Source organism: Mesorhizobium sp. M7A.F.Ca.US.005.03.1.1, assembly GCF_003997975.1.
GTDB classification, from domain to species: domain Bacteria; phylum Pseudomonadota; class Alphaproteobacteria; order Rhizobiales; family Rhizobiaceae; genus Mesorhizobium; species Mesorhizobium ciceri.
This window is the reverse complement of sequence record NZ_RZRO01000001.1, coordinates 105251-162921: the sequence shown is the minus strand read 5'-3', so window position 1 is coordinate 162921 and position 57671 is coordinate 105251. Positions and strand designations below refer to the sequence as shown.

Sequence of the window (57671 nt, the reverse complement as noted above, 5' to 3'; positions counted from 1 at the left end):
AGGTCTGCCATCCCATGTCAACGTAGAAAAAGCCGACGACGAAACCGACAATGATGACCGCCGCTATCACCAGCGAGATTATTGCGTTGCGTCGCTCCATTTGCGGCTCCTTCCATCGCCGAACAGCCCATGACGGAAATAGTTCCACAGGCAAGCGCCCTCAGTGAGGACCGGGTCTGGCGCTTGCCGGCCTGGCCTCCAGCGGTGGGGCGATCCGGGATTGGCGGGATTGGATTGAACCAGCGACGTTCCCATCCCGGCAGCGGGGAACAATCAACGAGCGGCGAGGTTTGGTAGTCGCACTTGCGAGGTTCTGCCATGAAACCTGCCGTTACCGATCATGTCGAAATCAAGAAATACGACCACCCGACGGGCGGCTGGGGATCCCTGTCTTCCTTGATCCGTAAAGCCTATGGCGAAGGCCTTCTGATGTCTGGGATATGGAGCACTCTGCTCAAGCAGAACAAGGCAGACGGCTATATGTGCGTTTCATGCTCATGGGCCAAGCCGGCAGAGCCGCGGCCTTTCGAGTTTTGCGAAAATGGCGCCAAGGCCACGCTGTGGGATCAGACGAAGCTGCGCTGCGGCCCCGATTTCTTTGCACGACATTCCGTCACCGAACTGCTCGATTGGCCGGATTGCGAGCTGGAAAAGCAGGGCCGACTGACCGATCCGTTGCGCTACAATGCCGTCACCGACCGCTACGAGCCGGTGTCCTGGAATGAAGCCTTCGCCGAGATCGGCATGGAACTTCGGCGCCTCGATCCGAAATCGGTGGTTTTCTATACGTCCGGCCGGGCCTCTTTGGAGGCTTCCTTCATGTATCAGCTGTTCGCGCGCATCTACGGTTCGTCGAACCTGCCCGATTCTTCCAACATGTGTCACGAATCGACCTCGGTCGGGCTTCCCAGATCAATCGGCTCGCCGGTTGGAACCGTACAACTCGAAGACTTTTCGCAATGCGACATGATGTTCTTCTTCGGCCACAACACCGGGGTGACGGCGCCGCGGCTGTTGCACCCGCTGCAGGAGGCCCGTGAACGCAATGTGCCGGTGTTCACCTTCAACCCCTTGCCGGAGCGAGGGCTCAAGCGCTTCAAGAACCCGCAGAATCCCGTTGACATGCTGTCGCCGGGGCCCGGCACGAAAATGTCCAGCGACTTCTTCCAGGTCCGCGGCGGCGGCGATATCGCCGCCATGACCGGCATCGCCAAGGCTGTGCTCGCGCTCGACGATGCGGCCCGCGAGCAGGGAAGCTCGCGTATCCTCGATATCGGGTTTATCGCGGAACATACGCATGGTTTCGCCGAATTCGAGGCCTATCTGCGCGCTGCCGCGTGGGATGACATCGTCGCCCGGTCGGGCATTGCGCGACCGGATCTGGAGCATGTCGCCGAAGTCTACAGCCGGTCCAATGCGGTGATCGGCAACTATGGCATGGGTCTGACACAGCACAGGCATGGCACCGAAAACGTGCAGATGTTGTGCAATCTGCTGCTGATGCGGGGCAATATGGGAAAACCCGGCGCCGGCATTTCGCCCCTGCGGGGTCATTCCAACGTCCAGGGCCAGCGCACCGTCGGCATATCCGAAAAACCTGAACTCGTTCCGCTCGACAAATTCGCCGAGTTCTATGCATTCGAGCCCCCGCGCGAGAAGGGCCTCGATACGGTCGAGACTTGCGAAGGCGTCATCGCCGGCTCGGTGAAAGGCTTTGTCGGCCTGGGTGGTAATTTCGTCCGCGCCGTGCCCGAAACCGGCCTCGTTGAGAAAGCCTGGCGCAGACTTGGCCTGCATGTCGAAATCGCGACCAAGCTCAACCGAAGTCATCTCCTGCCGGGGGCAGTAACCTATCTGTTGCCCTGCCTGTCCCGGTTAGAAAGAGATCGCCAGGCAAGCGGCGATCAGACCGTTTCCATGGAGGATTCGACCGCCTGCATCCATGGGTCCTTTGGATCGCGCCCGCCGGTTTCGCCAAACCTGCTTTCGGAACCGAAGATCGTCGCGGAGCTGGCCAAGGCCACCGTGCCAGACATGAGTTCGATCCCTTGGGATAAGTGGATTGCCGACTATTCTCGCATCCGTGATGAGATCGAGCGCTGCTTTCCACAGCATTTCCGCCAGTTCAACAAGCGGTTCCTGACACCCGGAGGCTTCCATCGCGACATCAAGGCATCGAAGCGAATTTGGGAAACGCCGAACAAGAAGGCCAATTTCAAGCCGCCCACCACGCTGGAGACAGATCCCGATATCGATGTCTCGGGCCAAAAGGTGCTGACGCTGATCACAGTGCGATCCAACGACCAGTTCAACACGACCGTCTACGGTTATGATGACAGGTTGCGCGGCATCCACGGTACACGCATGGTGTTGCTGATGAATGAGGCCGACATCCAGCGGTTCGGACTGACCGCGGGGCAGCAGATCGATCTCGAAACGCATGCCGATGACGGTGTGGAGCGGCGTGTGCGCGGCCTTCGTGTGACACCCTATTCCGTGCCGCAAGGCAACTGCGCCGGCTATTATCCGGAACTCAATCCCCTGGTGCCCCTATGGCATCGCGCCAAGGAGGCCCACGTTCCGGCCGTCAAGTCCGTTCCCGTAAGAATTGTTTGCTGAGGCCGGAGGCCTCGGTCCCGGCCGGAGAGACGTGTCCGGCGACCCCGCCGTTGGGCACAGAAGCGGCCGTAGCCGCCACTTGGCCTAGCCGCCACTTGGCCTAGCCGCCACTTGGCTTTGGAGATGCCGGCTGGGTTGGCTGCGTGCCTTGCTGCTCGCCGCCGGTGCTGGTCTGCGGTGTCGGGTTGGTGTCGGTCGTGGGATTCTTGTCGACCGGTTGGCTGTTCGTAGTATCCGTCTTGGACTTGGCTGGATCGGCATTATCGTTGCACCCCGCCAAGGCGAGCAATGCCGCCGACATCAATAGCACTGCTCTCATGCTGACTTCTCCTGGAGTTCGGGCGAAGCCGTCTGCCAATGACCTATTCGGTCGAACCGCACCGAAAGCCCTTGCTTGACGGCGCTTCTGGCCAGCAGATGGTCCAGTTCGGCATCTTCAATCGGACTTCGTACGACCTGGCGGATGGCTTTGCAGGCAAGTTCCGTCGAGACGAAATCATATCTCCTGCTCCTGGCTACAACATATTGTTCGACCAGCATTTTTACGCGCCTGAGCGCGATTTCTTCGGCGAATTGCATTTTGTTCCTCCTGCACGCCGAACTGCCGAACCGGTACGTTGTTCCCACCCCGGTCCAAAAACATGATCGTCGAGATGATTAAAGGCTCGCGCTTTCCAACAGAAAGCGCGAGCGGATCAGGCTGAGGGGGACCCGATCGTCCAGCATCAAACGAGGGGAGCGATGACGCTGCACGGCTACCGAACTCGCACGGACTTGAGTTGTTCCACTTCGCGGTCCCTGAGGTGTTCACAGTCGAATGAACCCTAAATCGGGCGGGCCGGAGTCACCGGATCGATCGAGGCCAGCACTGCCTGAAATCACGAAGAATGCGTGTCGGGACGAAGCGATGCCAGGTCGGCCAGGGTGTTGAGAAGGGCAGCGTCGCCTGCCGGCTTCGGCACGAATTTGCAGTTTCGGAAGGGTTTGGGAACGTCACGGGGCCCAAATCCGGTCATGAAGGCGAAGGGGATACCGCGAGCCAACAGTGTTTCGGCCACGGGCAGACTTGTTTCACCGTTCAATTGAATGTCCAGCAGCGCCACGTCGACTTTGCCTGCATCGATAAGTTGACGAGCCGCGGCGACCGACGAGACCGGGCCGATCACGGGATAACCCGCCGCACGCAGGCGAGACGCGACGTCTTCGGCGATCAGCCATTCGTCCTCGACCACCAGAACGCGCGGCCTGTCGTCGCTCACGGCGCCTCCTTGTGGTTTGCCGGAAACGCGATCTGGACGCTGAGGCCGTCCTTGTGGAACGCGGTCTCGACATGGCCGCCCAGCCTGTAATCAATTTCACCCTGCAACAAGGTCAGCCCAAAGCCATTGTCTAACGGCGCCTTGACAGGAGGGCCGTCCTTTTCTCGCCAGCCAAATGTGAAACTGTCATCGTCGATCGACCATTGCACACTGACCTTGCCGTCGGTTTTTGACAAAGCGCCATACTTGGCCGCGTTGGTGGCCAGTTCATGGATGGCCATACTCAGGGAAAGCCCCTGTTGCGGACCTAGTTTGACATCCTTGCCATCGAGTTCGATCCGCTCGATGCCGAATGGTTCGAGCTCCTGCTGGAGCATTTCCCTGACCGAGGCTTCCTTCCATCTCTCCCGGGTCAGCAGGCCGTAGGCCCGCGACATGGCATGCAGGCGGCCGATCAGCGCATCCGCGAACTCCTCCTTCGTATCAGAACTTTCCCGCGTGCGGCTTGCAATGCTGGCGATCACCGCAAGCATGTTCTTGACCCTATGGTTGAGTTCCGAGATGAGCACCTGCTGATGCTCTTCCGCCTGTGCCAGAGTGGTGACATCGACAAGTGTCACCACCACGCCCTGGATCCTGTTGCCCTTGTCGCGATAGGGATTGATGCGGACCATGTGGAACAGGCCCCTGGCATCGCGTGCCAGATGGTGATTCAGGATCTCGCCTGTCTCAAAGACCTTGTCGATGTGCTGCTTCAACTCGGGGTAGTCGAGCTGGCTAGACAGATCCGTCAGCGGCCGGCCGACATCGGAGGGACGCAGGCTGAAGAAGGATGACGCCGCCGGCGTGAAGGTACGGACCACAAGGCTGCGGTCGAGGAAAATGGTCGCGATGTCGGTGCTTTCGAACAGGTTGCGCAGATCGCCGTTGGCGTGGTCGAGCTCCTCTATCTTGGCCGTCAACTCGGCGTTGATCGTGTTGAGCTCCTCGTTGAGCGACTGCATCTCCTCCTTCGAGGCTTCGAGTTCCTCGTTGGTGGACTGCGCCTCCTCATTGACGGAGACGAGTTCCTCGTTCGACGATTTGACCTCCTCCAGCGCGGTCTCGTATTCCTCGATCGTCGATTGCAGGCGCTCCCTGGTGTCGCGCAGCTCCCGCTCGAGATCGGCGGTGCTGTCACTGTCACGGCCGCCGCCGTCTTCCTCTGAGCGGGCCTGGGTCGGCCCCGACGGTTCGAACAGGACGAGATAAAGCGGCTCGCCATTGCCACGTTCGGTGAGCGGTTCGATCGTGAGCTTGATCGGCTGGACCCGTTCGTCGTCTTCCTCTACGATGAGGTTTTCCCGCACCACTGTGCGGCGCGTCGTCGTCGCTTCCCGCAACGCGGCGCGGAGGTCCAGTCGCAGCCCACGCCTAGCCATCGTCAGCAACTGCCGGCTGGGAATCCCTTGCGGCGCTTCGAGATATCTGCCGGTCCTGGCCGAATAATAGACGACATCGCCCTCGGCGTTGACCAGGACATGCGGCGGAGCGAAGCGCTCCAGCACCTGCGCCTCGACAGCCTGGCGCAGCGGATAACCGGCGGCTCCCTTCCTTAAGCCGGCGCTTTCAGAGGGAAAGACGCCGGAACGGCTCTCACCGATCAAGGCGGGCAGCCTGATATGCGGCGAGGCATGCTCGCGCGCCTGGAAGAGACGATGTTTCTTGTCGACAGTGGCAAACAGATTGTCGTGCTGCCCAACGCTTTCGGAGGTGCCGAGGAACAGGTAACCGCCGGGCTTCAATGCATAGTGAAAGACAGGGATGACACGGCTCTGGATGCTCGGGCCGAAATAGATCAGCAGATTGCGGCAGGAGACCAGATCCATGCGCGAGAAAGGCGGATCGCGAATGACGCTGTGCGGCGAGAAGATGCACAGTTCCCGTATCTCGTTGCTAATGACATAGCTCTCTCCGTCGCCGTTGAAGAACCGCTGTCGGCGTTCGGGTGAAAGCCCTTGCAGCAGGGCTTCGGGATAGCGTGCCGCCCGGGCCACCGCCAGCGCAGGCTCGTCTATGTCGGTGGCAAATATCTGGACGCGCGGAACGACCGTAAGCGTCTCCATGTGTTCGCGCAGCAGGATGCCGATGGAGAACACCTCCTCGCCCGTGGCGCATCCGGGAACCCAGACCCTGACGGTGTCGCTGGCGGTCTTGCCTTCGAACAACTGCGGTATGATCTTTCGCTCGAGCAACTCGAAGGCATCGGGGTCGCGAAAGAAGTTGGTGACATTGATCAGCAGATCGCGAAAAAGGTTCATCACCTCGCGAGCATCTTTCTTCAGCCAGTCTATATAGGCGCTGATGGAATGGACCTGGGCGATCTGCATGCGTCGCTTCACGCGGCGCAGAAATGTCTTGGTCTTGTAGCCCGAGAAGTCGTGGCCGGAGTGGCTGCGCAGAATGGCGTATATCTGTTCTCGCACCTTATCGATGTCGGCCGTATGGTCGCCATCTTCTTCCGCCAGCCCTTCCAGCGTGTCGAAGCCGCGGGCGAAAGCCTCCAGCTTCGCCCCGATCTCCTCGGCGGGCACAGCGACGTCGACGAGCCCGCTGGCAATAGCGCTCTGTGGCATGTCGGGATTGCGCGGCCCGTAGCCGTCGTGCGCTTGCGCGACAGTGAGGCCACCCCGCTCCTTGATCGCCTTGGCGCCCAGCGTTCCATCGGAATCACCGCCCGACAGAATGACGCCCACGGCATATTCGCCCTGGTCTTCAGCGAGCGCACTAAAGAAGATGTCGACGGGTTTGCGCTCTTGGGTAAGCCCGTTGGGCCGCCGCAGGCGCAGCACACCGTTGGCGATCGCCAGAGTGACGTTTTGTGGCATCACGTAGACGTGGTCAGGTACAACAGCTATGCCATCCTCGGCCACAACGACAGGCATCTCGGTGTAGCGGCTGACAACTTCATGCAACAGACTTTCTCGCTTCGGGCTGAGATGCGTGATGATGATGAACGCCATGCCGGGCTGGCTGGTAACGCCTTTGAACAAGCCTTCCATCGCGGGAATGCCACCCGCGGACGCGCCGATGCCAACGATGGGAAATCTAGTCGATCGGGCAGTCACGGCATGTCCCCCTTTCGCCGACCCGACATGAAGTCTCCTCAAGGCCGGATCGAACAGGACATAACCATATAGCGCGCAAGACGTATGGAACAAGACGTCAGGGATGACGTTGAACCCGATATCAATGGTGGTTCAATGACGAAACGCTCTGCTGACATAAAACTCCGAGCGCCAGTGGTGTCAGGGGCGCCTGGATCGCTAGCAGGTTCCGATGCGGGGCCCGTCCCGAATCGCATGCTGATGCTTGCGAAGCGGTTGCAGGCGGCCCTGGATGACAGAATTCGGAAAGCAAATCCTCTGCATTCTAACCTCCGTTGCAAGAAAGGATGACGACGTGCGCGACCTGCGGGGGCTGCATATTCTGATAGTCGAAGACGAGTGGACGATGGCGGGAGATCTTGCGCGGTTTTTCAGCAATATGGGCGCCATCATTCTCGGGCCCGCCGCAACCGTCGAACAGGCATCCAAACATACCGAAACGGCCGAAGCTGCAATCCTCGATGTCAATCTCAATGGCCGACGCGTGTTTCCAATCGCTGATGAGTTGATGCGCCGGGGTGTCCCCTTCGTGTTCTTCAGTGGCGATGACGACATCGCCATTCCCGACCATCTCCGCTACGCCAGCAATCTGCGGAAATCCTCGGGCAGCCAGGCGGTGTTCAACGCACTCTTTCCCCCGCAGGCACCGGGGCGGGCGACCCCCGGACCGGACCCGTCCGACGACGTCTTCGCGCTTTTGCCCAAACTGCGACTTGCGGCGCGCCTTTTGCTGGGAGACGTCGACGCATCGGATCGGCTCGTCGAGAGGACGCTCGAGCAAGCGATCCGGGATGTCGACCGCAGACAGCCTGGTCAATCCACTGAAAACTGGCTCAACGGCATCATGCGAGAGATGGCGAAAACCCGCGGCGCAAACCTGATGCATTAATTTTACCCTCCCTCTCAGGCTGAAGTGCTAAGCCGCGGGGCCGTCATTGTTGACCACATCTCGACAACTGGGCCGTACAGATCAGCCGCTTGGCTTGTCTCATCAGTCCTTCTGATCGCGCTCGACGAATTTGTTGAAACGGCTGGCTTTCCCCTCCCCGGTCTTGGCCTGATACAGAAAGGCCAGATCGTTCTCGTCGAATATCCGGAAGAACTCGTCCCATTCGATGGGCTCGAATGCTTCCTCAGGCTCACCGAAGTCGATCCGCAGGATGCCGCCCTCGCCTTTTGTGCGCACCACTGCCGGCCGGCCGTCCCGCTCCTCGGCCCACTTGCGAATTTCGTCGTGGTCGGTGGTCGTTTGCGACTGAGACATTGAAATCTCCTTTGATCGGCGTTGCTCCATGGGACACGCGGGCTGTCGGGCGTCCTAACAGCACAAGGGCGTCAATGTTCCAGCACCGCGCCGTGATCGCGATGCCGGCTCCCAACGAAGTCCGCCAAAGGAACTTTGTTGAAGCAAGGGAACAAACCTTTTGCCGAAAAGTTCGGGGCGCCGAGGTTACTGGTCTGAGGAGTCGTCGTGAAACGCATATTGGTTACAGGAGGCTGCGGCTTCATCGGCCGGCATGTCGCACAGGAACTCGTCGAGCAGGATTATTCGGTTCGCATCCTCGATGCGCTGCTGGAGCAGGTGCATGCGGGCGAAGCCGTCGCGCTTCCCGCCGGGACCGAACTGATCAAGGGTGATGTCCGAGACCGGGAGGCGGTCGCCGGTGCGCTGGAAGGTGTTGACGCGGTCATTCATCTGGCGGCGGAAGTCGGTGTCGGACAATCGATGTACGAGATCGCGCGCTATGTCGGCGCCAATGATCTCGGCACCGCAACGCTACTTGAAGCACTGATCAAGCACCCGGTCGAACGGATCGTCGTCGCCTCGTCGATGAGCGTCTATGGCGAAGGGCTCTATGCAACGCCAGACGGCCGGCGCATCGACAATGCCCGGCGCAAGGCGAGCGACATCAAAAGCGGGCAATGGAATCCGCTGTCGCCAGAGGGAGCCCCCCTCTCGCCGCTGCCAACGGACGAAGAAAAGCCGGTCGATCTCGCCTCAATCTATGCGCTGACAAAATACGCACAAGAACGCGCTGTGCTGATCTTCGGCGAAGCCTATGGCATCGATGCTGTCGCGTTGCGCCTGTTCAATGTCTTCGGCGCCGGCCAGGCATTGTCGAACCCCTATACCGGCGTGCTGGCCAACTTCGCTTCGCGTCTCGCCAACGGCCAACGGCCAATGATCTTCGAGGATGGCGAACAGAAGCGCGATTTCGTCCATGTGCATGACGTCGCCCGCGCCTTTCGCCTTGCACTGCAGCAACGCCAGGCAAAGGGTCATGTCATCAACATCGGCAGCGGCCGAGCCTACGCGATCAGCGAAGTCGCACGATTGCTGGCCGAGGCCATGGGGACACCGAACCGCTCGCCCGAACTGCTCGGCAAAGCGCGCTCCGGCGATATCCGCAACTGCTTCGCCGATATTTCCAAGGCCCGTGAGCTGCTCGGTTTCGAGCCGGTGCGGCAACTGGAGAATTCGCTCGGCGATTTCGTTTCCTGGGTGCGTAACACGTCCGCCGTCGACCGCGGCGCCGACATGAAACGCGAGCTCGAAGAACGCGGGCTGGTGTCATGAACACACGCAATCGACGCGACGCGCCGGTCGCCATCGTCGGCGGCAGCGGCTTCATAGGATCGAACCTCGCCGACAGCCTGTTGTCGGATGGCGAACCGGTGCTGGTGATCGACAATCTCAGCCGTCCGGGCGTCCAGCAGAACCTTGAATGGCTGGCACAAAAACACGCCAGTCGCCTCACGGTGGAGACCATCGACGTGCGGGACGCCAACGCCTTGGCGCCGGCTCTGACGGGTTCAAAGGCAATTTTCCATCTGGCCGCGCAAACCGCCGTCACCACAAGCCTGGTCCAGCCGGGCGAGGATTTCGACATCAACCTTCGCGGAACATTCAACGTACTGGAGGCGGCGCGACTGAGCGGTGAGCGTATTCCTGTTGTCTTCGCCAGCACCAACAAGGTCTATGGCAGCCTGCCCGACGTCGCGGTCCGCGAGGACGGCGACCGCTATGTGCCTTGCGACAGCGTCATCCAGGCGAACGGCATCGATGAGGCTCGGGGCCTGGACTTCTGCACGCCCTACGGTTGCTCCAAGGGCGCGGCGGACCAGTATGTGCTCGACTACGCCAAATCCTACGGCATGCCGACGGCGGTGCTGCGGATGAGCTGCATCTATGGACCGCGCCAGTTCGGAACCGAGGACCAGGGCTGGGTCGCGCACTTCCTGCTCAGCGCGCTGACGGGACGCCCCATCACCATTTACGGTGACGGCAGGCAAGTGCGCGATATCCTGCATGTTTCCGATGCCGTCGCCGCCTACAGGGCCGTACTCGACCACATCGAGACGACCAAAGGCCAGGCATTCAATCTTGGCGGCGGCCCGGAAAATGCGCTCAGCCTGCGCACGCTGTTGAGCGAGATCCGTGGCCTGACCGGCCATGAGCTTTCAATCCGCCATGATGGCGAACGCACCGGCGACCAGCCCTTCTTCGTCGCCGACACCCGCAAGATCAAAACCGCGCTTGGCTGGATGGCCCAGGTTTCATGGCGCGAAGGCGTCCGCGACCTAGCCGACTGGCTGCAGCGCCACCGGCTCGAGCCTCACCCCGAAGCCGTGAGGTACGTCGCATGAAAATCGCTCTGGTAAACCCATTCTGGACCTACGACGACAGCATCTATTTCGGCTGCCGCCAACCACATCTGCCGCTGGAACTCGGCTATTCGAAGGCCCTGCTCGAAGCCGCCGGACATGAGGTGCTGATGCTGGATGGTCAGTTGCAGAAGCTCGACAATTCCGGTCTTTGCGAGCGGGTGGCCGATTTCGCCCCGGCAATGACTGTCGTCAGTACCGCGCCGACCTATCTGTTCTGGCGCTGCGCACCGCCGGAATTGCGCGTGCCGGCCGATTTCCTCAACCTTCTCGCCGGGCGCGGTGGACGCACGGTCGCCGTCGGGCCGCACGGCTCGGCCACGCCGGCGCCAACCTTGCGCAAGCTCGGCGTCGACATCGTCGTGCGCGGCGAATGCGAAGAAGTCGTCGAGCAACTTGCCCGGCGCGACGATTGGAGCGCAGTGCCCTCAACCGCTTATCTGCGGGATGCCAGGGTGGTTTCGAACGGCGGCGTCCACGCCAGCTCGTTTGTCGATCATCCACCCCTCGAATGGCCTGCGGACTGGATCGCAGCCCATTCGCACCACCATCACAGGTTCGATGACAATCAGGTCGGGTTCGGCGCGGAAGTCGAGGCATCGCGCGGCTGTCCCTACAATTGCAGCTTCTGCGCCAAGATCGATTTCCGTGATGCCTATCGCCGTCGAAACCACGAAGCGGTGGTCGCGGAGATCGATCGGCTGATTGCCCAAGGTGTCGGCTACATCTACTTCATCGACGAAATCTTCCTGCCGCAAAAAGCGTTGCTGGAAGCCTTGGTCGATCGCAATGTGAAATTCGGCGTGCAGACCCGCATCGATCTGTGGAAGCCCGAGCTGCTGGAATTGCTGGGCGCCGCAGGCTGCGTCTCCATTGAAGCAGGGCTCGAAAGCCTGACGGTTGAAGGCCGGGCGATGCTGGCCAAGCGCTGCCGGCTGGGCACCGAGGAACTTGCCGCGCTGCTCGTCGATGCTAGACGTCACGTTCCATTCGTTCAAGCCAATCTGATCGGCGTGGTCGAGGATGATCCCGCCCTGGTCGAGCACTGGCGAACCCACCTGATCGACCACGGCGTATGGGCCAATGAACCTGTTCCGCTTTATCCGTATCCGAGTTCGCCCAGCTATCGCGAGCTTTGGGGCGAACCCGACGACCTTGCCTGGGAGCGCGCCCATGATCACTATCTCGCATCCTTCCAGAAATTCAGTGACATCCAGGAGAAGCGGCCCCGGCCGCTGGCGGAACTGGAGGCGACATGTTGCGAACACTGACGCCGCGCTCGCGGCGCATCCTGATGACCGTCGATGCCGTGGGCGGCGTATGGCGCTATGCGCTTGATCTGGCACGGGAACTTGTGAATGGCGGCGACAGTGTGGTGCTTGCCGGGCTCGGTCCCCAGCCGACGAGGCAGCAGGCTGCGGAGGCAGAGACTTTCACCACGCTGATCTGGTTGAACACGCCGCCGGATTGGATGACCCACAACGGCGGCGACCTGGATGCGCTACCGCTAGAATTGCTTGCGCCCATGCGCGACCACGCCATCGACCTAGTCCATTTCAACGCGCCGACGCAGGCGGCGGGATTCGATGCGCCGTGCCCAGCCGTGGCGGTCTCCCATTCCTGCGTGACGACATGGTTCCACGCCGTCAGGAAACAGGCAGTGGATGGCGCATGGGCCTGGCAGAAGGAGCGCAACAGGCGTGGCTTCAATCGGGCCGACGCAGTCATCGTGCCGAGCCGCAGCCACGCCGACATGCTTGAGACCTGCTACGGCCCGATCGCGCGTCTGAGTGTCGTCGGAAATAGTGCCAGTCCGGTGCCGAAGGCCGAAAAGCGCCAACCGCTCGTCTTCGCCGCTGCCCGCTGGTGGGACGAGGGGAAGAATGCGGCGGTGATCGACCAGGCCGCGTCGCTGACGCAATGGCCCGTCTTTGCCGCCGGTTCGATGCACGGTCCGAACGGCGGGCGTACCAGCTTCAGCTATGCTGTTCCTCTGGGAGCACTGCCGTCTCACGAGGTGCGGTCCTTGATGGCGCGCGCCGGCATTTTCGTGTCGCCGTCGATCTATGAGCCATTCGGTCTGGCCGCGCTGGAAGCTGCCATGTCGGCGACGCCCCTGGTGCTTTCCGACATCGCAACCTATCGCGAACTATGGGACGGGGCCGCGATGTTCTTTGACGCGCGCAATCCGCACGACCTCGCTGCCGGCCTCAATCGTCTTTCCAGCGATGCCGAACTCAGGCGAGAGCTCGGCCAGGCAGCGATGCGACGGAGCCGCCGGTTTACACTGGCCAGGCAAGCGGCAGCCATGCGAGGCGTCTACGACAAGGCGGCCCTGGCTATGGCGGGGCGTTGACCATGCGCTTTTTGTTCTACACCCACTCGGTCGTATCCGACTGGAACCACGGCAATGCCCATTTCCTGCGCGGTATCATGCGGGATCTGATCGCGCGCCAGCACCAGGCAGTCGCGCTGGAGCCGTCCGACGGCTGGAGCCGTTCGAACCTGTTGGCCGAGAAGGGATCCTTCGCCATCGAACGCTTCCGCAAGGATTTCCCAGAGTTGATGCCGGTGACCTACAATGCCGGGTTCGATCACGAGGCCTGGATCGCCGAGGCCGACGTTGTGATCGTTCATGAGTGGACGGATCCGGAGCTTGTCGCACGCATCGGCCGTGCCCGGGCCGCTGGCGGCAACTTCATCCTTCTGTTTCATGACACCCATCACCGGGCCATATCGGCGACCGAGGCAATCTCGGCGCTACGGTTGGAGCACTATGACGGCGTCCTCGCCTTTGGCGAGACCTTGCGCGAGAGCTATCTGCGCGCCGGCTGGGGCAAGCGCGTCTTCACCTGGCATGAAGCCGCGGACGATCGCCTGTTCAAGCCGCACCCAGAGATCCATCCCATGTCCGATCTGGTCTGGATTGGAAACTGGGGCGACGATGAGCGGACTGCCGAACTCAAGGAATTTCTGATCGAGCCAGTACACGATCTCGGTCTCGAGGCCACTGTTCACGGCGTACGCTACCCCAAGCCCGCACTTGCGGACCTGGCCGCCGCCGGACTGCGCTATGATGGATGGATCGCCAATGCCGATGTGCCGAAGGCGTTCGCCGCGCATCGTGTCACCGTTCACATCCCACGGCGCCCCTATCGTGAGGGATTGCCTGGAATTCCGACGATCCGGATGTTCGAGGCGCTCGCCTGCGGCATTCCGCTGATTTCAGCACCCTGGTCCGATGTCGAGCAGCTGTTCAGGCCCGGCGTCGACTTCCTGTTTGCGGAGAACGGCTCTCAGATGCGGCAACACTTGCGGGCGGTATTGGCCGATGCGGATTTCGCGGCTTCCCTGGTGACTTCGGGCCTCGAGACCATTCGCTCCCGGCATACCTGCCAGCACCGCGTTGACGAGCTGTTCCGCGTGCTCACGGCATGCACGACCGAACATACCATCAACAACACCACCGCAAAGGAAGCCGCCGCATGAAGATGGCATTCTACGGATCGAGTCTTTTGTCGTCCTACTGGAACGGTGCCGCGACTTACTATCGCGGGTTGCTGAAGGCGCTTTCCCAATTGGGCTACGAAATCACCTTCTATGAACCCGACGTCTACGACCGGCAGAAGAATCGCGACATCGAGGCGCCTGACTGGTGCACTGTCGTCGTTTATGAAGCGACCCAGCACGCGCTGATGCAGGTCGCGGCACGTGCCGCCAGCGCCGACATCGTCGTCAAGGCGAGTGGCGTCGGTTTCGAGGACGAGGCGCTGCTGCGTGTCGTTCTCGACCACGCCCGCAGCGACGCGCTGGTGGTATTCTGGGACGTGGACGCTCCGGCAACCCTTGCCCAGTTGCGCGACGAACCGGACCATCCGCTCCATAGCGCCCTGCAAGAAATCGACCTTGTGCTGACCTATGGCGGCGGCGACCCCGTCGTATGGGCCTACCGTGCCATGGGGGCGAACGAATGCGTGCCGATCTACAATGCGCTCGATCCCCAAACACATTATCCGGTCACCAGCAATGCGCGTTTCGCTTGCGATCTGGCGTTCCTTGGCAACAGGCTGCCGGATCGTGAGGCACGGGTCGAAGCGTTTTTCCTCGATCCCGCATGCCAGCTGCCGAAACAGCGTTTTCTGCTCGGTGGATCGGGCTGGGGGGACAAGCCGCTTCCCGCCAATGTCGGCTGGCTCGGTCACGTCGGCACCCGCGATCACAATGCCTTCAACGTCACACCCAAGGCGGTTCTGAACATCAGCCGCGACAGCATGGCCGTAAACGGTTTTTCACCGGCCACGCGTGTCTTCGAGGCGGCCGGCGCCGGCGCCTGCCTCATCACCGATGCGTGGCTGGGCGTGGAACTGTTCCTGAAGCCAGGCGAGGAGATCCTGGTGGCGCGCGACGGCGGCGATGTCGCCGAGATCATGTGCTCGCTGACCTCCAGTCGGGCAAAGGCAATCGGCCAGGCCGCACTTTGCCGCGTGCTGGCCGATCACACCTACGCGTTGCGGGCGGACGTGGCCGATGCAGTCTTCAAACGTCACTTCGAGCAGGGGACCGTGGAGGCAGCGGAATGACCAAGCAATTGGACATAGTCTTTCTTGGCCTGTCGCTGTCCTCGTCCTGGGGAAACGGCCACGCCACGACGTTTCGAGGCCTGCTGAAAGGTCTGCACGAACTCGGCCACCGCGTGACCTTTCTGGAGCGCGAGGTGCCGTGGTACGCAAACCACCGCGATCTGCGCGATCCGGATTTCTGCGCCTTGCGCTACTACGAAACCACCGCGGAGTTACAACGCGACTACGCCCGGTGCCTGGAGCAGGCCGACATCGTCGTCATCGGCTCGTTCGTGCCGGAAGGGCGCGTGGTCATCGACATCGTCGCTTCACTTTGCAAAGGGCGCTTCTGCTTTTACGACATCGACACGCCGGTGACCGTGGCGCAGCTTTCAGCCGACGATTGCGATTATCTGAGCTGGCGGCAGATTCCTTACTTCGACGTCTACTTCTCGTTCACCGGCGGGCCGATGCTTGGCCGTCTGGTGGAGGACTTCGGCGCGCGCCGCGCCGAACCGCTCTACTGCTCGGTCGACCCGGAACGGCACCACCGGACCGGCGATCCGATCCGCTGGGATCTCGGCTATCTCGGCACCTACAGTGCCGACCGGCAGGCAACGCTGAACGCGCTGCTGCTCGAGCCCGCACGGCATATGCGGGACCGGCGTTTCGTCGTGGCCGGTTCGCAATACCCATCCGACATCATCTGGCCGGACAATGTCGAACGTATCGAACATCTGCCGCCCGCCGATCATGCCGCGTTCTACAACCGTCAGCGCTACACGCTGAACGTCACACGCAGTTCCATGATCGCCGCGGGATGGTCGCCCAGTGTGCGCCTGTTCGAAGCGGCTGCTTGCGGCACGCCCATCATCAGCGATCGCTGGCCAGGGCTCGACAGCTTCTTTCCTGCATCGGCGATCCACACCGCCGGGGAAACGGACGATGTCGTCGAGATCCTGTTCGGCGAGTCCGAGCGCACACGCCTCGCCATGGCCCGCCGGGCCCGCGAACGCGTCCTCGCATCCCACACCGGTGCGGCCAGGGCCCGCGAATTCGTGGCGGCGTTGACACAGCCAAGGGCGGCGGCCCTCGATTTCGACATCGGAAGCGCAGCATGACCAGCAGACAGGAGAAAACGGCGATGCGACAAACACGAAACGCGCGAAGGGCAAAGGCAGTGCTTGTTGCCGGCGGTGCGGGATTCCTCGGTTCGCATCTTTGCGAAGCATTGCTCCGCAACGGCTGGCGCGTGATCTGCGCCGACAATTTTCTGACTGGGCGCATGGAGAACATCATCTCGATCATGGACCATCCGGGTTTCCGGTTGATCGAGCAGGATATCTGCCGGCCATTGGATCTCGGCGAGCCCGTGGAGCGTATCTTCAACCTGGCATGCGCTGCCTCGCCGCCGCGTTACCAGGCCGACCCTATCCACACCACGCGAACCTGCGTGATTGGAACGCTCAACCTGCTTGAACTCGCTGTCCGATATGACGCGCGGCTGCTACAGGCCTCGACGAGCGAAGTGTATGGCGATCCGGAACAGCATCCCCAGAGGGAGGATTATGTCGGCCACGTGAACTGCACCGGTCCGCGCGCCTGCTACGACGAGGGCAAACGCACCGCCGAAACGCTTTGCTTCGACTATCTGAGAGCCGGCAAAGCCGACGTGCGCGTCGCGCGCATCTTCAACACCTACGGTCCGAGAATGGATCCGGCGGACGGCCGCATCGTCTCGAACCTGATCATGCAGGCGCTCGAGAAACGTCCCCTGACGATCTTCGGCGACGGCTTGCAGACGCGATCCTTCTGCTATGTCTCCGATCAGATCGATGGATTGAGGCGCCTGATGGATATCGATCCCAATCCAGGCAAGCCGGTCAATCTGGGCAATCCCGGAGAATTCACCATCGTGCGACTGGCTGCGTTGGTGAAGGCGATGACGGGTACCAAATCGGATCTGAGATTTCTACCGCTGCCGCAAGACGATCCTCGGCGCAGGCAGCCCGATATTTCGCGTGCAAAAGCGCTGCTCGGCTGGACGCCGAAGGTGCCCCTCAACGAAGGGCTCAAGCTGACGATCGATTATTTCGCAGCTCTCGAAGGCAGCCGCATCGGCGATCAGATGACGGGCTTTGCCAAAAGAGCGAGGCCCGCACCCGGAGGGCTGCAGAACCTTCCGGCGTGATGCGAGATGGCGCCGAACCTTTCCCGAGATCGTGCGGAACATCCGCCCAGGCTTGTGGTTTGGCAGGAGGACCCGATACGGAGGATCACCCTCATGCAACCCAAGCGCCCCTCGAGGGATATCGACCAGATGGCCGAACGCGAGACCGCTGCCTATCTGCGGCGCGCCTCGATTACCTATCTCGAGTGCTGCGTCAGCCTGATGATGACGCATCTGCAGCGCGAGGAAGTGGCCACTATTCTCGAGCAGGAAGCAGACATGCTGCGAAGGCTGGACTGATCGGAACGATCATATCCGGCATTCGTCCAGGAACCGTATCAGCGGCATCCTATATCGGTCTGCCATCTCGGCCAGCCTTGTTTTTTCCCCGCCGTTTTCGGATTGCGCAGCCGTGCTCCAGAGCCCGAGTTGGAATGCCAAATAGCATGGTTCGAAAAAGCCGATGTGGTCACGGTCGATGGGAAGTTCCATTCCTTCGACCAAGGTCCTCACATCGCTGTCGGACAGTCCATACTCGACGCGGGCGCCGGCAATGTCCCACTCAATCGGTTGGCAGCCGATCAAATCATGTGCCCGGCAGTGGTCAACAGCATCTGTCTTGAGCACCGTGCCATCTGCACGAACGAGAAACTCCCACGGTTGAAGCTTTCCGTCGATTTCAACGCGCTGCAGCACATGCGCGGAGGTCGGTTTCGAGAGCCAACCGCGCAACGTCGCTGCGCGTTTCTCGTCCAAGGCTTCCGACGCATTGGAAACAGCCATCTCCGCGAGAGCAAGCAATGATGCACCCGGTTCGCAAGTTCGAAGATTGAGCGCACGCCAGGTCAGGTAGTTTGTGAGCTCCGCGATCAGTCTTTCCCTGGGCAGCGGCGCCTGATCCATCGTGCTGCCGTCAATCCACCGTTCAACCAGAAAGCCATGGCAAAGCGCGACAACTTGCGATCCGAAGCCGGCTTCATGCAACATCGCCGCGGCTCGTTTCTTGCGCAGTCCGGTTTCGCCGAGGCCGGCGAATTTGACGAGCCAGCGGTCACGCCCGGCGGACGCCAGGAATTTACGCCGCTCGGTACCGCGTGGGCTCGGCGGCCAGCGTCCTTCGTCGGCATAGTGGGCGGCCCGCCACTCGCCACCAGATAGTTCGGTCAGGTTTAATTCCGGCCCGCCGACCGCCTCGGCCACCCAATCGCGCAGCGTGGGAATTTTCGAGTTTTCGGAGAAGGTGCATTCAAACGCCGTCGCCACATGTTTCGGACAGCGCGACCACGTTTCCCGAGCCTCCGGCGACGCTTCGCTGCCCGGGCCGCCTGAATGGCTGGGAAACAGGTGAATGCGGTCCGTATCGACATCCAGTTCACGCAGCCAAACGACAACGGCATGCATCGAACTGCCGGACAGGCCGGGACCCTCGTCGACAACGGCGAAACGCGCCGATGGATTGTTCTTCCAAGCGGTGATCGACCGCGGATCGGCGTTGATGTGCCTGTGGAAAGGATGGCCGATCGGACGAACGCTGAATGGCGCAGGCGCGCCAATCGAGGCCGCCACCATAGCTGCGAGCCCAAGGCCAATGCTGCGGACACCGATAACGCATGTGTTCGCATCGAGCCCCGACTTCTGCGCCGCGTCCAAATAGCTTTCGGGATAAAGCGCATAATGCGCATAACCCTCAGCGGAGCCGGTCAGAACCTCGGCCTGACAGTCGAGCCCGGCCAGCAGCTTGAGAAGTCCCGGATCGATGCCACCGCCAACGTTGAAACCGCTTCGCCACGACTTCGCTACCTCGGCGGCAAGCCCGACCAGCAGCCTGGCGCCTTGCTGTTGCCGTGGCGAAAAAATGTCGATGCCGCAGGTTTCGAAATCGACGTCGGCAAGCGCCTGAACCAGCTCCGACACGCTGATGAACAGTCCGACCAATGCAGCATGGCGTCGGATGCCATGAGACATCCGATCAAGTCTTACGGCCATTTCGCCTGCTGCTTCGCGAAGCTGTTGTGCGTCCTGCGTCCGCTTGTGGTCGCCGTAGACGATCATCGATCGGTTTCCAATGCTTGCCGTGCGGGAACGCATCGTATGCGGCTTCGATCCATGCTGTCTCGCGCAATTTTTCGATGGGCGGAGGAACATTCCGGCAAGCTGATGGTTCGGCGCCAGGAACTTACCTTTGAACAACATAGGGTGGCGGTTTCGTGGGATCGAAAAAGGTTCGTGTTGGTATCGTTGGGGTCGGCAATTGCGCATCCTCCCTGGTGCAGGGCCTCTCGTTCTATCGTCACGCTAAAAGCAACGAACCAATCCCTGGGCTGATGCATGCCGACCTCGGCGGTTACCATGTCGACGACATCGAGATTGTCTGCGCATTCGATGTCGCCAAGAGCAAGGTTGGCCTCGACGTCGCGGAAGCGATCTACGCCGCCCCCAACAACACGTTCCGCTTTGCCGACGCCATGACAACCGGCGTTCGCGTCGAGCGCGGACCGACGCTGGACGGGATCGGCAAATATTTGCGCGACGAGATTGAAGAAGCTCCCGAGCCGGTTGCCAATGTCACCGAGATCCTGCGTGACAGCAGCGCTGACGTGCTGGTTTCCTACCTGCCGGTGGGTTCCGAGGAGGCGACCTGCTTCTATGCCGAATGCGCACTCGAGGCCGGCTGCGCCTTCGTCAATTGCATACCGGTCTTTATCGCCTCACGTCCGGAATGGCGACGGCGCTTTGAGCAGCGCGGGCTGCCGCTGGTCGGCGACGACATCAAGAGCCAGGTCGGCGCGACCATCGTGCATCGGTTGCTAGCCAATCTCTTCCGTGAACGCGGCGTACGCATCGACCGCACCTATCAACTGAATTTCGGCGGCAACACCGATTTTCTCAACATGCTGGAACGCGAGCGGCTGGAATCGAAGAAAATCTCCAAGACACAGTCCGTGGCCAGCCAGTTCGATGTTCCCCTGGAGCCGGGCAACATCCATGTCGGCCCGAGCGACCATGTGCCTTGGCTCACCGATCGCAAGTGGGCCTATATAAGGGTCGAAGGCACGACCTTCGGCGGCGTGCCGCTCAATGCCGAGCTCAAGCTGGAGGTCTGGGATTCGCCCAACTCGGCCGGCGTGGTGATCGATGCGGTACGCTGCGCCAAGCTGGCGCTCGATCGCGGCATAGCTGGCGCGCTGACCGGTCCCTGCAGCTATTTTATGAAGTCGCCTCCGGAACAGTTCACCGACGCCGAAGCGCGGCAGCGCACGCTCGCTTTTATCGCAGGCAAGGACGAGCCTTTGCTCGATGCCGCAGAATGACGACGACCTTCTTTCTGATCCGCCATGCGGCACACGAAAATGTCGGCTCCTATCTGGCAGGCCGTATGGACGGCGTTTGCCTCGGCGATGCCGGTAAGGCGCAGGCAACGCAGCTTGGCTGCCGCATGGCCCGGGAGCCCATCGTCGCGATCTTGTGCAGCCCGCGCGAGCGTACCCGAGAGACGGCGCTGCCAGTTGCGCTCGCCTGCGGTGTCGGAGAAATCGCGATCTGCGCCGAACTTGACGAGATCGACTTCGGCGACTGGTCGGGAAAGACTTTCGATGAACTGAATGGCGACGCCAGCTGGCGAGCCTGGAATGATCAGCGGCAAGTGGCAAGGACACCGAGTGGCGAGACCATGCACGATGTCCAGCAGCGCGTCGTCGCGGTGATGAATGCTGTCCACGAGCAGCATCCGAATCAGTGTGTCGCCCTGGTCAGCCACGCCGATGTGATCAAGGCCGCCGTCTGCAAGGTCCTTGGCTTGCCGGCCGGCGACTGCTTTCGCTTCGACATCGATCCCGCTTCGATCACGACGATCGTGTCGGGGGACTGGGGGGCGAAGCTGATCCGATTGAACGAAGTTGCCTGACGAGGATTTGCCGGATGCAGATGGTCATTTTCGGTCTTACCGTCACGTCTTCATGGGGCAACGGCCATGCCACCTTATGGAGGGGACTGATCCGAGCCCTCGCCCGGCGCGGCTGGTCCGTTACCTTCTTCGAACGCGACACGCCCTACTATGCCGGAGCGCGCGATCTTGATCGCCTGGACGGCGGCAACGTCGTGCTCTACCCGGACTGGGAGGACATCCGCCGGGTCGCGGAGCAAACAGTCAAGCAATCGGATGTCGTTATCGTCACCTCTTATTGTCCCGACGCCGTGGACGCCTCGCGGCTGGCGCAGCAGGCAGGCCGCGGACTGCGTGTGTTCTACGATCTGGACACTCCGGTCACGCTTGCCCGCATCGAACAAGGTGAGCGTCCACCCTATTTCGGCCCTGAGGGTCTTGCCGATTTCGACCTCGTCCTGAGTTACACCGGCGGCTCGGCGGTCGACGCGCTGAAGACGGTTCTGGGTGCGCGCCATGTGCTGCCGCTCTATGGGCACGTCGATCCCGACCAACACCGGCCGGCAGAGAAGCGGGCCGAATTCGCCGGTGATCTGTCCTATCTCGGGACCTACGCGGCGGATCGCCAGGCCGGCGTCGAAAAGCTTCTGGTCCGCACCGCCGCGCGTCTACCGGATCAACGCTTCATCATCGGCGGCGCACAGTATCCGCAGGAATTCCCGTGGGGCGACAACATCTTCTTCGTCAGGCATCTGCCACCGGCCGATCATCCGGCGTTTTTCTCATCCTCCCGACTGACGCTGAATGTCACCCGCGAGGCGATGGTGCAAAAAGGCTGGTGTCCTTCGGGCCGGTTGTTCGAAGCGGCGGCATGCGGGGTGCCGATCATAACCGACACCTGGCCTGGCCTGAGCAGCTTCTTCGAACCCGGCAGCGAGATCCTGCTGGCCCACGACACCGATGACGTGGTCGCGGCGCTCGCCTTGCCGGCAGATGAACTCGATGCCATCAAAACCCGTGCGCGCGAACGGGTTCTGGACGAACACACTTCTGCCCGGCGCGCGGCGGAGCTGGACCACATTCTAAACGACGCCTTTCAAAGATCTCCCCGCGAACCGATGATGGAAGCAGTCTGATGTTGGGCATTGTGCCCGCTGCCGGGCGCGGCAGCCGCATTCAACCGCTCGGCTTCTCGAAAGAGCTGCTGCCGGTAGGCAGTCGGATCGATGGACAGACGGAGCGTCCCTGCGCGGTGAGCGAGTACCTGGTGCGGCGGATGGTGCGCGCCGGCGTCGACAAGATCTGTTTCATCATCGGATCGGGCAAATCCGACATTCTCGAATATTACGCCGCCGGCTATGGTGACGCTGCCGCTCTGTTCGTGGTGCAGCCCAACCCTGTTGGACTTTGCGATGCGATTTTTCGGGCAGCGCCTCTCGTCGCGCCCGACGAGACGGTTTTGATTGGTTTGCCCGATACGATCTGGTTCCCCGAGGACGGCTTCTCCTGCCTGCCGGATAGTTCCCTATCGTTTCTGCTCTTCCCGGTGGACCGCCCGGAATTTTTCGATGCCGTGGTTCTCGACGAGGGAGATCGGGTGAAGGAAATTCAGGTCAAGCGGCAAGACGCTGCCACGAACTGGATCTGGGGGGCGTTCAAGATGCCGGGCCGGATCTTGCACCAACTCGCTGCACTCTGGCGTGAACGGGACCGGCGTGACGAATATATCGGCACCCTGATCAATGCCTATCTGGCTGCCGGCGGTGAAGCCTACGGTGTCAGGGCCGGAGTCTCCTACGTCGATGTCGGCACCTTCAACGGCTATCGCACGGCTCTTCGGCTGCTCGAAGAGGGCGTCGCATCCGAACAACGCCAAACCGCCATGCTTGTGGGTGGAGCACACCCGCATGTGCCTGTCGTTCCCGGCGAAGGAGCCTGACCATGCTGCATTCCCATGCCGAAATCCGCCGCCGTATCGATGCTCTCGGCCCATGGTTCCACAACATGGAACTGGCCGGTGTCGAAACCGCTCCCAACCATTTTCTCGGCAATTACCCGCTGATCAAATGGCGCAAATTCGCCGAGGCCATTCCCGCGGATCTGACAGGCAAGACGGTGTTGGATATCGGCTGCAATGCCGGCTTCTATTCCATCGAGATGAAACGGCGAGGTGCTGCCCGTGTCCTCGGCATTGATTTCGATGAGGCTTATCTGGCGCAGGCCCGCTTTGCCGCCGAGATCGCCAATTGCGAGATCGAATTCCAGAAACTGTCGGTCTACGACGTCGGCGCCCTGCGCGAAACATTCGATATCGTGCTGTTCATGGGGGTGCTTTATCACTTGCGCCACCCGTTGCTTGCGCTCGACCTTATCCGTGAGCATGTCGCCGGTGATCTGATGATCTTCCAGTCCATGCAGCGCGGCAGCACCGATCTTCCCGAGATGGAAGAGAACTATCATTTCTGGACGCATGACCTGTTCGACCGGCCGGAATTTCCCAAGCTCCATTTCATCGAGCACCGCTATGCCGACGACCCGACCAACTGGTGGATACCCAATCGAGCCTGCACCGAAGCGATGCTGCGCAGCGCCGGTTTCGAGATCGTTCTGCACCCTGAGCAGGAGGTCTATTTCTGCCGGGCCGCAGGCGACCCGGCCAGTGGCGGTCCCGTCTACCCCTCGAAAGGACAGCGCCATGGTTGAAGCCGCGATGATCTGGAACGAGCCCAACAACAAATCGCATTGGGATCCCGAGCTCGACCCCGACTGGAGCCGCTTCGCCAGGATGGCAATCCTGGCGGCGGACGCAATCGCATCTGAAAACCCGGCTTTGACCAAAGTGCTCGGTGGCATCTCGCCGATAGACCCGGGATTCATCACCCGCATGAAGGAATTCGGCGTGCTGGATCATGTCGACGCCGTCGCCGTGCACGGCTTTCCGCTCGACTGGAACCTGTGGCAAATCCAGGAATGGCCGCAGAAGATCGGCGAGATCGCGACCGTCACCGACCTTCCCATCTGGGTCAGCGAAGTCGGCGTATCGACCTTCGGCGCCGAGGAAATCCAGGTCTGGGGGCTCAAGCGAACAGCTGAATTGCTGCTCGGCAATGCACCACGCGTCCAGTGGTACAGCCTCTACGATCTTCCGCGTGAATGGGAAGCAACGACGCGTCACCGCGAAGCCGAAGGCTCCTCTTATTACCGTCATTTCCATATGGGGCTGCTGCGCCAGGACGGCACGCCAAAGCCCGCGCTGGAGGAATTCCTGCGCTATACACCCGCAATGGGACTGGTGCAGTGGTTTCATTTCGAAGATCCGCGGCTGGACGACGCTGTCGCCTGGATGAAGCGGCTGGGTGTCACCAATATGCGTACCGGGCTTTCCTGGGCGGACAGTTTTCGGCCGAATGCGCTGGACTGGTTCGACCGGCAGATGGAAGCACTCGCCGATTTCGACGTGACGGTCACCTTCTGCTTCACACCTCAGCATCGCGGAATGATGCCCCACCACACCAGCCCGCCACTGGTGCCGGAGGAGTTCGCGGAATTCTGCTCAACCATGATCCGCCGCTATGCGCCTGGCATGACATCCGCCTCGCTCCCCACGCGGCGGGCCTCGGCCGCGTGAAATCGTCATGCTGCCCATGCATCAGATGCCGGACTGCGCAACACCACTGACAGGTGGGAATGCGGCGCAGGGCACCGGGACGCAACCGGCCGCGACACTCACCGTCCTCAATGTCGCCTACCCTCTCGCGCCCGTCGGACCCGACGCTGTCGGCGGTGCCGAACAGGTTCTGTCGATGCTCGATCGGGCGTTGGTTCACGCCGGCCATCGATCTATCGTCATTGCTTGCCGTGGCTCCAGCACGAGCGGCACGCTTGTGGAAATACCGGCCGAAAACGGCATGCTCGACGAGGCGGCGAAGCGCCGCGCGCAAGAGGCCCATCGCAAAGCGATCGCCGCTGCCCGCGCCCGATGGCCCATCGATGTGGTTCATCTGCACGGCATCGATTTCGACGCTTATCTGCCCGACGATGGTCCGACCTTGGTGACCCTCCACCTGCCGTTGGATTGGTATCCGGCCGCGGCATTGCGCCCGACGCGTGGCGACCTCTGGCTTCATGCGGTCTCGCCCAGCCAGCAGAAAACCGCGCCATCAGGCGCCAGGCTGACGGCACCGATTCCGAACGGCGTCGACATCCAAGCACTGAACCTGCCGCAGCCGAAGCGCGACTTTGCCCTGGTTCTGAGCCGGGTTTGCCCGGAGAAGGGCATTCACCTGGCGCTCGATGCAGCCAAACTAGCAGGCGTTCCGCTGGTCGTCGGCGGTAAGGTCTATCCCTACGAAACACATACGCGGTACTTTCGCGACGAGGTCCAATCTCGCCTCGATGGCCGCCGCCGCTTCCTTGGTCCGCTCGGCTTCACCGCCAAGCGACGCTTTCTCAACGCAGCGCGCTGTCTGGTCATTCCGAGCCTCGCAGCCGAGACCAGCTCGCTTGTGGCCATGGAGGCCCTCGCCTGCGGGACCCCGGTAGTCGCCTTTCCAAATGGTGCGCTTCCCGACGTCATAGAGCACGGCAGAACGGGCTTTCTCGTCGACACGGTCGACGAGATGGCCCAAGCCATTCTTGCGGCGCCCAGCTTGGATGCCGAGACATGCAGGGCCGAAGCGCGACGGCGATTTTCGCTGGAACGGATGATCTCGTCTTACATGGATGCCTATCAGGCGCTGGCACAGCTTGGCACTGGTCGCCGGCGCTTGGCTGCGACGCCGTGAGCAAAGCGGTGCTGCGCTGCGAAATCATCGGTGACCCCGCGCAGTTCGACGCCTTGACGCCGCACTGGTGGAAACTGTGGCAGCAGAGTCCCTCGGCGACGCCGTTTCAATCTCCCGCCTGGCTGGTGCCATGGTGGCACGCATTCGCACCCGGTGAACTGGCGACAGTCGCGGTCTGGCACGGCGGGGATCTGGTCGGGCTGGCGCCGTGTTACCTGGAGCATGGGACGGCTGGTTCGAAGCTGCTTCCGGTCGGCATTTCGCTCAGCGATTATCTGGACATCCTGGCTGTCCCTGGGATCGAAGCCGAGGTTGTCGGCGTTATCGCCGAGTCGATCTTCTCGATCGGGTGGGCGCAGTGGATCTTGTCGGACTTGCCGCAGGACAGCGTCGCCCTTGCGATGAAGCATCCCGAGATGGATCGGCCGACCGCCCATGCCGCCTGCCCCGTGCTCGCCATCGCCGGCGACGAAACGCTGGCAGGCTGCGTCCCCGCAAGACGCAGACGCCAGTTGCGTCGGGCGCGCCAGGCCGCATCAAGATGCGGCCGGATTGCGCTGTCATCGGCAAGCGGCAGTCCGCAAACCTTCCTCGATCAATTGATCCGCCTGCACAATGTGCGATGGGCCGAACACGGAGGGGGTGTGTTGGCCAACCCCGCCGTCGAGCAATTCCATCGGCTCTCGCTTCCCTTGCTCGATGCTCATGGTCTGGTGCGATGCTGGCTGCTCGCGATCGATGACAGGACCATCGGTGCCTATTACGGATTTTACCACCGCGGCCGTGCCTACGCTTATCTGGGTGGGTTCGACCCTGCTTATGCCGAGGAGAGCCCGGGCGCGATCCTGATTGGCCACGCAATCGTGGAGTCGATCCGCGAAGATGCGCGCGAGTTCGATTTCCTGCGCGGCCAGGAGGCCTACAAATATGGCTGGGGCGCCGCCGACAGGTGGACGATGCGCAGGGTCTGGACGCGGAGTTGACCCATGAGTGTAACCGCACCGAAAGGCGCCCAGCGCCGGACATCGGTCAGGCTGGCGGTTGAAGACTGCATGGCCGACGGCATTTGCGCCGAAGGTGTTCTCGTCAGGCTGGCGCTCCACCTGCCGCCCACAATTGGGGCAGCGGAATTGGCGGAGGTCGTGCTGAAAGTCCGTCCGGCGGATACCGGCGACGCGGCAAGATTGCGGAAGGTCGCCGGACTGCTGCGCTGCAAACCAGACGTCTTTGCCATGTTGCGAGCGACGGGCGGCGCCGTTCGCCATGAGCGCAATGAGGACGAGACGAATGCCGCTGTCGTCATGCGGCTGGCGTCCAGCTTCGATGCCGCGGCAGCGATTTCGGGAGCCGCGAGTGTCCAACTGGCATCCCTCGGCGATGAGGAAAGGCTCACAGCCACGACCAACGAAATCGTCGCATGGCTGGAAGCCCGAGAATTCACCGGAAGGGAACGGAGCATTCTCGACATCGGTTGCGGCATCGGCCGTTTCGAGCGTGCGCTGTGCAAATCCTTCAAGCGGATGGTCGGTATCGATATATCGTCGCGAATGATCTCCATCGCCTCAGAGCAATGCGCCGCACTCGGCAATGTCGAGTTACGACAAACCTCCGGTCTCGATCTGGCCGATTTCGACGATGCCAGTTTCGATTGCGTGCTGGCGGTCGACAGCTTTCCCTATCTGGTTCTGGCCGGCATGGCAGAGCGGCATTTCGAAGAAATTGCGCGCGTTCTGAAACGGCCGGGCTGGCTCGCCTTGCTGAACTATTCCTATCGCGGATCGCTTTTCTCAGACCGCGACGATATCGGCCGTCTGGCGCAAGCTCATCAATTGCGGGTCCTCATCGACGGTGAGAAGCCGTTTCGATCATGGGATGGCAACGCTTTTTTGCTCGCTCGGTGAGACGGAACATTACAGCACGATGCCAGTTCGGACGTCGAGCAAAGGGCACCAACGAGTGTCCTCGATTCGAAGGAGGAGCGCGGGCTGGACGGCAATCGGATCAAGTCCGAAGGATTACGCCGCTAATCGATTGCCGAAGGACTGAACGCCACCGCGCGGGCCTGTGGTCCGCGGGGCGACCAAGGAGCAAGGAAATAAACCTGTGCAAGGGTCCGCCGGTCAGCTTCTCGGCGGTGGACACAGGCTTGTAATGCCGGGCGCTTATCACCACACTACGATCAAGGGACCGCTATCAAGAGAATGTGATGTCTCGTTCGAGCGACGATACCGCGGATCCGCATGTCGAGATGGCGGTGGATCGGGAGATTGCCTCCCTGCTGGCAGCCATAGAGCAGGAAAAGATTCCGGACCGCCTCACCAAGCTGGCGATCGAATTGCAGAACGCGCTCGTCGAGAAGCGTCGGCGCGACGCGAACAATTGACTATCTGCGGCTGTCGACCTCGACGTCGAGCTGACCGTCCGACAGCTGGTTTCTCCTCTCCATCAATGTCTCCAGCGAACTCTCCCCTAGGAGTTCAAGGATGTTGGCGCGCGCACGGTTCAGGCGGCTTTTGACCGTCCCGACCGCGCAACCGCATATGTCGGCGGTTTCCTCGTAGCTCACTCCCAAAACGCCGATCAGCATCAGCACCTCGCGTTGGTGTTCAGGCAGTCTTTGAATGGCGCCGTGAACTTCCCTGCTCTGAACGGTCCATTCCTGGGTGGCTTCCGAAATTGGTCTCGAAGAGGCGCAGTCGAGCAGGCCTGGCGCCTCCCGGGCAGCGATCTTGACCCGGGTATAATAGGTGTTGCGCATGATGGTGAAGAGCCACGACTTCATTCGCGTACCGGGTTCGAACTTGTCGATGTTGGCGAGACCCTTGGTCAGTGTCTCCTGCACGAGATCGTCAGCATCGTCGGGGACGCGGCAGAAGGTGCGGGCGAATGCCCGCAGGGCGGGTATCAGGTCAACGATGGAAACTTCATTGGTTTCCTGGTCGGCCAAAAGGCAGCCTCCGGATGACAATGGTCCAGCTCCCAGCAGAAAGAGTGTGTGAACGCAGCCTCAGCTAAATGCATGGAAGTTTGGTTCGTTCCTCTTGCTGGAGACAACTCTTCATAATTCTTCGCGGGCGGAGATATCTGTCATGCGATCGACGCATACCATCGCCGCAGCAGTGACGCCTCCTTCGACAGTGGTATCTACAGCGTCCGCTTTTTTACGGGAACAAAGCCGTTCACCGGCAGTTTGATGGCTTGCCACTTCAACCTTCCAGTATCGATCGAGGACCTGTCATGGCCAAATCCGCTCGCCCCTCCGCTCGCCAATCGGCAAGTGGACTGGATCAGAATAGCGCGCGCGGAAATGGCGGCGAGTTGCACCAGATCGCGGAAGACGACACGCCTGTCCTTACCACGGCGCTCGGAACGCCTGTCTCCGACGACCAAAACACATTGCGGATCGGTGAACGCGGACCATCGCTGATCGAAGACTTTCACTTTCGCGAGAAGATTTTCCACTTCGACCACGAACGCATCCCGGAACGGGTCGTCCATGCCCGCGGCTATGGCGCGCATGGTCATTTCGAGACCTACGACTCACTGGCCAAATACACACGTGCCGACATTTTCCAGCGAGCTGGTGAAAAGACGCCGGCATTCGTTCGTTTCTCGACGGTTGCCGGCAACAAGGGCTCGTTCGATCTCGCCCGCGACGTGCGCGGCTTTGCGGTCAAGCTCTACACCAAGGAAGGCAATTGGGATTTGGTCGGCAACAACATTCCAGTCTTCTTCATCCAGGACGCCATCAAGTTTCCCGATCTGATCCACGCCGCCAAACAGGAGCCCGACCGTGCTTTTCCGCAGGCACAGACGGCGCACGACAATTTCTGGGACTTCATCAGCCTGATGCCGGAATCGATGCACATGGTCATGTGGATCATGTCGGATCGCGCCATCCCGCGTTCCTTCCGCTTCATGCAAGGCTTTGGTGTGCACACGTTCCGCCTCGTCAACGCCAAGGACGAATCCACCTTCGTCAAGTTCATCTGGAAACCCAAGCTCGGCATGCAATCGGTGGTCTGGAACGAGGCGGTCAAGATCAACGGCGCCGATCCCGACTTCCATCGCCGCGATCTGTGGGAGGCCATACAGGCCGGCAATTTCCCGGAATGGGAGTTGACGGTGCAACTGTTCGATCAGGCGTTTGCCGACAGTTTTGACTTCGATATCCTGGACGCAACGAAGATCATTCCCGAAGAGGTTCTCGAACCAATTCCGGTCGGTCGGCTGGTGCTCGACCGGATGCCGGATAATTTCTTCGCCGAGACCGAGCAGGTTGCATTCATGACGCAGAATGTGCCGCCCGGAATCGATTTCTCCAACGATCCGCTTCTGCAGGGCCGCAACTTCTCCTATCTCGATACCCAATTGAAGCGGCTGGGCAGCCCGAACTTTACCCATCTGCCGATCAATGCACCGAAGTGCCCGTTCGCCCATTTTCAACAGGACGGGCACATGGCCATGCGCAATCCGGCCGGTCGCGCCAACTATGAACCTAACTCATGGGGACTGGGACCGCGCGAGGATCCGCAGCGTGGCTTCCGTTCTTTCTCCGATGCCGAACAAGGGCAGAAAGTACGTCTGCGCGCGGAGAGCTTCGCCGATCACTACAGCCAGGCCCGGCAATTCTTCAACAGCCAGACACCACCGGAGCAGCGTCACATCGCGATGGCGCTGACGTTTGAACTGAGCAAGGTCCAGGCACCGGCGATCCGCGAACGCATGGTTTCGCATTTGTTGAACATCGATGAAACGCTGGCGACCACGGTCGCCGACAAGCTCGGCATCCGTGACATGCCCGAACCTGCCGAAGCCGCCGTTCCACCGCGCGATGACTTGCCGCCGTCGCCGGCGCTCAGCATCATCCAAAACGGGCCCGACAGTTTCGAAGGCCGCAAAGTCGGTGTCATGCTCAGCGATGGAGCCGATGTCGCGCTGTTCGAGGAACTTCGTTCCGCCATCGAAGCGGAAGGCGCGGTGATGGAGGTGGTTGCGCCCAAGGTGGGCGGCGTCGAAGCCGCCGACGGCACCCACATCGAGGCAAGGCACATGATCGACGGCGGTCCATCCGTTTTGTTCGACGCGGTGGTGCTGCTCCTCTCCGAGGCGGGCGCCGAGCTACTGGTCACGGAGGCCGCTGCGAAGGATTTCGTGTCTGATGCGTTTGCGCATTGCAAGTTCATCGGCTTCACCTCCGGGGCCGAGCCGCTCCTGATCAAAGCAGGCGTCGCTCCCGATGCCGATGAGGGGCTGAGGCGGCTGGATTCGGCAGCTTCGGTAGCTGCGTTTGTGCAGTCATGCCGCAAACTGCGGCTCTGGGCGCGGGAGGCGGCTGTCAAACTTTGATGCGATGGCGTCAGCTGTTTCCGTTGGCGCACCCGCACTCTTTGGTTTGCCGCCAACCCTAGCCGGCACCGCGGTCTACGAGCGATCTTCCTTGCTGGACGCTTGTCGCCGCTGCTTCTCCAGGACCTCGTCGGTCCCAACCAGCTTCTTTGCTCCGCCTGAAATGGTCGTGGACACCACCGAAGGCGGATCGCTCGCCGGAAAGGAATCCTCCAACCCCGCCTGCAGTTGGTCCTCGAGCGTGCGTGGTTCTTCGGACCGGCCGGGCGTTCTGCGCGTGTCGATCTTCTCCAGCGACTGTTTCTTTTTCGGCGAATCGTTAGCGTTCCGGACCAGGGCGTAAAGCTGCTCGATCGCGAGTTCCTTGATCGTTTCGAAATCGGCCCGATCGTCCTTGGCAGCCTCGATTTGATCAACCATGGCTTTCTCGAAGCGGTCGAGGCTGTCGCCTCCGCAGGCATGGGAAAGGCGCAACAGGGCTTCGTTCAGCATCAACGGAGCGAAATGTGCTGAAGCTTCAAGCCTGAGCTGCCTTAAACGGTCCGGAGTTGCGGCCTGCAACTTTGACATGGACAACCTCCTTTCTCCCACAAGCGTCTCAACGGGATTTGACCGCCGATGTTCCACCGTGCCTGAACATCTGTCATGCCATGCGAGCTACAAGAACCAGCTTGCCACCAATCCCGCCGACGCCGCAAAAATCGCCAAGGTCGTCACGCCGCCCAGGATGTTCGTGCTTGTGCTGTTGACCTTGTCGCCCATGATCTTGCGATTGTTGGTCATGATGAGGATGAGAAGCAGCAGCGGCGGCGTTGAAAATCCTTGCAAGATGCCGGACCAGACGAGAGCTTTCATCGGGTTGAAGCCGAAGAAATTGAGACCCACCGCCACCAGCGTTATGACCCCGATCGCGATGTAGAATTTGGGAGCCTGCCGGGGTTTGGCATGCAGGCTATTCTTCCATCCCATCGCCTGGGCGAAATCGAAAGCAGCGCCAGCGGTCATGATCGGCACGGCCAGGAAGCCGACGCCAATTACACCGGCCGCAAAGAGAATGCCGGCAGCGTCGCCGGCAAGCGGCCGCAGCGCTTCGGCCGCCTGTGCCGCTGTCTCGATCTGCGTGTGTCCGGCCTTGTAGAGCGTCGACCCGGTCGAAAGGATGATAAAATACATGATCAGATTGGAGAACGTCATGCCGATCAGGATATCGCGGCGGGATCGGCGCAGTTCACCCTCGGTGGCGCCTTTGCGCTCTTCGAGGCTCGTTCGACCCTTGGCGATCTCCTCCTCCACCTCCTGATTGGACTGCCACGTGTAAAGGTATGCGGAGAGAGTGGTCCCGACGATGGCGACGAGGATGGACAGGTACTCTCGGCTGAACTCGATTTGTGGCAACAGCGTGCCACGCAGGACGGAAGCGGCATCCGGTTTGGCAAGTACCGCGGAGACCACATAGGCAAGCAGAGCCAGAGCCAGCCACCGGAACACATTTCGGATCAATTTGTACGATCCGAGCACCTGCAGGGCAAAAATGACGACCGCAACGGCAGTGACGACCAACGGAGCAGGCAGCGGAACGAACAGCACAATAGCCGCCGACATGGCGCCAAGGTCGGCGGCTGCCTCGATCGTGTTGCCGATCAGCACGCCCACCAGCACGGACCATAGCAGCCAACGCGGATAGAAGTCCGATATGACCTGGAAAAGCCCGCGACCCGAAACCTGGCCAAGTTTGGATGAAAGGTAGACGACGAGATACATCATCGGCAGCGTGACAGGTGCCGTCCACAGCAGGTCGGGGCCGAACCGCGCTCCGGCGCTGGCGTAGGTACCGATGGCCGAGCAGTCGTCATCGGCCGCGCCGGTGATCAGGCCAAGCCCAAGCGCCCGAACGACGTCGCCCCCTTTTCGCCTGCTTTCCCTTTGGCCAGCATTCTCAGGCGGCTTGTTCATTGAAGGCGCGTCTTTACCGAGGCCACGCAAGAAATCATGACGAACATTCCAATCGGATGGCGATGAAGCGTTGCAGCTGCATTGAGATCGAGGTTCGAACCTCCGGTCAGGTTTTTTGTTCCTGGACACGGTCCCGGCCCGCGACGGCGGCGGAGCCGAACGTCAAAGCGAATGCTCCGTCCCCCTGAAGAAGACAATGCTTGTGTCGAAGCCAATCCTTCAGGCGACGTGGCACAAAAGCTATTTCTTGAAGTCAGCGGCTCGTACTGCCGCCGATCACCATCCGCACGCCGAGGCCGATGATGAGACAGCCGGCGAGCCGCTGCTGCCAAAGCCTTGCGCGAGGGTGCCGCATGACCCATGCGCCGACCGCGCCCGATGCCAAGGCGTAGGCTCCCAGCACCAGCACACCGGTTATCTTCTGTGTTGCGCCGAGCAGCACCAGTTGCAACGTGACGGAGCCCCTATGCGGGTCGACAAATTGCGGCAGGAACGCAACCATGAACATCAAAGGCCAGGGATTGCTCAGATTGGCGATCATTCCTTCCCGGGCGGCGGCGAGCGGCCGCAGGGCCTTGATGTCACCTGTGGGAATGGTTGCCGAGGCTGAAAGCAGCAGCCGGAAACCCAGCCACATGATATAGGCCGCCCCGGCCCATCGAAGCAGATTGAACGCCACCGGCGAGGCGTGGACAAGCGAAGACAGGCCGAATGCAATCAGCGGAAGCTGCACCAGTCCGGCGCCCAGCGTCATGCCGAGTACCGTGAACAACGCCACGCCGCGCCCGTGTCCGATGCCGCGGGCCATCACCAGCATGCTGTCGGGGCCTGGCGGCACCTGCATCAGAATGACGGTTCCGACAAAAGCTGTCCACAATGAGAGGTCGATGGGGCATCTCCTTTCGCGCCGCCGATGACATCAAAGGGGCCAGCCGTCACCGGGTTCCGGCGGCAAATGAAAATGTCCATCGCGAAGAACCAGCCTGATGGAACGCGGTGCAGTCCTGGAAGTTGAAAAGCCAGAGCCGTTCCTGAACCGGTTTTGGAGGCCTGATCCGTGCATGAACCGATAAACGCCTTCCCGCTCCCGCTGGATACGTCTCCGATGGAGGCCAGGCTTGCCGATGCAATCCCAAGGGATGGGAACCGCTGGCAGTACGAGCCTAAATGGGACGGATTCCGCTGCCTTGCTTTCAAGAGCGACGACACCGTTGACCTGCGCGCCAAATCCGGCAAGCCGCTCGGCCGCTATTTTCCGGAAATCACGGAGATCCTGCGTGACCTCAAGCGCGGGCATTTCGTCATCGACGGCGAGATTGTCATCGAGGTGGACGGTGAGCTTTCCTTCGAGGCGCTGCAGATGCGTCTTCACCCGGCACAAAGCAGAATCCGCAAACTGAGTTCGCAGACGCCTGCCAGTCTGATCCTCTTCGACATGCTTGCCAGGCCGGGCGGCGAGGTCATCACGGGCAAACCACTTGTCGAAAGGCGGCGAGCGATCGAGGACTTCGTGACCTCCTCGAACAGTCCGGATCTTCGCCTGTCGAAGTGCACTTATGATGCAGCGACGGCGGCTCGATGGCTGAACGGGGCCGGCCATGCATCGACCGACGGCATCGTGGCCAAAGTGCTCGACGAGCATTATCTGTGCGGCGAACGTGCGATGGTGAAGGTAAAGCCGAGGCGCACCGCCGATTGCGTTGTCGGCGGTTTCCGCTATCTCGCGGGTAGCCGTGAGGTCGGCTCACTGCTCCTCGGCCTCTACAATGACGACGGCAAGCTCGATCACGTCGGCTTCACGTCGACCATCGCCAGGACCGACAGAGGAGCGCTCACGCGCCGGCTGGAAGGGCTGCGGTCAGAGCCCGGATTCACTGGCAAGGCGCCCGGCGGCCCGAGCCGCTGGAGCACGGAGCGCAGCGGACAATGGGAGCCTTTGGAACCTGAACTGGTGGTGGAGGTCCGCTTCGACCACGTCACCGGCAATCGGTTTCGCCATGGCACCAAACTGCTGCGCTGGCGCCCCGACAAGGCGCCACGGCAATGCACGTTCGAGCAGATCGAATAGACCGCCCCAGGGAGATCGCCCCAGAAACCTGTCACGATTTATTGCGACGAAGGAACCAACTCGGGATTCACCGGTTCGGACACCATCCACCCGGAGCTACCCTGACATGCCGAATGCAGCAGAAATTCTGATCGACACACTCGTCGCCTGGAACGTGGAGGTGGTGTTCGGCTTGCCGGGAGACGGCATAAACGGCGTCATGGAAGCGTTGCGGACGCGGCGCGACAAAATTGCCTTCGTTCAGGTCCGGCATGAAGAGTCGGCTGCCTTCATGGCATGTGCATATGCCAAGTGGACAGGAAAGCTGGGCGTGTGCCTCGCGACGTCCGGCCCCGGCGGAACACATCTTCTGACCGGCCTCTATGACGCCAAGCTCGACCAGGCTCCAGTGCTGGCGATTACGGGCATGCAGTTCCACGATCTGATCGAGACGTTCACGCAACAGGATGTCGATCTGACGCGCGTGTTCAACGATGTCTCCGTTTATAACGCCCATGTTGCCGACGCCGCGCATATGGAAAACGTCGCCAGCCTTGCCTGTCGAACCGCGCTGGCGCGCAAGGGCGTCGCCCATCTTTCGATTGCCAGCGACATCCAGGAGCAGGAGCGTGATCCGTCGAAGCGCTCCAAGCGCAATCGCCCGGCGCACACGCCGCAGGATATGTTCGCCGGTCACAGCGTACCGCTGGACGTTGAGCTCGACAAAGCCGCCGCCATTCTCAATGACGCTTCGCGGGTTGCGATCCTGGCCGGACGCGGCGCCATCGGCGCGGCAGCCGAACTCGAATATACGGCGCGCCTGCTGCAGGCGCCTGTCGCGAAGGCCTTGCTGGGCAAGGCGGTGCTGCCGGACGATCATCCCTACACCACCGGCGGGATCGGTATTCTTGGAACCCTGGCTTCGCAAGAAGCGATGGAGAGTTGTGACGCGGTGCTGATTATCGGTTCGACCTTTCCCTACATCGAATACTACCCGAAGCCCGGACAGGCCCGTGGCGTCCAGATCGACTGCGATGCGCAACGGATCGGCTTGCGCTTTCCAGTCGAGGCCGGCCTTGTCGGCGACGCGGCAGAGACATTGCGCGCGCTCAACCGGCGCCTGACGCAAAAGCCCTCGGATGAATTCCTGCGCCGTTCCCAGGAGACCATGAGAAAATGGCGCGAGATGATGCGGCAGTCGGAAGACATGCAGGCGCAACCATTGAAGCCACAAGCGATTGCCCGGGCTTTCGGACAAAGATTGGCCGACGACACAGTGCTGGCCACGGATTCCGGTCAGAATACGGAGCTGGCCGCCCGCCATGTCGATCTTCGCAGCGGCCAGGCATTCGGGGTGTCCGGATCGCTGGCGTCGATGGCGTGCGGTCTGGCCTACGCCATCGCTGCCGGCATAGCTTTTCCCGGTCGACCGATTGCCGCTATCGTCGGCGATGGCGGCTTTGCCATGCAGCTCGGCGAATTCTCGACGGCGGTGCGCTACAAGATCCCGCTCAAGGTTCTGGTGATCAAGAACAACATGCTCAATCAGATCGCCTGGGAGCAGATGATGTTTCTGGGCAACCCGCAATTCGGTTGCGAATTGCAGCCGATCGATTTTGCCAAGGCGGCAGAAGCAATGGGCGCAAAGGGTTTTCGCATCGAGCGGGCCGATCAGATCGAGACGGTTCTCGACCAGGCTTTCGCCACGCAAGGCCCTGTCGTGATCGAAGCGCTGGTAGATGCCTATGAGCCGCTGATGCCGCCCAAAATGCCGGCAGACTACGCCAAGAACTTCCGCCAGGCCCTGCCGCGGACGCCGGGACACGAACGCATAGAAGAAAATATCGCCCGTGAGCCGGCGAAATCGATGATGGATGCCTAGAGGCGGCGCAGGGAGGTGGAACAGCGCGCCTCAGTGGCTTCATTCTGAATCTTTCCAGATGAACCCGCGCTCTTCCGGATGACGGATGCGGATCATGAGCTTCGACGCGCTCTTTTCGACCTCGATTTGCTATGGCAACGGCGCTCCGCAGGCTGGTTGGACTCTGGCGCTACCCATCACATTGCCACTGGCGGCAATCCTTTTGCTGTATGTTGCCGGCGCTGGCCGGCTGTGGCGACGGAGCGGACGTGGACGTCGCTTGCGATCGCGGCAGGCCTTGCTGTTTGCTGCCGGCTGGTCCGTCCTGGCGTTCGCCCTTGTAAGCCCGATCCATGCATTGGGCGAACATGTGTTTGCGGCGCACATGATCGAGCACGAATTGCTGATGGCGGTCGCAGCGCCTCTGCTGGTTGCCTCCCGCCCGACGGCGGCGATGATGTGGGCCCTGCCGGTACAGCTGCGCCAGATATTCGGAGCGGCCGGACATGCAAATGCGCTTCGGGCGGTCTGGGCGTTCATCAGCCGTCCTGTGGTCGCGACCGTCCTGCACGGAGCCGCGATATGGATCTGGCATGTCCCGGCGCTGTTCGAGGCTGCCCTCCAGCAGGGCTTCCTGCATTATGCCCAGCACGCGAGTTTCCTCGGTAGCGGGCTTTTGTTCTGGTGGGTGCTGCTGCCTCGCCTTGGCCGCGAGCAGGCTTGCGGCAATGCCGTGATGCATCTTTTCTTCACCTCCCTCCACACCGGGCTGCTCGGGGTGTTGCTCGTCGTCTCGCCCAGGCTGTGGTATCCGGATAATGCGATCGGCTCGGATTTATGGGGGCTCAACCCGCTCGAGGACCAGCAACTTGCAGGCTTGATCATGTGGATTCCCGCCGGCCTGATCTATGGCGGGGCCGCACTGCTCCTGGTCGCTCTCTGGATTCAAACGAGCGGTCGGCGGCAACAGGCTTTCCAGCAGTTGCGCATCGTCTAACCCGCACCGCTTCGCGTCGGTTTTCAGCCGGGGGGTGTTGCCAAGCATCCTTTTTCAGTCAGCCGCGTTATGGCCTTGGCAACGATGGTGGATCCTTCATGGCGAGGTGCATGAGTCCGTTGGCCAGCTCTCGCAGGCTGACACGACCGCGAATGTCGCTTGCCCCCACATGTCCTAGGCAAATCTTGCCTGGCACCGTTCAGGGAACGGCCGCGCAACGGCGTTTGAGGGCGATCAGCGCAGCGCCGATATTGGCCTTGGCAGGATGCGGCGACAAGCAATCGGCCCTCCATGCACACGGTGCGAATGCCCGGAGAATCCTTGATCTGATCTGGTCTTTCAGCGCAATCGCAGTGGCCACGTGGCTGCTTGTCATGTTGATCCTGGCGGCAGCGCTTTTGCGTCGTCGCCTGTCCGAGACAACGCGCTCGCCGCTCGAGATCGATTCTCGTCAGGAGCGCCGATTTGCTCGCGTTGTCGGCAGCGCCATTGCGTTGACCGTTCTGGTGCTCGTCATGATGACGATAGCGAGTTTTTTCGCCGGCAAATCCATTGCTTCGCTGAGCGGAACGGAAACGCTTGCCGTGCGCATCACCGGGCACCAATGGTGGTGGGAGGTCCGGTATCCCGGAGATGATCGGTCCCAATCGATCGTCACGGCAAATGAAATCCATGTCCCGGTTGGCGAACCGGTCAAGGTCGAACTCGATTCGCTCGATGTCATTCATAGCTTCTGGGTGCCGAATCTTGCCGGCAAGCGCGATCTCATTCCGGGCCGGCCGAGTGAGCTCACACTCGTCGCCGATAAGCCCGGCATCTATCGTGGCCAGTGTGCCGAATTCTGCGGCTATCAGCACGCCCATATGGCCATCACCGTCATCGCGGAAAGCCGCGAAGCGTTCGAAGCATGGCAATCCAGGCAAAACGCCGTCGCATCCGCGCCTGGCGGCGACGAAGAGCGCCGCGGCCAACAGGCATTTCTGTCCACCGGCTGTGCGCTCTGCCACACGATAAGAGGCACGCCTGCCAGCGGAACGGTGGGACCTGACCTAACTCATCTCGCCAGCCGACGCGCACTGGCCGCGGATACGCTCGCCATGACCCCTGGCGCGCTCGCCGCTTGGATCGCCGATCCACAGTCGATAAAGCCCGGCGCCAAGATGCCGCGCATTGCCCTTAGCGCCGACGATCTCAACGCGGTCGTCACCTATCTCGGAAGCCTCGAATGAGTGGCCTTGCGGGAAAGCTGGCCGAGCACACTCAGGAGGCCCTGAAAGGCATCCGTGACACCGGTCTCGAAGAGGTGAGACTGCGCGCCTTTCTGGCGCATGCCTGGCGAACGCCGAAAGGCTTCTACGGCTGGCTGGTCACGGTCGATCACAAGCTGATCGGACGGCGCTATATCGTGACGGCTTTCCTGTTTCTCATCCTTGCGGGTCTGTCAGCGCTCGCCATGCGCTTCCAGCTTGCCCAGCCTGAGGCCGGCCATATCGGTCCCGATCTCTACAACCAGCTGTTCACCATGCACGGCACGACGATGATGTTTCTGTTTGCCGTGCCGGTGATGGAAGCTTTCGCCATTTACCTGGTGCCGCTGATGATCGGCACTCGCAATGTCGCCTTTCCGCGGCTCAATGCATTCAGCTACTGGGTCTATCTTTCCGGCGGGCTGATGATCTGGATCGCCTTCGCCTTCGAAACCGGTGCGGATGCCGGCTGGTTTTCCTATGTGCCGCTCGCCGGACCCGAATATGGCATCGGCAAGCGCCCCGATTTCTGGGCGCAGATGGTGACCTACACCGAAGTGTCCGCCCTCGCGGTAGCGGTCGAGATCATCGCGACAGTTTTCAAACAACGTGCCCCCGGCATGTCGCTCGACCGCATCCCGCTCTATGTCTGGTCCGTCCTCGTTACGGCTTTCGTCATCCTGTTCGCCATGCCGGCCGTGATGGTCTCGAGCACAATGCTGATCCTCGACCGCCTGGTCGGCACAAAATTTTTCGACCCCGCAGCAGGCGGCGATGCACTGCTGTGGCAGCATCTGTTCTGGTTCTTCGGCCATCCCGAGGTCTATATCATCTTCATTCCGGCGACCGGCTTCGTTTCCGCGATCCTGCCGACCTTCGTTCGCCGCCCGGTGTTCGGCTATCTCGGGATCGTGCTGTCGTTGATCGCGATCGGTTTTCTTTCCTTCGGCCTGTGGGTGCACCACATGTTCGCTACCGGCCTGCCGCAACTCGGCGAGAGCTTCTTCACCGCTTCCTCGATGATGATCGCCATTCCGAGCGGCGTTCAGATCTTCTGCTGGATTGCGACGATCTGGGGCGGCCGGCCGATCTTCGCCACGCCCATGCTTTTCGTTCTCGGCTTCATCTTCACCTTTGTGATCGGCGGCCTGACCGGCGTCATGGTCGCCTCGGTGCCGCTCGACCTGCAGGTGCACGACACCTATTTCGTGGTTGCCCATTTCCATTATGTGCTGGTCGGGGGCGCCGTCTTCCCCCTGCTCGGCGCCGTTTATTACTGGTTTCCCAAGATCACCGGACGCATGCTGTCCGAGAGGCTCGGCCGCTGGAATTTCTGGCTGGTCTTCCTCGGGTTCAATCTCACCTTCTTCCCCATGCATATTCTCGGTCTGCAAGGCATGCCGCGCCGCGTTTATACGTATCCGCCGGCGAGCGGCTGGGGAGAGATGAACCTCTTCATCAGCCTCTCTTCGCTGGTGGTGTTCGCGGGCTTCGCGCTTTTCTTCCTGAATCTCTTTCTCAGCCTCCGCAACGGCCGCATTGCAGGAGACAATCCCTGGGGCGCGAGCACGCTCGAATGGGCGACGACGTCGCCGCCGCCCTCCTACGATTTTTCGCGGCTGCCCGTGGTAACTCACCGCGAACCGCTTTGGGCCGAGCCCGATGTGCTCCCAGTGGTCGAAGGTCTGCGTGTCGACGCCCGCGAGGTGCTCGCCGGCACGGTCGCCGATGCGATGCCGCAAGTAAGGGTACCATCGGCTGACAACTCGATCTGGCCGTTGCTGTCGGCCATCGCAGTCGGCGGCGCATTTCTCGGTTCGATATACACGCCGTGGGCGGTGGTCTGGGGAGCGATCCCGGTTTCGATCGGCTTCATCTGCTGGTTCTGGCCGAAAGGCGAACCGGAGGACGAGGAATGAGGCACCGCCCCGTCGCCGACGTCAGTCACCTGCCCACATACGATTTCGGGTCAGCGAGCCCGATGTGGTGGGGAACCCTTGCCTTCATTGCCCTCGAGGCAACCGGTTTTGCCTTGGCGATAGGCACTTACTTCTATCTGGCCGTGCTGGCCCGGCATTGGCCCATTGGGGCCCCTGCGCCAGATCTGCTGCCGGGGACGGCAGTACTGGTTATTCTGGTTGCGAGCGTCGTGCCCAACCACATGATCGAAGTTTGGGCACGTCGCCAGGACCTGGCGAAAGTTCGCCTTGGCATGGTCGTCATGTCGATCGTCGGCATTCTTCCGCTGATCGTTCGCATCTGGGAATTTCCGGCTCTGCGGATTTCCTGGGATCAGAACGCTTACGGATCGATCGTCTGGTTCCTGCTCGGGCTGCATACGACGCATCTCCTTACCGATGTCGGCGACACGATCGTCCTGGCGGTTCTCATGTTCACGCAAAAAGGCAAGGCAGGCCGCCGCTTCAGCGACGTCTCGGACAACGCCTTCTACTGGGACTTCGTCGTCGTCTCATGGGTCGTGCTCTATCTTGTTATCTATTGGGCTCCGAGGATGTGAGATGCAGGCGATCCGTACCGGCGTTTCCTGGGCAGGCCTGGTCAGCGGACCAGTTGCGTGGGCAATAACGCTGCAGCTCGATTATTCGATTGCATCCTGGCAATGCCATGCCGGCTTTCGTCCCACTGCCTTGTTCTCGTTGACAGGCGCCGCGGTCGCCCTGGCAGGCGCGCTGCTGTCGTGGCACGCCGTTCATGACCGCGGACATGGTACGGTTCCGCCCCGGAAGGCGCGCACGCGCGCATTCCTTGCCAGGACTTCCGTGGGCATCGGGGCGCTGTTCACGCTCATCTTGCTGGCGCAGCTGATGGCAGGGCTGATCTTCAGCGGGTGCGAACTGTGACGAGGTCAAAGACCCGGAGATTGGCCGTCCGCCGGTGCGCGCCTTGGCCTGGCGCGGGCATTCCATTCCCGGCCGTCACCTCCCGGGCGGTCGCGCTGGTCTTGGCATCGTTGGCGCTTTGCACTGAGCTGCGGGCGAGCGAAATCCAGAAGGGTGAATACCTTACCCGAGCGGCCGACTGCATCGGCTGCCACACGTCCAATCCGAGCCGCCCGTTCGCTGGAGGCTATCGCGTGCCGACACCCTTCGGCGACGTATACTCGACCAACATCACACCTGATCCTGACACGGGCATTGGACGCTACTCCGCGGACGAGTTCGTGCGGGCCGTGCGGAAAGGTATCAGGCGCGACGGAGCCGATCTCTATCCCGCCATGCCCTATGACAGCTTCGCCGCGATGAGCCGCGAGGACGTGCTTGCGATCCGGACCTACCTCCTGGCGCAGCCGCCGATCTCGCAGCCGCAGCCGCGAAACATCCTGCCTTTTCCATTCAACCAGCGCTGGACAGTTGCGCTGTGGAAGCTCGCGAACCTGCATACCGGCAGTTTCACGCCCGATCGGAACCGGACCGCCGCATGGAACAGGGGAGCCTACCTGGTCGAGGTGCTCGGCCACTGCGGTGCCTGCCACACGCCAAGGAATGCGACGTTCGGCATGGATGAAGACCACAAGCTTGCCGGCGGCACCGCCGGCATCTGGCAGGCCTTCAACATTACCAGCGACAAGATCGCAGGCGTCGGCGACTGGAGCAACGAAGAGCTGTCTCGATTTCTCAAAACCGGCGCAGTGCCCGGGAAGGCTTATGCCGGCGGGCCGATGGCGGAAACGGTCATGAACAGCCTGCAACATCTTTCCGATGACGATATCCAGGCCATCGTCGCTTATCTCAGGGACGTGCCCGCCCAATCGGGAGACGAAAAGCAGCCGCGTTTCTCATGGGGTAACGCGGCCACGGTCGACGGCGATGCTGGAACCGAAGGGATGACGCAAGGCAGCGGGACCGCAGCCGGCGATGATCTCTATCGATCGCTCTGTTCGACGTGCCATGGGGCGAACGGAGGCGGATCGTCAGACGGATCCTATCCGTCCTTGACCCGCAACAGCACCCCCGGCGCGGCCACGCCCGAGGATGTCGCCATGACCATCCTTGAAGGCGTCAAAGCTGGCGACGTGGCGGGGCGTAAATCGATGGCGGCCTTCGGCGGCTGGCTGGACGATGGCCAGGTGGCAGCCCTTGCAAATTACGTCACCACTCGGTTCGGAAATCCCGACGTCAGCGTTACCGCGGCCGATATACGCCAGATGCGGGCCGGCTCGACAACAGGCCAGACAATCATGGTTCTGGCGGCTCAATCACTTGTGGCGTGCGCCGCCGTGTTGATGCTTGGGCTGCTGCTTCTGCTGGCAAGGCGCCTGCGCCGTCGGACCAGTTCAGTGCGCCTCATGTCCGCGCATAGAGATAGGCGGTGATGTCGCGCGCCTCTTGAGGCGACAGATTTGTATTGGGCATGGCCGTGTTCGGGTCTACGTCCCGCGCTCTGCTGATCCAGCGCATCATCGCATCCGGGCTGGCTCGCGATGCCCCGATATATCCTCTTTCGACGACGCCCTGCAGGGAGGGACCGACGGTACCACGGGCGCCGGGCACCCCCGGGATTTCGTGACATCCGCCACAGCCGTTGCGGATCATGGCCGGGACGGCTCGTTGAGGGTCGCCGCCGATCGCCTGCACAAGCGTGGTTTCTCGCAGACTGTTGCTGCGAACCGATCCGCTGGCGAAGACGGCAAAACCGATGACGACAGCCGCCGATGCTCCTGCCAACCACCAGAATCGGGGCGGCGCTTGCTTGGCGGCCTGCCGGTTCATCTGCGCTTACCGCTCTCAGCGCTCAATGCGCTGCCGAAGCACTGGTCCGGCAACGGATTGAGGAGCCGGCTCATTTATTACAGTTCTGCACATTCGATGTTGTCGTGCCGGTCGCGGTGTTGTTGTCGATGTCATTGCCTGCCGAATCTTTGCAGCGGTCAGTCATGCCACCTGATTTCGTTGTGGAATTTGTCGAATTTGTAGTGCTCGGATCGGAAGGATTCACGGACGTTCCAGAGCCGGTGCCGCTGTTGCCGCCGGTATTTCCAGACGTAGCGCCGGTGCCGTCGTTCGAGCCCGAACCGCTGTTGGAGCCGGAACTGTTCGACTGTGCCACTGCCGATGTGGCCAATGTGAGCGCGAGCACAGCGGCGGACAGAAGTTTGACGATCATGGTGGATCTCCTGGTTGGGTGTACCGCCACCAAACCAATCGTTTCCTGATATGTTCCCGGCGAAATCGTGTTCAGCAAGATTCTTGTGAAACAGGTTTTTGTGCCGGCACTGCAGACCGGCTAGCCGCGCGACGGCGGTCGATATAGGTGCGCCGCCTTGGCGTCGTCCGGCCGCGGAAGCAGCGCTGGCCGCATGCCCTCGCCTGAAGCATAGTTGCTCACTGGTGGCCGCTGCCCGCGTCCCCGACCAATGCCCGATCATCCCCGGATCGGAGACAGCTCAATCATCGCCATGAAAGTCATAGCAACGGGCCGAACACGAATATAGCCAGTAGAGCAAGAAAAATCACGGCGATAACTGCGATCGCCCACGTGACAATTCTTCTTGTCCCCCGTTGCTCCTGCTTGCGAGAGATATTTTCAGCCACAGTACGAAATCCTTGCTGCAAAACTCAACCGACGACAAGGCTCAGCGCCCGCATGGTCCTGCCGGACTGTTGGGCCGCGTCCTGGAATGGCCACAGCCGGGCTCACATGCCTACCAACCCTGCCGCCCGTACCAATCGTCGACATCGCGCCGCACGCGGTCCTTTTCGATGCCGTAACGCTCCTGGATCTTGCCTTCGAGTTGATCGCGCTTGCCGGCGATGCGGTCAAGGTCGTCATCGGTGAGTTTGCCCCACTGCTCCTTGACCTTGCCTTTCACCTGTTTCCAGTTTCCTTCCACGCGGTTCCAGTCCATGACACCGTTCTCCCTGTTTTGGAAAGGTCCGGAATAGGAAACGCAATCCAGTCAAGGATGTTCCTGGAAACAGCCAACGCGCTGCCCGATGCCGAATCGGTTGCCAGAGTTATCGCCCCTTGCGGTCCCCGGAAAGCGATGGGTCGCTGCTCATTGCCCAGCAAGCTTGCAGTTGCTGGGATAGGTTTCGATGGTGATGGCATCGCCCGCCGGGGTTTTCGCGTTCCTATAGCTGCGTCTGATCTCGACGTTCACGTCCGGCACCGTCGGCTCGTTTCCCGGAAAGAGACCAACCGACACGCTTGCGTGGACGGCAATCGGAGACGTGCTCACTGCCACCTTGGGCGCGCAGCCGAGCAGCGCAAGGGCCTGCGCATCCGCATCATCCTTGAGCTCCGGCTGCAGTGAATTCTCCACGCACGCCATGAGCGCCGCCGGGTCGGGCATCACTGAAGATGTTTCGCCTGAACCGTATATGGAGGTTGCCGTCACATCGGTCCCGTCGACGACGCCGGTCGTCAGGGTTTGCGCGGCGGGCAAAGTGAATGTGATATGTTCCGACGTCAGCGCCAGGTCGCCGCTGGCCCCGCCGGGATATGAAAGGGCGAGCGGTGCGGTCCAGCCCACGACCAACTTGTCTTCGCGCGCGCAGTCGATGGTGATGGATGCGGCGTCGGCGATGCGGGAAGCGCAGGCCAGCGCCATGAGCGCGCACAGCCCGGTGTGGCCAAATCTTTTGAAGTCGTGCACAGGCTTCATGATCCGAACCGGCTATTGCACGACAAGCTCGACGCGGCGGTTCTTGGCGCGCCCTTCGTCGGTGTCGTTGGATTCGATCGGGCGTGACAGGCCCGCCCCTTCGAATGAGAGCCGGGCGGGATCGATGCCGTAGCCGCCCACCAAGGCCGCGGACACATTGGCGGCGCGGCGGGTAGAGAGATCGAGATTATAGGCGGCGCTGCCCGCATTGTCGGTATGGCCAATGATCTTGAGGCGCAGCGCCGGCTTGTCGGTCAGCACCTTGGCGATCTCGTCCAAAGCCGGCTTCGATTCCGGCTTCACGGCGTCCTGGTTGTAATCGAACAGGATGCCATAAAGATTGACGCTGCCTTGCGAAGCGAGTGAATCCGACAGATCCTCGGGAGCCGCCGTCGCCACCTTTGCGGGATCCATGCCCTTGGCTTCCAGCACGCGCACGAAGACGACGGCCCTGTCCTTGTCCTCGCCGGCCATGGCGCTCACATAGATGGCACCTTCCGGCCGCTCGAGCTTGGCCAGGAGGTAGCGGACATGGTCGGCATAGGCGGTCGATATGCCATTGGTCGGATCGAGCTGTTCGCCCAGCAGGTAGAGGTCGCGCAGATTGCCGACCAGGCACTCCTGATCGGCGCAGGAGAAAAGGATGCTGAAGCCTTTCGCCTTGAGATCGGCCTCATAGCTGCTCGCGACCTCCAGCGAAGAACTGCCGGGCGGCAATTCATAGCGCAACTCGCTGGCTCTTCCCTGCTGCTTGAGCCATTCCGGCCCCGACCTGTCCTTCATGGCATTGCGCTCCAGCAGCGCGCCATAATCATGCGGTGACTGCAGGAACACCAACTCATCGAAATCCTTCGCCTTGCAATAGGCGATCGTCGCGCCCTGGAAACGTCCGACGAACGGATTGTCGGTGCAGCCTTCGGCATCTTCGGCCTGCGCCAGCAAAGAGGAGAGCGCCAGGCCAAGAGCCGTCAGGCCTATCCGAAGAATTCTAGTCCGGTACACATTCATCTCCTTCGACATGCTGGCCTTGTCGGCACGGCACGCACCGGCCGTTCTCCAAGTGATCATTGTGCGAGCAGGTCTGCTCCTCCTCTTGCTCCACAGGGGGGAACTCGCTCTCGCGGCATTTGCCGCGGCGGAACTCCGTGCCTTCCGGGCAACCTCTCGCCTGGTTCTTCTTGCCCCTTCGGTCGCGCACGCATTCACCGTCCTGCCGATGGAAGCCGTCGGGGCATTCAAACCTTCTCTTCTTGCCTCTTCGGTCGCGCACACATTCGCCGTCTTCCTTGCGAAAGCCGTCCGGGCATCCGAACCTTATCTTTATCTCGAAGGCGAGCATCTGCGGCGCCTGATCGAGCTTGCCGTTTTTGCTTTCCGCTTTCTGGACGGAGCAAGGCGCTTCATAGCAGACGTCGGTCAGCGGGGCTCCGGCATGGAGTTCAGTGGGGTGAAAGATCGAAACACCCGCCATGGCCACCATGCCCGCCAGTGTCGCGAAGAACGAGGGTTTCACGGATGCAATCTCCCGATGTCATTTCACTTGGCTCAATTGACGCGATCGATGCACTGGCCACTGGATTCCCTCGTGCCGGTCGGACACACGCAGCCGGACGACGTGCTGACCTGGTCGCCTCTGCATTGCTGTTGTTGCGGTTGCGGTTGCGGTTGCGGTTGTGGTTGTGGTTGTGGTTGTGGCGCGGGGTTGTCGTTCGGGCACTTGCTATACCGGCCATAGACGACCGTGCCGTCCGGACAGGTCTTCTTGCGGACAGGCCTGGTGCCCTGATCCGGCTGTTGTGGCTGCTGATTCTGGTCGCGGATCATGCGGCACCTGCCGCGCCCAAATTGATATCCCTCCGGGCAGCAGTTCGGATAGACCCCGACGGGCCGGTTGGCGGGACAAGATTGCTGTTCCTGCTGTTGATCGCGCATCGGACGGCACTTTCCGCGTCCAAACTGGTAGCCCTCTGGGCAGCAATTCGGATAGGCCCCGACAGGGCGGTCAGCGGGACAGAACCGTTGCCTTGCGCGATCGACGCAGACGCCGGTCGCGGCATCAAGCACCTGGCTCCGGCGGCACTTTACCTGGGCCGGCTGCGGGGAGCGGCATTTGCCATTGCGGTACTCGGTCCCTTGCGGACAGCAATTGGGATAGGCACCAACCGGCCGATCCGCGGGACAGATTCCTGGCTGCTGCTTGATCCTGTTGAGCACGCAGGCATTGCCCTCGGCATGGCTGCCGCGTTTGCAGGCGATGCACCGTCCGGTCCTTGCATCCTTCACAAGGCCGCTGCCGCACTTGACCTCTATGGGTGCCGTCTTCTGAGAACGGCATTTGCCATTACGATATTCCGTACCTTGCGGACAGCAATTGGGGTACGCCCCCATCGGCCGATCGGCGGGGCAGACCCTGGCCTGCACCTGCGGAGCCTGCTTGATCAAGCCAATTCCGCCGCTTCCTGGGCCGGCGGCCTCGCAGGCCTTGCCGGTCCATTTGGTGTTGGCGGGGCAGGCGCACAGGCCATTGCCGGCGAGGATCATGCCGAACTTGCAGGTGGCGGACGGGACGGCGAGGACCGGCGCCGCCTCGGGCGTGATCGGCTTCGAGGTGGAAGCGCCGCCGGTTCCGCTGCAGCTCTTGCCATCCCATCTGGTGTTGGGCGGACAGGCACAGATGCCATTGGCGAGCACCATGCCGCCTTGACAGGTCTGCACGGGCGGGATCAGGGAAACCGTCTTGCAGGACTGATCATTGATGCCGGGCGTTCCGTCCGAGACGTCGGCGCAATTCGAGAACCGGGCTGCCGAGGCATCGCTCGGCAGGCGCACGACCATGTTGAAGTTGCGCGGACCGAACTCGCTGCCTTCGGGGGCATCGAGATCGAGGCGCACGGGGCCGGGCGATGTGCAGGAGAACGGGATCTGCGTCGGCTGCGTCGCGCAGGGCAGTGGCGGCGTGATCGAGACGATCTGCGCCGAGGCAAGCCCCGTCAGTTTGTCGGAAATGGTGACCGGCGCGTTGTGGTCGATCGGCCCCGGATTGAACAGCCTGAGGGCGAAGTGGCAATCGCCGCCCAGGGTGCAGGATTGATCGCCGGTCTTGGTGACCTTGACGCTGAAGGGGTCGAGCTTGACCGACGCGCAGCCTTCATTGTCATTCGGATTGCTGTCAACCGGCGGTACTGTCGCGCATAAGGTGAGCGTATCGTTCTTCTTCCATGTCGCCCCGGCGATCACCACGGCATCGGCATCGAGGAATGTTTCCGGGGGCATCGACACGGCGCTCTGACACGCGACAGTCTGGGTGTCGCCATCCTTCTTGCTGCAGGCGCCGGTGCCTTTTACTGTGAGATCGGCATTGATGAACTGAACGATGCCATTCCGGACCTTGGCGTTGAATGGCGGCGGGCCGACGACCGTATCCGACCCATTGCTCTTCACGCTGACTCTGAAGCGGCACACTTCGTTGATGCCACACTCGCCAACGCCGTTCGGTTTGCCGTTGGGAGGGAGGACCTCGACCATCAGATTAGCGCCCTTATGCACCTCGTCCTTGATGGTGACGCAGCGGCCGGCGAAATCCCTGTCGAACGGACTGGGCTTGGCGTTGGCGGCCGGATTATAGTCGATGCAGTTCGTGTAGGTCGGAGAAACCCTCGAGGTTTTGACCAGCACCCGGCCGCTGAGCGTTTCGCCGGGTTTTAGAACATTCGTGCCCTTGTTGGTCGAGATGCATCCGACGGTGCCATTGGTGGTCGAGCACGCGAAGTCGCCATCGACGGTCTCGATCGTGGTGTCGGTGATGGGCTTGAAATCCTCCTTGATGACAAAGGGGCCGGAAGCAGCGTCAGTTCCGACATTCTTCAGCAAAATTCCGAAGGCGCAACTCGGCACGCAAGAGGTGGCCGCGGTGAATTTCTGGGCCCTGAGCAGCGGGCCTTTGACCAGCGGAATGCTGGCGCATGTCTGTTCGCCGCCCGCGAACGAAGCGCAGGTCTTGATCGCAGTCGCATTCGTTCCGCTGCCGGGCTTGAACGTCATCGACACGGGCACAGTCTTGCCGGGCGGAATTTTCGCCGTCACCGCGGAGGTGCAGGTTACGTCATTGCCGTCCTTCTTGCAGGAGATCGGCGCGGTCACACCGGGGACACTTGCTGCCTCGCCGCCGCCCTCCATCGCGATGTTGGGAAAGGCGCTGCCGTCCGGCTGCGAGAGATGGACGGTGAAGGAGAGCGGCCCATTGAACTCCGCCGCGTCGGCGGGATTGCTGACTGATGTCGTGAAGACGCATCCGCCGCCTATGTCCGAGCATTGCGCCACCGCCGGATTGTGCGCCAGCGCGAGGTTCTTGGGCTGTTCGGGCTGCGGCGCGGGCTGCAGCAGCCGGGCGGTGGCGCAGGACGGTGCAGCCGCGCCTTTCAGCGTGGCGCAGTTCTTCATTTCCTTGACCGCGCCGATGCCCTTGCCCAGATCGGCGGTGAGGGTGATGCTGACGGAGCTTTTCGCCGCGAGCGTGACCGCCGGGTTGGAGCAGATGAAACCCTGCCCCTGCCTGGCGCAGTTGAATTTGGGATCGGAGGCGGCCGAGACGGTGGCGCTGTTGAAGACGGCGCCGTCGCCGGTCACGTCGTCGGTGAACTCGACCGGTCCCTTGACCTCGGCATCGCTTGTGTTGGAAATCGTGACGTTGAAAACGCAGCGGTTTTCGACGCAGGTGGTGAATGTCTTCACCAGGCTGAGCGGCCCCGCGGTCGAGGCTTGCGGATCGACCTGGCCGCCGCCGCCCGGCGGATTGACCTCCTCGATGTTGACCACAGCGCATTGTTCCGGTGCCGGCTCCCGCACCTTGCCACCGCCACCGACGCCATCGCCCTCGTCCGCGCCGCCGGCATCGGCTCCGCCCGCGCCGGCATTCCCGTTGGCGGCGAGCTGGGCTTTGCAGGCATCGAGTTTTTTCTGCAATGCCTGCTTGAGCACATTGCCGGTCAGCGGGTTTATCTGACAAAAGGAGAACACGCCTGTAACCGTCGCCGTCTTCAGGGCGTCTTTGCAGTTCAGGGCCTTCATTTGATCGTTGATGGCGACCACGTCGTTGGCAACAGCGGGGCAAGCCGGTCTTGCGTCACTCTCGGCGACGCATTGCTTAAGCCTGTCGGCTCGTGCCTTTTCCTCCGCCTCAAACGCGGGATCAACCGTGCTGGCGCGTGACATGCAGAAATCGATGTGCTTCTGCACATCGGCCGACCAGCGGGGTTCGGGTCCCTTCATCCGGCACTTTTTCTCGCGGACTAAACTTGCCACCGTAGTCGCGCGGACGGCATATTTTTCACAAAATTTGCTGCTTTTGCACTGCCACCGGTTGCCCATACTCGTAAAGGTGCCGCGGGCACCCGCTCGATTGACCTGATTTCCGGTCGCGCTGCCGTCGGGATTGATCGTGCCCTCATAGTGGCCGGTGTCGCCATGTGCTGCCTTCCAAGCCACATCGAATTCGAATGTGTTTCCGACCACTCTCCCGTTGGTGACCTTGCCGAAGAACGCGCCGCCGCCATCATTCGGAAAATAAAAGACGTCGCCGACGACTTTACCACCACCAACCACACCTCTCTGGTCAGGATCGATCTGCATATGAGTGAAATGGAGTTCCAGGCCGTTGTTCTGCCGCATGGCGAAGGCGTTGTCCTGCAACTGCCATTGGGTGCATTCTTTCGTAACGCTCGACACGCCGTCGATATTGCCGCCGGGATTGTCGATGAAATGCAGAAGGCCCTTGCCCTCGGCGAGCGATGCTGATCGGAAGGCCGCATAAGTAATCAGCGGGCGCCGGCTCATCGGTACCGTAAGCTCGGCCTTCTTCTGCGGCACCGCGGCCGGGGACGTCATCGCGCAATTCTTCACCGTCCTGGTGCCGGCTGGCAGTTCGAGGTCGAAGCGCAGCGAAACGCTTCTTGATTCCTTCGGCCCGAGCGCCGTGGCCGCATTGCCGAACGAACATTTGACCGGCGGGCCACCCTTCTCGCAGGCGAAGGGTGGGGGCAGAGCATCGTCGGAAAGCTTGGCGCCCGCGACATCGATCGTGTCGGTGAAGGGTATGGGACCGGGCACCGGCGCATCGGTGGTGTTGGTGAGCGTGATCTCGAAGGTGCACGGTCCTTTGAGCGGGCAGCTTGCCGGGCCTTTCTTCGAAATCACCACCGGCCCGGTCTGCACCGGCATGTCCGGATCGAGCGGCAAGGTGGCGCAGGCCGGCGCCGCCGGCTGTCCGCCGGCGTCTCCGTCCGGCGGGTTGCCGCCCGCCTCTGGCGCGCCAGGCTCTGGCAGCTTGTTGTTGAGGGGTTCGTCGAAGGCAATCGCGGCCGTCGCCTCGCCGGCCAGCGGTCCAAAGGTGACAGCGGCCTTGCTCTGCACGAAATCGGCTTCGCCACCTTCGGTCGTGTCGATGGTAAAGGCGATCTTCATGGAGCGGCTTTCGCCGGGAGCCAAGGTGAGCTCCGGCTGTTGGCAATCGAGCTCCCGCCCATCGGGCTTGCATTGCAGGCCGGCCGGCACATTCAGGCTGGTAGGGGAATTCTTCGCCTGGCTCTGAGTTCCGACCGACAGGGTCTGTATGACCCGGAAGGGTCCAGTGACTGCATTGGCGCTGGTGTTGGTGACCTTGACCTCGAACTCGCAGGTCCCAGCCTTGGGCGAGCAGCTCGCCGGCACGCCCGAGGCCTGCACCGCAAGACCGTTCGCGTTGCTGGCCGTCGGCGGCGGCAGCGCGGCCGGCTGTTGATTGTTCGCTTTCTGCTGATTGCCTGGAGGCGGCGTCCCGCCGGCGAGGACCGCGCAATTCCTGACCTCTTTCGTTTCCGGCGGGGTATTCGGCGCGAAGACAAGGCGCATATCGAGCTTGCCGTTGGCGGGCACCGGCCCCGGATGCGTACAGGTGAAGGGCGCCGCCTTGCTGCATTGCCAAGGTGCGTTGGGTTCGCCGGTCAGCGTCGCCTGGGGCGCCTCGATCTGCTCGTTGATCGTGATGGGACCTGGAACTTCTGGCCCGTCGTTGCTGACTTCGATGTTGAAGGCGCACCCGCCCTTGGGGGAGCATTTCGGCACGGTGCCCGTCTTGGTCAGCGTGAGCTTGCCGCGGGTCTGGCCGCCGTCACCTTCAACATCGGGAAAGCCGGTCCCGCCGCCGCCGTCAACGCCTGGAAAGCCGGGCTGGCCGCCGCCGCCCTCGACACCGGGAAAGCCAGGTTGGCCGCCTCCCGGTATACCGGGAAACTGTTCGTCCGAGGCTACGGCTGGGAATCCGCTGCCGCCTTCGCATTGCGAGAGAACGGCAACGCCGCCGGCATGGCCGCGCGCCGCCGCATCATCCTGAGCCGGATCAAGGGCAACGAAGGCAGTTGGAACGTCTGCGCCGGCAGCAGCCTGAAACTGGCTTGCCGCACCAATCTGCAGACCATGGACAGGCTTTTGCCGATCCAGGACATCGCCGGAAGCAAGCAGCGTTCCGCCGCAGGCGGTGAGGTCGAGGCTGCCGTCGGGCTTGTAGGCATATTGCAGCGCCACGCCGCCGCTGGCATCGCGCCGCTCGATGGACTGACCAACAGGATAGGTGAGCGTATCCAGTTGCCAGGCCGATGCTGTTTGCGGATCGTCCGGGGCTTCGGGCGCATAGCGGATCACATCGGTGGGGCCGCCACTGACAAGTGCCGCAAAATCACCTGCATTCTGCACCGCATTGCGCAGCGCCAGGACCATGTCGCCGCTGTTGTCGAAGACTATCGCCGTGACCGTGCCGGGCTGCGAGGCGTCGACGCCGACCTCGATGCGGGCATCCGGCATGAAGGAGCCATCCTCGGCGAGGCCGACGGACCAGATTTCAGGACCTTCCGCGACAGCGTAATAGAGCCGCTTCCCGTGCACCGCCATGCCGTCGATCCGGCGCGCATTCTGCGTAAAACCCCAGGTCGACGGATTGGCCGCGTCGAAGTCCGGAGACGTGACGTCGAGCTGCTTTGCATCATCGGCGACGGCCTCCTTGCCCGCCAGCGGCCCGCCCTGCAGTCCATGATCGAACTGGCCGGCATCGGTGCCGGCAGTCGGGCCCTTGAGCTGATGAACTAGCCCGGTGTCAAGGTCGGAAACATAGAGCGAACGGCTCGCGGGATCGAAGGCAAGGCCGCCGATGCCGGGCCCGCTGTTGATCGCGCCTTCCTTGGAGAGCTCCGCATAGAGGCTGGCCTCGCCCGTCGCGCTGTCTATCTTCCAGATCGCCCCGGCGCCGCCAAAGGGGGCCTTGCCGAACAGACCCTCCATGAACTGGGCGCCGGGAGCCCCTCTCGTCAGCCGGTCGGGCTGTCCGTCGCCGTCCTTGTCGGGGCCGACAATATAGAGGCCAAAGGCGGACGTGGCTGCCGCATAGAGGCCGGGCGTGCCGCGCTCGTCGGCCGGGAGCGTGTCGAAAACCAGCCCGAATACATGGCCGATATCCCCGGCCTTGAAGTCCTTGCGCAGAGGCAGATTAAGCTGCTGGCCGGCCAGCGGCGCGGCAACGAGGCTTCCGTCATAGATGCGCAGCGTGACCCCGTCGGGATCGATGACGGTCTTGGAGAGGGGATCCACGCCTGGCGGCAGCCCCTCGACCTGAAGCCTGACCCCGGCAAAGCCGGAGGCCGCGATATCGCCCGGCTTCAAAACATTCTGCGTCTGGGTGTCCTCGGCCGTCTGGGTGTCCTCGGCACGAGAGGCGGGGGGCATCGACAGCAATGCCACTGTGCCGACAAGCGATGCAATCGCCAGCCAAAACCCAAGGATGAGGAAGGAGCGCGCGAAAGGTAATGCTTTCGGCATTGCCGAGACCCCGACTTAGCGACTGTCCTTGCTCTTCCGGATCAACCGCGAGGAGTGTCGCCTCTCCCCCGCAAGGCACGGCATCGATCCAGAGCCGAGCTGAAAAATGCCGTTAAAAGCCAGGGTCGCCTAGTCATCATATGATGCTAAAATGAGCGCGAGGCAGGGGGCTGCACCAACTTCAGCACGCGGGCCACGAGGCCATGCTCGGCGATAAAGGCCTGGTAGTCCCGATAGATCGGGTCGGCGCTCAAATGCCGTTCCTCGGTCCTGGCGCGCAGGTAATAGACAAGATTGGCGGCGCCCAGCATCAGGCAGGATTGAACCGCCGTGAGCCAGCCCGCACCAGCGACGAACGGCACCGAGATCAGCCACCAGCAAAGATTCTTGCTCAGATAGGCCGGATGTTTCACCCAGCGATAGGGGCCGTTGGTGATGATTCCACGATGGGTGAGGTTGGAGAATCGCAGGCCGAAGGCCGCCGTCGACCAGACATAGATGAAAACCAAGAGCAGAATGGCGCTGCCCCATAGTACATAGAGCCAGGGATAGGGCGCCAGGACCTTGTCCCAATGGAGCTCGTCCAGTTCATATTGAATGTAGTGCCCCTGCGCGTCCACAAACGGCCGGTAGCAGATGAGGCAGATGGCCCAACCACCAATCGTCGGCTCGGTGCTCCTTATGTGACTGTCGATCACCCGCAACGTCAGCGTATAGGCAATCACCGCCAAGAGCACATCCAGAAGGTAGAAGACATCGATGAGCCGGGCGAAGACATCCCGGAAGTCCCACTGCGGGAACAGCGGCGCCGACCACAGCGCGCCGAGATCGTTATTGGCATAGACGAACATCAAGGGCAGGAAGAAAGCCTTCACGAGCCAACCCCGCGCGTGGGCGGCCAGCATGCTCCAGTTCGCCGGACGGTTCCCGGCGAGCAGCAGAGGAAGCTGCGCGTAGGCATCGAAGGGATCGCGCTGCCGGCGGTCGACATGGAGAATGTAGAAAGGCGAAGCGACAATGAGGCCCGGCAGCAGATACAGAGCGGCGTCCTTGAACGGCTGATAGAAGGCGTCGCCATATTCCGGCAGGAGGGCGTATAGCCCCGCAATGCACCCAATGGTCATCCAGAAGCCGACGAGCTTGTGAACAAGCCGCAGCGGATCGACAGGCCGGATCGCGTCCCGCGCCAGTTCCGTGGTGGGATTGAGCTGGACACGGTGGACGAGCAAGTCCACGGCCAGCATGACGGCGGCCGACAAGACCAACACGGCGAGCGTCTTGAGATGGGCAGCTTCAGTCCAGTCGCGCAAAAGCCATACGTTTGCGAGGGCCATGAGCACGCCTGCCATACCGGTCCATTGGCCGCTGGCCGAGCCGGGACATGCCGGGACCGGGGCGGCAGGGTTCTTTTCGCCGCCTTGGGCATGGACACTCTGGTCCACTGGAACATCCATACACGTCTGCCGCCGGACGTCCATTCGATCAAGTCCTGCCGAGCTGACTGAGCTGGATTATCCGCCGCCCAATCCACCCGATGTGCCGCCGCTGGTGTTGCCGGACGTGCCACCGCTGGTGTTGCCGGACGTACCACCACTGGTGTTGCCGGACGTGCCACCACTGGTGTTGCCGGACGTACCACCGCTGGTGTTGCCGGACGTGCCACCACTGGTGTTGCCGGACGTGCCACCACTGGTGTTGCCGGACGTACCACCGCTGGTGTTGCCGGACGTACCACCGCTGGTGTTGCCGGACGTGCCACCACTGGTGTTGCCGGACGTGCCACCGCTGGTGTTGCCGGACGTGCCACCGCTGGTGTTGCCGGACGTACCACCGCTGGTGTTGCCGGACGTGCCACCACTGGTGTTGCCGGACGTACCACCGCTGGTGCCGCCGGACGTACCACCACTGGTGTTGCCGGACGTACCGGAACTCTGTCCGGAAGTGCCCGACGTGCCGCCCGATGTGCCGCCACTGGTGTTGCCTGACGTACCGGAACTCTGTCCGGAAGTGCCCGATGTGCCGCCGGACGTACCGCCCGACGTGCCGCCACTGGTGTTGCCGCCCTGCCCGGAAGAGCGTGGGCTCTGTCCGGAGGTACCCCATATGCCTGAGCTCGAGTGTCCAGACGAGCTGGAGGAGGAACGGAGCTTTTTGTGTTTTCCCGAATCCGTGACGAGCACAAAAAAGCGTGAACCTCCGCACCTTCCATGCTCCAGGGTGCCTGGGCAGCGATCATAGGTTGTCTTCGCTGTCGCTATGAATTGCGGAAAGCCCACGATCGCCACGGCCGCGGCCGCCGCCACTCCGATGAAATAGATCGCCGTCTTCATGAACGCCTCTTTGGCCATATTTCGGTGGAAGAGGTCCGGGCCCATCCGGGAACCACACCGGTCAACTCCAATGCAGAACATTGCCGGGAAGAGTGCGAGCCGCCTAGTCACCATATGATGCTAAAATGACTCGGAGTCGGGGCCGCGATCGCGCTTGCGGAAAGCCCGTGCAAGTCGGACATCACGCGCAATCGCCTAGATCCGATAGCTCATTGCTGGAATGGATGTGCCGATTTCAAAAGCGCAACAAGCTGGCTTTGTTGATTCGTTCCCGTCTTGCGAAAGATACGGTTCAAATAAGTGCGCACGGTCGAGAATTGCAGGCCGGCTTCAGC

The 57671-nt window shown here is 61.7% G+C and carries 50 protein-coding genes (1 of these 50 cut by a window edge); 30 read left to right on the top strand and 20 right to left on the bottom strand.

Annotation, left to right across the window (positions count from 1 at the left end):
• Positions 1–100: the 5' end (the start) of a hypothetical protein gene (locus tag EN990_RS00760; RefSeq protein ID WP_013533184.1), read on the bottom strand. 119 nt of this gene lie to the left of the window's left edge; 100 of the gene's 219 nt are visible here — the first part of the coding sequence; the start codon lies at positions 98–100; its stop codon lies beyond the left edge, outside the window.
• A gap of 218 nt (positions 101–318) precedes the next feature.
• Between EN990_RS00760 and EN990_RS00755 the strand changes: the two genes are divergently transcribed.
• A complete protein-coding gene (locus tag EN990_RS00755) occupies positions 319–2619 on the top strand; it encodes an FdhF/YdeP family oxidoreductase (RefSeq protein WP_024502371.1) in 2301 nt (766 codons plus the stop codon).
• Positions 2620–2719: 100 nt separating this feature from the next.
• Here EN990_RS00755 and EN990_RS00750 read toward each other — a convergent pair whose 3' ends face one another.
• From EN990_RS00750 to EN990_RS00735, 4 genes are all read right to left on the bottom strand, one after another.
• Entirely contained in the window at positions 2720–2938 is a 219-nt protein-coding gene (locus tag EN990_RS00750; RefSeq protein WP_013533186.1) for a hypothetical protein, read from the bottom strand.
• Positions 2935–3198 carry a hypothetical protein gene (locus EN990_RS00745; protein WP_127367384.1) on the bottom strand — a complete coding sequence of 88 codons (264 nt, stop codon included), beginning with the start codon at positions 3196–3198 and terminating at the stop codon, positions 2935–2937. The genes EN990_RS00750 and EN990_RS00745 overlap by 4 nt, the downstream gene beginning before the upstream one ends.
• A gap of 299 nt (positions 3199–3497) precedes the next feature.
• Positions 3498–3878, bottom strand: a complete 381-nt coding sequence (locus EN990_RS00740; protein ID WP_127368736.1) for a response regulator — start codon at positions 3876–3878, stop codon at positions 3498–3500.
• Positions 3875–6985, bottom strand: a complete 3111-nt coding sequence (locus EN990_RS00735; RefSeq protein WP_127368737.1) for a CheR family methyltransferase — start codon at positions 6983–6985, stop codon at positions 3875–3877. Before EN990_RS00735 ends, EN990_RS00740 begins: the two co-directional genes overlap by 4 nt.
• A 271-nt stretch (positions 6986–7256) precedes the next feature.
• Here EN990_RS00735 and EN990_RS00730 point away from each other — a divergent pair, with 271 nt between their 5' ends.
• On the top strand, positions 7257–7913 hold the full coding sequence (locus EN990_RS00730; RefSeq protein ID WP_127368738.1) for a response regulator: 657 nt from the start codon (positions 7257–7259) through the stop codon (positions 7911–7913).
• Between the two features lie 102 nt (positions 7914–8015).
• On the opposite strand, the gene EN990_RS00725 is transcribed toward EN990_RS00730, so the two are convergent.
• Positions 8016–8288: a hypothetical protein gene (locus tag EN990_RS00725; protein WP_013533191.1), complete on the bottom strand. Its 273-nt coding sequence runs from the start codon at positions 8286–8288 to the stop codon at positions 8016–8018.
• Positions 8289–8495: 207 nt separating this feature from the next.
• Here EN990_RS00725 and EN990_RS00720 point away from each other — a divergent pair, with 207 nt between their 5' ends.
• The 9 genes from EN990_RS00720 to EN990_RS00680 all read left to right on the top strand — a co-directional run bounded on the left by EN990_RS00720 (position 8496) and on the right by EN990_RS00680 (position 17719).
• Entirely contained in the window at positions 8496–9602 is a 1107-nt protein-coding gene (locus EN990_RS00720) for an NAD-dependent epimerase/dehydratase family protein (protein ID WP_127384531.1), read from the top strand.
• Positions 9599–10672: an NAD-dependent epimerase/dehydratase family protein gene (locus EN990_RS00715; protein WP_024502366.1), complete on the top strand. Its 1074-nt coding sequence runs from the start codon at positions 9599–9601 to the stop codon at positions 10670–10672. The genes EN990_RS00720 and EN990_RS00715 overlap by 4 nt, the downstream gene beginning before the upstream one ends.
• On the top strand, positions 10669–11961 hold the full coding sequence (locus EN990_RS00710; RefSeq protein ID WP_127384532.1) for a TIGR04295 family B12-binding domain-containing radical SAM protein: 1293 nt from the start codon (positions 10669–10671) through the stop codon (positions 11959–11961). The genes EN990_RS00715 and EN990_RS00710 overlap by 4 nt, the downstream gene beginning before the upstream one ends.
• Complete coding sequence (locus tag EN990_RS00705) at positions 11946–13046, top strand: glycosyltransferase family 4 protein (RefSeq protein ID WP_127370016.1); 1101 nt, start codon at positions 11946–11948, stop codon at positions 13044–13046. Before EN990_RS00710 ends, EN990_RS00705 begins: the two co-directional genes overlap by 16 nt.
• A gap of 2 nt (positions 13047–13048) precedes the next feature.
• On the top strand, positions 13049–14179 hold the full coding sequence (locus EN990_RS00700; protein WP_127370015.1) for a glycosyltransferase: 1131 nt from the start codon (positions 13049–13051) through the stop codon (positions 14177–14179).
• On the top strand, positions 14176–15270 hold the full coding sequence (locus EN990_RS00695) for a glycosyltransferase (protein ID WP_127384533.1): 1095 nt from the start codon (positions 14176–14178) through the stop codon (positions 15268–15270). The genes EN990_RS00700 and EN990_RS00695 overlap by 4 nt, the downstream gene beginning before the upstream one ends.
• Positions 15267–16370, top strand: a complete 1104-nt coding sequence (locus EN990_RS00690; protein WP_024502362.1) for a glycosyltransferase — start codon at positions 15267–15269, stop codon at positions 16368–16370. The genes EN990_RS00695 and EN990_RS00690 overlap by 4 nt, the downstream gene beginning before the upstream one ends.
• A 23-nt stretch (positions 16371–16393) precedes the next feature.
• Positions 16394–17440 (top strand): UDP-glucuronic acid decarboxylase family protein, encoded by a 1047-nt coding sequence (locus EN990_RS00685; RefSeq protein ID WP_024502361.1) that lies wholly within the window; start codon positions 16394–16396, stop codon positions 17438–17440.
• A gap of 93 nt (positions 17441–17533) precedes the next feature.
• Positions 17534–17719 carry a hypothetical protein gene (locus tag EN990_RS00680; protein WP_013533200.1) on the top strand — a complete coding sequence of 62 codons (186 nt, stop codon included), beginning with the start codon at positions 17534–17536 and terminating at the stop codon, positions 17717–17719.
• 9 nt (positions 17720–17728) lie between these two features.
• Here the strand turns inward: EN990_RS00680 and EN990_RS00675 are convergent, their stop codons facing one another.
• The gene (locus tag EN990_RS00675) at positions 17729–19471 is read right to left on the bottom strand and encodes a hypothetical protein (RefSeq protein ID WP_127384539.1); all 1743 of its coding nucleotides are present in this window, start codon (positions 19469–19471) and stop codon (positions 17729–17731) included.
• Between the two features lie 155 nt (positions 19472–19626).
• Here EN990_RS00675 and EN990_RS00670 point away from each other — a divergent pair, with 155 nt between their 5' ends.
• From EN990_RS00670 to EN990_RS00625, 10 genes are all read left to right on the top strand, one after another.
• Positions 19627–20730, top strand: coding sequence for a myo-inositol-1-phosphate synthase (locus EN990_RS00670; RefSeq protein ID WP_013533202.1), 1104 nt, complete (start codon positions 19627–19629; stop codon positions 20728–20730).
• Positions 20727–21323, top strand: a complete 597-nt coding sequence (locus EN990_RS00665; RefSeq protein WP_013533203.1) for a histidine phosphatase family protein — start codon at positions 20727–20729, stop codon at positions 21321–21323. The genes EN990_RS00670 and EN990_RS00665 overlap by 4 nt, the downstream gene beginning before the upstream one ends.
• 14 nt (positions 21324–21337) lie before the next feature.
• Entirely contained in the window at positions 21338–22438 is a 1101-nt protein-coding gene (locus EN990_RS00660) for a glycosyltransferase (RefSeq protein ID WP_127368127.1), read from the top strand.
• Complete coding sequence (locus tag EN990_RS00655; RefSeq protein WP_024502357.1) at positions 22438–23241, top strand: sugar phosphate nucleotidyltransferase; 804 nt, start codon at positions 22438–22440, stop codon at positions 23239–23241. Before EN990_RS00660 ends, EN990_RS00655 begins: the two co-directional genes overlap by 1 nt.
• Positions 23242–23243: 2 nt before the next feature.
• Positions 23244–24005, top strand: coding sequence for a TIGR04290 family methyltransferase (locus tag EN990_RS00650; protein ID WP_127368128.1), 762 nt, complete (start codon positions 23244–23246; stop codon positions 24003–24005).
• Complete coding sequence (locus EN990_RS00645) at positions 23998–24930, top strand: beta-xylosidase (protein WP_127368129.1); 933 nt, start codon at positions 23998–24000, stop codon at positions 24928–24930. Before EN990_RS00650 ends, EN990_RS00645 begins: the two co-directional genes overlap by 8 nt.
• A gap of 16 nt (positions 24931–24946) precedes the next feature.
• Positions 24947–26086: a glycosyltransferase family 4 protein gene (locus EN990_RS00640; protein ID WP_245469165.1), complete on the top strand. Its 1140-nt coding sequence runs from the start codon at positions 24947–24949 to the stop codon at positions 26084–26086.
• A complete protein-coding gene (locus EN990_RS00635) occupies positions 26083–27069 on the top strand; it encodes a GNAT family N-acetyltransferase (protein WP_127368131.1) in 987 nt (328 codons plus the stop codon). The genes EN990_RS00640 and EN990_RS00635 overlap by 4 nt, the downstream gene beginning before the upstream one ends.
• Positions 27070–27072: 3 nt before the next feature.
• Entirely contained in the window at positions 27073–27987 is a 915-nt protein-coding gene (locus EN990_RS00630) for a class I SAM-dependent methyltransferase (RefSeq protein WP_064993463.1), read from the top strand.
• 305 nt (positions 27988–28292) lie between these two features.
• Positions 28293–28469 carry a hypothetical protein gene (locus tag EN990_RS00625; RefSeq protein WP_013533211.1) on the top strand — a complete coding sequence of 59 codons (177 nt, stop codon included), beginning with the start codon at positions 28293–28295 and terminating at the stop codon, positions 28467–28469.
• Here EN990_RS00625 and EN990_RS00620 read toward each other — a convergent pair whose 3' ends face one another.
• A complete protein-coding gene (locus EN990_RS00620; protein WP_013533212.1) occupies positions 28470–29033 on the bottom strand; it encodes a sigma-70 family RNA polymerase sigma factor in 564 nt (187 codons plus the stop codon).
• Positions 29034–29323: 290 nt separating this feature from the next.
• Here EN990_RS00620 and EN990_RS00615 point away from each other — a divergent pair, with 290 nt between their 5' ends.
• Positions 29324–31435, top strand: a complete 2112-nt coding sequence (locus tag EN990_RS00615) for a catalase (protein ID WP_127368132.1) — start codon at positions 29324–29326, stop codon at positions 31433–31435.
• A gap of 75 nt (positions 31436–31510) precedes the next feature.
• Here EN990_RS00615 and EN990_RS00610 read toward each other — a convergent pair whose 3' ends face one another.
• From EN990_RS00610 to EN990_RS00600, 3 genes are all read right to left on the bottom strand, one after another.
• The gene (locus EN990_RS00610; RefSeq protein WP_013533214.1) at positions 31511–32005 is read right to left on the bottom strand and encodes a hypothetical protein; all 495 of its coding nucleotides are present in this window, start codon (positions 32003–32005) and stop codon (positions 31511–31513) included.
• 87 nt (positions 32006–32092) lie between these two features.
• Complete coding sequence (locus tag EN990_RS00605; RefSeq protein WP_127368133.1) at positions 32093–33388, bottom strand: Nramp family divalent metal transporter; 1296 nt, start codon at positions 33386–33388, stop codon at positions 32093–32095.
• 253 nt (positions 33389–33641) lie between these two features.
• On the bottom strand, positions 33642–34232 hold the full coding sequence (locus EN990_RS00600) for a LysE family translocator (protein WP_127368134.1): 591 nt from the start codon (positions 34230–34232) through the stop codon (positions 33642–33644).
• A gap of 213 nt (positions 34233–34445) precedes the next feature.
• On the opposite strand from EN990_RS00600, the gene EN990_RS00595 reads away from it, so the two are divergent.
• The 8 genes from EN990_RS00595 to EN990_RS00560 all read left to right on the top strand — a co-directional run bounded on the left by EN990_RS00595 (position 34446) and on the right by EN990_RS00560 (position 43873).
• The gene (locus EN990_RS00595) at positions 34446–35456 is read left to right on the top strand and encodes an ATP-dependent DNA ligase (RefSeq protein ID WP_027164032.1); all 1011 of its coding nucleotides are present in this window, start codon (positions 34446–34448) and stop codon (positions 35454–35456) included.
• A 106-nt stretch (positions 35457–35562) separates the two neighbouring features.
• On the top strand, positions 35563–37317 hold the full coding sequence (locus EN990_RS00590; RefSeq protein ID WP_127384535.1) for a thiamine pyrophosphate-dependent enzyme: 1755 nt from the start codon (positions 35563–35565) through the stop codon (positions 37315–37317).
• 94 nt (positions 37318–37411) lie between these two features.
• The gene (locus EN990_RS00585; RefSeq protein WP_127369992.1) at positions 37412–38293 is read left to right on the top strand and encodes a cytochrome c oxidase assembly protein; all 882 of its coding nucleotides are present in this window, start codon (positions 37412–37414) and stop codon (positions 38291–38293) included.
• A gap of 185 nt (positions 38294–38478) precedes the next feature.
• Positions 38479–39522 carry a cytochrome c oxidase subunit II gene (gene coxB, locus EN990_RS00580; protein ID WP_348629874.1) on the top strand — a complete coding sequence of 348 codons (1044 nt, stop codon included), beginning with the start codon at positions 38479–38481 and terminating at the stop codon, positions 39520–39522.
• The gene (gene ctaD / locus EN990_RS00575) at positions 39519–41459 is read left to right on the top strand and encodes a cytochrome c oxidase subunit I (RefSeq protein ID WP_127384536.1); all 1941 of its coding nucleotides are present in this window, start codon (positions 39519–39521) and stop codon (positions 41457–41459) included. Before coxB ends, ctaD begins: the two co-directional genes overlap by 4 nt.
• A complete protein-coding gene (locus tag EN990_RS00570; RefSeq protein ID WP_013533222.1) occupies positions 41456–42058 on the top strand; it encodes a cytochrome c oxidase subunit 3 in 603 nt (200 codons plus the stop codon). The genes ctaD and EN990_RS00570 overlap by 4 nt, the downstream gene beginning before the upstream one ends.
• Before the next feature lies 1 nt (position 42059).
• Positions 42060–42401 (top strand): hypothetical protein, encoded by a 342-nt coding sequence (locus EN990_RS00565; protein WP_127369860.1) that lies wholly within the window; start codon positions 42060–42062, stop codon positions 42399–42401.
• Between the two features lie 374 nt (positions 42402–42775).
• A complete protein-coding gene (locus EN990_RS00560) occupies positions 42776–43873 on the top strand; it encodes a cytochrome c (protein ID WP_164766074.1) in 1098 nt (365 codons plus the stop codon).
• Here EN990_RS00560 and EN990_RS00555 read toward each other — a convergent pair.
• The 9 genes from EN990_RS00555 to EN990_RS35705 form a co-directional block, all read right to left on the bottom strand.
• A complete protein-coding gene (locus EN990_RS00555) occupies positions 43845–44270 on the bottom strand; it encodes a c-type cytochrome (protein ID WP_013533225.1) in 426 nt (141 codons plus the stop codon). The genes EN990_RS00560 and EN990_RS00555 overlap by 29 nt on opposite strands.
• A gap of 70 nt (positions 44271–44340) precedes the next feature.
• The gene (locus tag EN990_RS00550) at positions 44341–44664 is read right to left on the bottom strand and encodes a hypothetical protein (protein WP_013533226.1); all 324 of its coding nucleotides are present in this window, start codon (positions 44662–44664) and stop codon (positions 44341–44343) included.
• Positions 44665–45202: 538 nt separating this feature from the next.
• Positions 45203–45406 (bottom strand): CsbD family protein, encoded by a 204-nt coding sequence (locus EN990_RS00545; protein WP_013533227.1) that lies wholly within the window; start codon positions 45404–45406, stop codon positions 45203–45205.
• A gap of 150 nt (positions 45407–45556) precedes the next feature.
• Positions 45557–46165, bottom strand: a complete 609-nt coding sequence (locus tag EN990_RS00540) for a hypothetical protein (RefSeq protein WP_127368149.1) — start codon at positions 46163–46165, stop codon at positions 45557–45559.
• 12 nt (positions 46166–46177) lie between these two features.
• Complete coding sequence (locus EN990_RS00535) at positions 46178–47173, bottom strand: OmpA family protein (protein WP_245460885.1); 996 nt, start codon at positions 47171–47173, stop codon at positions 46178–46180.
• Positions 47154–47678, bottom strand: a complete 525-nt coding sequence (locus EN990_RS00530; protein ID WP_013533230.1) for a hypothetical protein — start codon at positions 47676–47678, stop codon at positions 47154–47156. The genes EN990_RS00535 and EN990_RS00530 overlap by 20 nt, the downstream gene beginning before the upstream one ends.
• Positions 47679–47710: 32 nt before the next feature.
• The gene (locus tag EN990_RS00525) at positions 47711–55006 is read right to left on the bottom strand and encodes a hypothetical protein (RefSeq protein WP_127388226.1); all 7296 of its coding nucleotides are present in this window, start codon (positions 55004–55006) and stop codon (positions 47711–47713) included.
• Positions 55007–55152: 146 nt separating this feature from the next.
• Positions 55153–56448 carry an isoprenylcysteine carboxylmethyltransferase family protein gene (locus tag EN990_RS00520; protein WP_164753428.1) on the bottom strand — a complete coding sequence of 432 codons (1296 nt, stop codon included), beginning with the start codon at positions 56446–56448 and terminating at the stop codon, positions 55153–55155.
• Between the two features lie 69 nt (positions 56449–56517).
• On the bottom strand, positions 56518–57336 hold the full coding sequence (locus tag EN990_RS35705; protein WP_127368146.1) for a hypothetical protein: 819 nt from the start codon (positions 57334–57336) through the stop codon (positions 56518–56520).
• Positions 57337–57671: the final 335 nt, after the last annotated feature.

Coding starts and splice junctions, on each gene's coding strand:
- EN990_RS00680 (WP_013533200.1), top strand. CDS start 17,534: ATGCAACCCAAGCGCCCCTCGAGGGATATCGACCAGATGGCCGAACGC.
- EN990_RS00605 (WP_127368133.1), bottom strand. CDS start 33,388: ATGAACAAGCCGCCTGAGAATGCTGGCCAAAGGGAAAGCAGGCGAAAA.
- EN990_RS00535 (WP_245460885.1), bottom strand. CDS start 47,173: ATGAATGTGTACCGGACTAGAATTCTTCGGATAGGCCTGACGGCTCTT.
- EN990_RS00565 (WP_127369860.1), top strand. CDS start 42,060: ATGCAGGCGATCCGTACCGGCGTTTCCTGGGCAGGCCTGGTCAGCGGA.
- EN990_RS00615 (WP_127368132.1), top strand. CDS start 29,324: ATGGCCAAATCCGCTCGCCCCTCCGCTCGCCAATCGGCAAGTGGACTG.
- EN990_RS00730 (WP_127368738.1), top strand. CDS start 7,257: ATGACAGAATTCGGAAAGCAAATCCTCTGCATTCTAACCTCCGTTGCA.
- EN990_RS00690 (WP_024502362.1), top strand. CDS start 15,267: ATGACCAAGCAATTGGACATAGTCTTTCTTGGCCTGTCGCTGTCCTCG.
- EN990_RS00550 (WP_013533226.1), bottom strand. CDS start 44,664: ATGATCGTCAAACTTCTGTCCGCCGCTGTGCTCGCGCTCACATTGGCC.
- EN990_RS00650 (WP_127368128.1), top strand. CDS start 23,244: ATGCTGCATTCCCATGCCGAAATCCGCCGCCGTATCGATGCTCTCGGC.
- EN990_RS00695 (WP_127384533.1), top strand. CDS start 14,176: ATGAAGATGGCATTCTACGGATCGAGTCTTTTGTCGTCCTACTGGAAC.
- EN990_RS00630 (WP_064993463.1), top strand. CDS start 27,073: ATGAGTGTAACCGCACCGAAAGGCGCCCAGCGCCGGACATCGGTCAGG.
- EN990_RS00750 (WP_013533186.1), bottom strand. CDS start 2,938: ATGAGAGCAGTGCTATTGATGTCGGCGGCATTGCTCGCCTTGGCGGGG.
- EN990_RS00585 (WP_127369992.1), top strand. CDS start 37,412: ATGAGCTTCGACGCGCTCTTTTCGACCTCGATTTGCTATGGCAACGGC.
- EN990_RS35705 (WP_127368146.1), bottom strand. CDS start 57,336: ATGAAGACGGCGATCTATTTCATCGGAGTGGCGGCGGCCGCGGCCGTG.
- EN990_RS00665 (WP_013533203.1), top strand. CDS start 20,727: ATGACGACGACCTTCTTTCTGATCCGCCATGCGGCACACGAAAATGTC.
- EN990_RS00745 (WP_127367384.1), bottom strand. CDS start 3,198: ATGCAATTCGCCGAAGAAATCGCGCTCAGGCGCGTAAAAATGCTGGTC.
- EN990_RS00545 (WP_013533227.1), bottom strand. CDS start 45,406: ATGGACTGGAACCGCGTGGAAGGAAACTGGAAACAGGTGAAAGGCAAG.
- EN990_RS00600 (WP_127368134.1), bottom strand. CDS start 34,232: ATGCAGGTGCCGCCAGGCCCCGACAGCATGCTGGTGATGGCCCGCGGC.
- EN990_RS00700 (WP_127370015.1), top strand. CDS start 13,049: ATGCGCTTTTTGTTCTACACCCACTCGGTCGTATCCGACTGGAACCAC.
- EN990_RS00645 (WP_127368129.1), top strand. CDS start 23,998: ATGGTTGAAGCCGCGATGATCTGGAACGAGCCCAACAACAAATCGCAT.
- EN990_RS00710 (WP_127384532.1), top strand. CDS start 10,669: ATGAAAATCGCTCTGGTAAACCCATTCTGGACCTACGACGACAGCATC.
- EN990_RS00610 (WP_013533214.1), bottom strand. CDS start 32,005: ATGTCAAAGTTGCAGGCCGCAACTCCGGACCGTTTAAGGCAGCTCAGG.
- EN990_RS00640 (WP_245469165.1), top strand. CDS start 24,947: ATGCATCAGATGCCGGACTGCGCAACACCACTGACAGGTGGGAATGCG.
- EN990_RS00655 (WP_024502357.1), top strand. CDS start 22,438: ATGTTGGGCATTGTGCCCGCTGCCGGGCGCGGCAGCCGCATTCAACCG.
- EN990_RS00660 (WP_127368127.1), top strand. CDS start 21,338: ATGCAGATGGTCATTTTCGGTCTTACCGTCACGTCTTCATGGGGCAAC.
- EN990_RS00725 (WP_013533191.1), bottom strand. CDS start 8,288: ATGTCTCAGTCGCAAACGACCACCGACCACGACGAAATTCGCAAGTGG.
- EN990_RS00590 (WP_127384535.1), top strand. CDS start 35,563: ATGCCGAATGCAGCAGAAATTCTGATCGACACACTCGTCGCCTGGAAC.
- EN990_RS00560 (WP_164766074.1), top strand. CDS start 42,776: ATGCCCTATGACAGCTTCGCCGCGATGAGCCGCGAGGACGTGCTTGCG.
- EN990_RS00675 (WP_127384539.1), bottom strand. CDS start 19,471: ATGATCGTCTACGGCGACCACAAGCGGACGCAGGACGCACAACAGCTT.
- ctaD (WP_127384536.1), top strand. CDS start 39,519: ATGAGTGGCCTTGCGGGAAAGCTGGCCGAGCACACTCAGGAGGCCCTG.
- EN990_RS00540 (WP_127368149.1), bottom strand. CDS start 46,165: ATGAAGCCTGTGCACGACTTCAAAAGATTTGGCCACACCGGGCTGTGC.
- EN990_RS00705 (WP_127370016.1), top strand. CDS start 11,946: ATGTTGCGAACACTGACGCCGCGCTCGCGGCGCATCCTGATGACCGTC.
- EN990_RS00755 (WP_024502371.1), top strand. CDS start 319: ATGAAACCTGCCGTTACCGATCATGTCGAAATCAAGAAATACGACCAC.
- EN990_RS00525 (WP_127388226.1), bottom strand. CDS start 55,006: ATGCCGAAAGCATTACCTTTCGCGCGCTCCTTCCTCATCCTTGGGTTT.
- EN990_RS00685 (WP_024502361.1), top strand. CDS start 16,394: ATGCGACAAACACGAAACGCGCGAAGGGCAAAGGCAGTGCTTGTTGCC.
- EN990_RS00555 (WP_013533225.1), bottom strand. CDS start 44,270: ATGAACCGGCAGGCCGCCAAGCAAGCGCCGCCCCGATTCTGGTGGTTG.
- EN990_RS00625 (WP_013533211.1), top strand. CDS start 28,293: ATGTCTCGTTCGAGCGACGATACCGCGGATCCGCATGTCGAGATGGCG.
- EN990_RS00570 (WP_013533222.1), top strand. CDS start 41,456: ATGAGGCACCGCCCCGTCGCCGACGTCAGTCACCTGCCCACATACGAT.
- EN990_RS00715 (WP_024502366.1), top strand. CDS start 9,599: ATGAACACACGCAATCGACGCGACGCGCCGGTCGCCATCGTCGGCGGC.